Genomic DNA, 57671 nt, shown 5'->3' with positions numbered 1-57671 from the left:
TCTGTGCAGCCAGGGCTGCTGCCTTTTCCCTGTATTTACTCATTTTTTCCGCTCATTTCTGCGCACGCTTTTTGCGCATGTCGAGTTTGTGTCAAGTGCGCGCAGACACAAATCTCGCGATTGAAAAATTTTATTTTTCAATCTTCCTTGCCCTTTCCCATATGCTTTATGCGAACGGATTCTCTGTCGGATACATCATGCCCTTGGGCTGATTGAAGTTTAAGTCCTCTACCGGAACGCCGATGTATTTGAATACCTCGTACAGTGCTTTGCCGTAATGGCCGAAGGCAACTGCGCCGTGGTGCGGGAAGTTCTTCTCGATCAGCACATGGCGGTAGAAGCGTCCCATTTCCGGAATTGCGAATACGCCGATGGAACCAAAGGAATGAGAAGCAACCGGCAGAACCTCGCCCTGTGCGATGTAAGCCCGCAGCTTGTTGTCCGCGGTGGACTGCAGGCGGTAGAAGGTGATATCACCGGGGATAATATCTCCTTCCAGAGTGCCGTTTGTCACTTCAACCGGAAGGGATCTCGCCATGATCATCTGATTCTTCATGCTGCAGAACGCCAGCTTTCTGGAGCAGGTATTGCCGCAGTGGAAGCCCATGAAGGTATCCTTATGGGTGTAATCAAATTTCCCCCGGATCGACTCTTCATACATATCGTCGGGCACGCTGTTGTTGATATCCAGTAAGGTTACAACATCGTCGCTGACTGCGGTTCCGATAAACTCACTTAAGCAGCCGTAAATATCCACTTCGCAGGATACCGGAATGCCCATACCGGCCAGGCGGCTGTTGACATAGCAGGGAACGAAGCCGAACTGTGTCTGGAATGCAGGCCAGCACTTACCGGCAATTGCAACGTATTCGCGGTAGCCCTTATGTGCCTCTACCCAGTCGAGCAGGGTCAGCTCATACTGTGCAAGCTTTTCCAGAATTTCAGGCTTTTTGTTGCCCTCACCCAGCTCTTCCTCCATCTCTTTTACCTTTGCAGGGATTCTTTCATCCCCGGCGTGCTTGTTGAACGCCTCGAACAGATCCAGTTCGGAGTTTTCTTCGATTTCAACGCCCAGGTTGTAGAGCTGCTGAATCGGTGCATTGCAAGCCAGGAAATTTAACGGTCTGGGACCAAAGCTGATGATCTTCAGGCTCTTTAAACCGATGATCGCTCTTGCGATCGGAACAAAATCATGGATCATATCCGCACATTCTGCTGCGGTTCCAACGGGATATTCCGGAATATATGCCTTTACATTGCGAAGCTTTAAGTTGTAGCTTGCATTTAACATACCGCAGTATGCGTCACCTCTGCCGCCGACCAGATCATTCTGAGATTCTTCTGCTGCAGCCACGAACATGACAGGACCGTCAAAATGCTTTGCCAGCAGGGTTTCTGCAATTTCCGGACCGAAGTTGCCCAGATATACGCACAGCGCGTTGCAGCCTGCCTGCTTGATATCCTCCAGAGCCTGTACCATATGGATCTCGCTCTCTACAATACAGACCGGACATTCATAAATATCCGCAACGTCATAATTTGCCTTGTAAGCCTCTACCAGAGCCTTTCTTCTGTTGACAGACAGAGATTCTGGGAAACAGTCCCGGCTGACTGCTACAATACCGATTTTCACTTTAGGTAAATTTTTCATGATAAAATCCTCCATTTTTATGTCAGGCGCAACGTCTGAAACTATATATACAGGAACTGTTTTGCCTGCAATTTTTAATCTAAGGAAAGGTTTTCACCGATCAGTCCCATCGGGCTTCCTTCCGGCAGACCGCCTTCGGGATGTCCCAGCAGCCATTTGTTTTTGGCAGTCAGATGACCGTCTTCACCGCCCTGATGGTCTTTTTCCAGATCGAGGTTCGTTCCTTTCGGAAGTACAATTGTACACTGGAATCCGCCTTTTTCTGTATGGCAGGGTGCATAATGTAAAGTTGTCGCATACAGCTCTACCGCTGTCCCGGCAGGAACCCGGAACGCTTTGACTTTCGAGGTGTCATAGGTAAACTCCTCTGTGATGTCCTGCTGTTTTCCCAGCATCAGCACCAGCTCTGTTGCCGCTACGTCCACCTCAGAGCTTCTGTGGTATTCCAGCGCGTTTAATTTCCGGTTATGACCGTTGCAATAGCCGATCTGGATCGGAAGCTCGCCATAGGTTTTGTCCGTCAGCTCTTTCATGACCGCAAGCGCTTCCAGCTTCGGCTCGGAAGCCACATATACCACGTCCTCCGGCACCGGCGTGTGCTTCATCTCTGCCAGCAGCTCCGTCAGCTCCACACTGTCGATAATTTTGCCATACTCCTTAAAAAGAGGGTCTGTCACTTCATAAATCTGCATGATCGTATCTCCTTTCTGTGTCTCACTTCAATTTTCCGAACAGCTCCTTCACCGTCGGATAAATCTGTTTAAACTGCGCGTAACGTTCTTCGTATTTCGCTGCAAGCTCTGCATCCGGTTCTACCGTGTCCACGACTTTTAAAAGCTTCTGCGCTGCTTCTTCCACAGATGCGTACTCGCCACAGGCAACCGCCGCTAAAATCGCCGCTCCGTAGCCGGGTCCCTCTTCGGTTTCCGGCACGTCCACTTTCACATTCAACACATTGGCAATAATCTTTTTCCAGAGAAGGCTCTTTGCACCGCCACCGCAAATCTTCGTCCGGTCGATTTGGATGCCGAGGGATTTTGCAATTTCAAAGGAATCCCTCAGGGCAAAGGCAACGCCTTCGAGCACCGCCTGCGTCATGTCCGCGCGGCTCGTATCCATCGTCATTCCAATAAAGGTGCCTCTCGCATCCGGATCATTATGCGGAGAACGCTCACCCATTAAATACGGCAGGAAGTAAACGTGATTTTCGCCAAGCTTCGTGATCGCCGCCTGCTCTGTCCCATAATCCTTCGTGCCGATGATCTCGTCCATCCACCACTTATTGCAGGACGCCGCGCTCAGCATGCAGCCCATCAGATGGTAATGTCCATCCGCATGGGCAAAAGCATGCAACGCATTATTTTTATCCACTGCAAACTGATCGGAGGAAATAAAGATCGTTCCGCTCGTTCCGAGAGAAATATTGCACTGACCGTTTCCAACTGTTCCGGTTCCCACTGCTGCCGCCGCGTTATCCCCTGCACCTGCTGCTACCTTTACGGTTTCCGGCAAACCGAGTTTCTGTGCGATTTCGGGGAGCAGCGTGCCGACTGTCTCATAGCTTTCATAGACCTTTGCAAGCTGTTCCTTATGAACGCCGCAGATCTCACACATTTCTTCCGACCAGCAGCGGTTCTTCACATCGAATAACAGCATGCCGGAAGCGTCCGATACATCCGTGCAATGTACGCCGGTCAGACGATATGCCAGGTAATCCTTCGGCAGCATGATCTTTTTGATCCGTGCAAAGTTCTCCGGCTCGTTGTTTTTCATCCACAAAATCTTCGGCGCGGTAAATCCGGTGAAGGAGATGTTTGCCGTATATTCGGAAAGCTTCTCCTTGCCGATCACCTGATTCAGATAGTCGTTTTCCCGGAAGGTTCTGCCATCGTTCCAGAGAATCGCGGGACGGATGACCTGATCGTTTTCATCCAGCACAACTAATCCGTGCATCTGACCGCCGAAGCTGATGCCCGCCACCTGGCTCTTGTCGATTCCATCCAGCAGCTCACAAAGCCCATCCATGGACTGCTTGTACCAGTTTTCCGGGTTTTGCTGCGACCAGCCCGGATGCGGGAAGTACAGCGGATACTCCCTTGAGGTAACTCTTACGATTTTCCCGTTTCCTTCCATCAAAAGCAGCTTCACTGCGGAAGTCCCTAGGTCGATTCCAATGTAATACATACTCTACTGCTACTAAAAACATATACAAATGTATATGCTAGATGATTCGCTACAATCTCACAATTTGTAGTTACTGCTTCATCGTGTATGCTTTGGTGGTCGCAAGTGACACACTACTCACAAGTTCTTGTACACTCCACAGTCGTAAATTCCCGACTAAGCCATCGGTACATACCTATAAATTCTTTTTTATTGATTAGATATAGGTTCATCTAAATAGCTTTTCCTTTCTAAAATTTTGATTTTTTTGCCATTTGGTTTTCATGGACTTCTACCATTACTCAATCATTACCATCAAGGTTCTACCCTATAGTTAGCAAGACTGTTTCAACTTGCACTGGCTTATCTTTCCTATGATTTCAGTGGTTTTAAGTTACCAACTAATACTATGGATTTTAAGTATCTTTGAGTATGTTTACTCACGTTTGATAATATATTTAATTACTTAAATTTCCTCCTTTATTCTGTTTTGCGTGCCCGTGCACGCAAGCACACACAAGGGATTATGATATAAAATCATGACACACTTTCCCTGTCGTTCTTTCACCATGCCTTTATCATAGATTTTAGACCATAAAAAATCAAGACCCCAATTTATTTTCAGAATTTTCACCAAAACCATGCCGTTTCCTCCGCACGCCTGCGTTTCCAATTTGTGCATTTTCCTATTTTTGTGCGCGGGCACGCAAACCATGCTGCGATTCGTTGACTTTCCATTTTCATCATGCTACGCTAAATGTGCAGACGCTTCAAAGGAACTGTTATGAAAAAACAATGAGGTAATTGGTAACTATGGCAACCATTCGGGAAATCGCAGAACTGGCGGGGGTGTCCCGCGGCACGGTCGACCGCGTGCTCAATCATCGCGGCTCCGTCAACGCAGCCACCGCCGCTCTGGTCAATGATATTGCAAAAAAACTGGACTACAAGCCAAACCGCGCCGGGATCGCCCTCGCCGCACAGCGAAAGATGGTCCGGATCGGCGTCGTTTTATTCGACACCGGAAATCCGTTTTTTGATGAAGTATGGAACAGCGTTCTTTCCAAAGAAGAAGAATTAAACAGCTACAACTGCTCCGTTCTCAAAAAAAAGACCGGGTTTTCTGCGCAGGAGCAGCTGCAGGCTATCGCCGAGCTGGAGACAGAAGGCATTGATGGACTCGTGATCAGCCCTTTTAACGACACTGCCGTCGCGAACAAAATCGATCAGCTGCAGAGCCGCCAGATTCCCGTCATCACCACCAACACGGATATCCGCAATTCCAGCCGTCTCGCCTTTGTCGGCAGCGACTTTTACCGCTGCGGGCAGACTGCTGCCGGTCTGATGAATCTCATGACCTCCGGGGAAGTTCGCGCCGGTATCGTCACCGGTTCCTCCCAGGTACTCTGCCATACCGACCGAATTGCCGGTTTCTGCGACCGGATCTCTGCCTGCTATCCGCGCATCCGGGTCATCGCCGAGATTGAAAACAGCGATGATGATTTTGAAAGCTACGATAAAACAAGAGCGCTGCTGTCTGCACATCCAGACATCAACGCCCTCTACTTTACCGCTGCCGGTGTTTATGGAGGCTGCCGCGCGGTTCTTTCCCTAAACCGCACCGACATCCATATTCTTGCTTATGACAAAATTCCTGCTACAAAAGAGCTGATGGAGCAGCACATTATTTCTGCTGTGATCTGCCAGCAGCCTGCCATTCAGGGCTCAAAACCCATCCAGCTGCTGTTCGATTATCTGACTGCAGGTGAGGCACCTGACCGTGAATTTTATTATACCGCTGTGGACATTCGGATTTTGGAAAACCTGTAAACGCGCCGCCCTTTTAGTTCGCCGGCTGGATCACTTCACTCCAGTTCGTGATCCCGATGACAGATTTTGCAAACTCCGTATAGCTGTTGGAATTTACCTGATCGATATTTTTGTAAACCTCGTAAATATATTTATGCTGTCCGCCCTGAGTGGACAGTCCCAGTGCAAGTCCCTGTGCAATCTCTTCTCCCGCGTCCGTCTGTCTGGACAAAAGGATCGCATTGATATAAGGATTGTTCTCTGCTGCATAGTAGGCATAGGCAAATGCCGCCGCCTGATTGATTTCTCCCTGGGAAGAGGAATATCCCAGCTCGCTCAGAATCACCGGGCGCACTTCGCCGTCCGCCGTCAGCATTTCTTCCTTCTGCAAAAAGTTCGTAATGACATTGATATTCTGCATTGTCACGATCGACGTATTTTCCGAATTGGTAATCAGCTTCTGAATCTTGCCGGACGAATTCCAGAACGTCGTATTCGTCAGCGGATACGCATAGGGGTGATCTGCAAGTCCCCAGTCGATATTTCCCTCGGAGGAAATCACCTGGTTCATCGAAACCAGCAGGTCACGCACGTCATAGCTGTTCTTCGACGACAGATCCCGATTCCACTGCTGATCCATCGAAACATAGACTCTCGCATTCGCGTTCATACTCTTGATGCTGTTGTAAAAAACGCGCACCGCGTTCGCGTATTCTCTTGCATAGGTATCCAGATCGACGTATTGCATATAATTCCAATCAGAACGGACGTTGACCTCGTTGCCGACAATCCAGTTCATGACAATCCCGTGATCATTGTCCCGGTATCTCTGCGCCAGAAACGCGCCGACCGCTGCAAGCGTCTCCACACCATCTGCTTCCGCCGCATTGAACGCATAATAATTAGCAGAGCCGCCCCGGGAAAGCGGATGGGTGAGCTCCGGATACGCGCTGCTCTTATTATTTAACAGAATCGCAGAAATCGTAATTCCCTTTGCCGTCAGCCTGGAAAAAATAGAATCATATTCCGCAATCCGCTGACCGTTAAACGCATAGGTTCTGCCGTCGTATGTATAATAAACCGTAGGGAACAAGCCGTTTGTCGTCTCCCCGAGAATATTTCCGACCGGAATATTGTACGCCGCATGATTGACATGCAGCTCATCCAGCTCATCTACCCGAAGCGGATCTACTAAAATCCCTTTAATCGAAGAACGCTGCGGATATGCCGCCTGATAGGACGCAAGTACCTCCGGGTTTGTCATATAGCAGGGATCACAGAGCGGAACATACGCATCCTTTAATTTTACCGCTACGACGAATTTCGACATCAGCCTGGAATCCACCTGATTTTCGTTGACATTTGCCGTCAGGGTAAATTCCTTGTCCTTCGGCACGGACGCAATCGGCTCTGCCGCGGCATCCAGCTCGGTATCGTACATGTTCATTTTGAGCAGGTAAAAATTATCGTCGTCGCTCGCCGGCTTTTCCTCCACCGACGCCTTTACCGAAAAGGTTCCCGTCCCCTGCGCAATTTTGCAGGATTCCACTTTTACATAGCCGTCGATATTGTCCTCTGTCAGCTCGACAAGCATTTCGGTTTCCGTCTCTGTCTCCGTTTCTGTTTCGGGTTCCGTCTCCTGCGTCTCTTCTGTTTCTTCTATAGCAGCAGGAACTGTGCTTTCCTCTTCCGTCGTCGATTCCTGCGTGTTTTCCGCAATCAGCTCTTCTGTTACCCTCGTCGAATGCACCGCCCAGAATACCCCTCCACCGATCGCACCCGCCGCTACAAGCACCAGCACAACATAAATCGCTGTCAGTTGTCTGACTGCCTTCGGATTTTTTCTTTTCCGGCTCCTCTTTTCTGCGTTCTGACTGTTCTGCCTCCCGTTTTTGTTTTCCTTCACAATACTCCTCTTTGCACCCATCCGGCTGCGGCCTGCTGCAACGGACTGAAACATGCGGCACCGAAAAAGTCGCGTCCTGCCATCGAAGATGAGCCTTTCGCACAGCGCGCATGCCATCCTTTTTTCCAAAAAACATCCGATTTATATCATAGCATCATCGAAATTACGATTGCAACAGATTTTTGGGACAAATAGCATACTTTACGCCATTTTTCCGGTATATAACTGCGAAGAACTGAATCTTTCGAAAGAATGTTTGAAAATAAATTGACCGAAAATATAGAAGATATTATAATATAGTCAGACATTACAATGCCAGGGTCAAAAGGTCTAAGCCCACATAAGCTTGCTCCTGTGTGGGCGAAAAATCTTATGCCTCGGAAATATCAGCGAGGTACAAAAGAAAAGAGGGTGAGCGTATGATGGAATCGATGATGATGATGGCAGCTGCAATTTTCCTTTTACTGGTGTTAGCAGACTTTTCACTGGCTGACACTCCGCAGGACCGAATCAGCGGAAGGATGTATGTACGGTTCTTATCCGGCTGGCAAACCGTATGCGCCGCATTTTCCAAAAAGGGGACGCTCGAAAAGTTCGATAATCCGGCAATCTGTCTCTCCGATCCACAGATTGCATCCGGCGCTTCCGAGCCCCTCGCCGCTGTCGCAAAAGCAACCGCAAAGTATTCCTCTTACCAGTCGCGTCAGAAACACAGAAATACAGAATCGCTTCAGCGCAGACAATATAACCGGAAAATGATGGAAAATTAAATTGGATAAAAAAGAATCCTGCTCTACAGGATTCTCCGCCTGCGGCGGGTCGCGTAAGCGACATTCTACCATTCCGCCGCAGTGCGATCCTCGCGGAGCGTTTTTATCGTATAGAAACGAAGTTTCCTATACGATAGGAATTGCCGCTCAGTCCTCGAATTTACGGACTGAGCGGCATTTTTTTGACGTTAAGACAAACATTTTCTAAAAACATCCTGAAAATCAAATACACAGCTTCCAAATTTTCAGGAATCCGTTTGAAACAGTTCCCCATACCCAACCTGATACAGCTCTTTCAACGCATTCAGCTCGCTGATGCGGATGTTGTATTTGTTCTGCTCGATCTTTTTATAAATGTCAGTTGTCATGTACACACCCCGCTCACAGAGAAGCGCCGCCACCTGTGACTGGCTGTAACCGGCGTCCTGCCGGAGTTTTCTGAGATTCTGACCGATTCCAATTGGCTCCTGCTTTAATTTCATCGGTCACCGCCTTTTTCCTGTTGCACAAAAAAGTCATCAAACGAGTCCACCTCATAGACCTGTTTGAAGGCAAGTAATACACTGATGCGAATATTATGATGTCCGGATTCCATCTGCGAAATAATTTCACGGCTCATGGAGATTCCCATCAGCTCCAGCTGTGCTGCAGCCCGTTCCTGTGAATATCCGGCACGTTTTCGCAAAATGCGCAGATTCTCCCCGATCGAGACATCCTGAGATAGTTTGGTAGACATAGATTGCGGCTCCCGTCTGAAATACTGGAATAAAACCGTTCCAATTTTTAGTTTACAAATTTTCCGACAGGATATTGGAACGAAAACATTCCAATTTTGCCATTCTATTTTTCTAAAAATAAATTTGAAATTTTTTTACGAAAAAGCTTGCCAAACGTAAGAAGCTGTGTTATTATAAATTTCGTCGCTGAGATACATCAGCGAGAGATAAAATGCGACAGTAGTACAGTTGGTAGTACGCCACCTTGCCAAGGTGGAGGTCGCGGGTTCGAGCCCCGTCTGTCGCTCTTCTAAAAAGCCAGTAAACAAGCGGTTTCCGAGGATTCGGAAGCCGCTTGTTTTGTTTCAAAAATCTTTTTGCAAAAGTTTCTATTTTTCATGTGCCGTACTCAGGAACCCATTCTCTTCTGCTATCAGTATCCCGTGGTACCGTACTAGCGCTTTGCATCGCTAAAATTTTATACAAATTTTAAAACTAAAACATTTTCTTCCTATACAAACTTCCAAAATTCCAGATTACGCATTGACATTTTTTTTCCCCGGAACTAGAATGGCAACAATTCAACATGCAAATGCAGTGAGCAGGACATGACATTTAGAGTTAATCTGTTTCCAGAGAGCCGCCATTGATGGAAGGTGGCAACAGGTTCCAAATGCCCTCGCCTGTCAGCAGTTCTGGTGAACGTTTTTCCAGTAGTCAGAACCGGAGTCCCTCCGTTACAGGGGAGCACATTGACCGGATCAAATGCCGGGAGCTGTGACCGAGAGGCTGCTTTTTGCAGCAAAAGAAGTGGTAACGCGGAGTTTATATGCCTTCGTCTTCTATTCCCCGAAAGGGATAAAGACGAAGGCTTTTTTTGTTGCAGCGACAGGAAAAGAATTCGGGCTGTCCGATATTCACCGCGCCCGAACAAATTCTATCTTCCTGCAGAAAAACTCCGGGCAGGTCGCCCACGCACTGCCATGTTGAGCATTCTAACGAAAGAGAGGAACCTATCTCATGAACACACTTGCAATCGTTTTAATCGCAGCCGTATGCCTTGCAGCCGCTTATCTGCTGTATGGCCGCTGGCTCGTAAACAAATGGGGCATCGACCCTGCTGCCAAAACACCCGCCCAGGCCCACGAGGACGGGCAGGACTACGTTCCGACAAAAGGCTTTACCGTCTTCTGTCACCAGTTTTCATCCATCGCAGGCGCAGGCCCTGTCACCGGTGCAATTCAGGCCGCTGCATTCGGCTGGCTCCCGGTTCTTCTGTGGGTACTTCTTGGCGGCATCTTCTTCGGTGCTGTTACTGACTTCGGTGCTTTGTATGCCAGCGTCAAAAACGACGGCAAATCCATCGGTCTGCTGATCGAAAAGTACATCGGTAAACTCGGCAGAAAGCTTTTCCTGCTGTTCTGCTGGCTATTCACCCTGCTGGTTATCGCAGCATTCGCCGATATGGTAGCCGGAACCTTCAACGCATTTACAACCGTTGACGGACAGGTACAGCTTTCCGAGGCTGCCAGACCGAACGGTGCTGCCGGTACCATTTCCCTGCTTTTTATCTTATTCGCTATGGTATTTGGCGTACTGCAGAAGAAATTCAACCTTTCCGGCTGGAAAGCAACCGTTGTAGGTCTTGTCTGCACCGTAGCAGCTCTGGCAATCGGTATGGCTCTTCCGATCACCGCCGGAAAAGATACCTGGACTTACATTACCTTTGTTTATATCTTCTTCGCAGCAGTTCTTCCGATCTGGCTGCTCAAACAGCCCCGTGATATGATGACCACTTACATGTTCATTGGCATGATCGTCGGCGCTGTTCTCGGACTGCTCGTTGCACATCCGACCATGAACCTGCCTGTTTATACAGGATTTACAAATGAAAAGCTCGGAAACATGTTCCCGATCCTGTTCGTAACCGTTGCCTGCGGTGCGATCTCCGGCTTCCACAGCCTGGTATCCTCCGACACTTCTTCCAAGACAATCGCAAATGAAAAGGATATGCTCAAGGTTGGTTACGGCGCAATGGTTCTTGAAAGCCTTCTGGCCGTTGTCGCTCTCTGCGTTGCAGGTGCTGCTGCATCTGCTGACGGCACACCGGCTGCAGGCACCCCGTTCCAGGTATTCTCCAACGGCGTTGCAGGCTTCCTGGAAATGTTCGGTATCCCGCTTTATGTTGCCCAGTGCTTCATGACCATGTGTGTATCCGCACTTGCACTGACCAGCCTGGATGCAGTTGCAAGAATCGGTCGTATGAGCTTCCAGGAGCTGTTCTCTGTTGATGATATGGCTTCTGCTCCGGTATGGAGAAAGGTTCTGTGCAACAAATATTTCTCCACCGTTTTAACCCTGCTGTGCGGCTTCGTTCTGACCCGTATCGGCTATGCAAACATCTGGCCGCTGTTCGGTTCTGCGAACCAGCTGCTCTCCGCCCTGGTACTTGTAACGCTGTGCGTATTCCTGAAGGTTACAGGCCGCAGCAACAAGATGCTGTTCCCTCCGCTGGTAATCATGCTTTGCGTAACCGGCACCGCACTGGTACAGCGCACAATCGCTTTGGCAAAGGCGTATGCGGCAGGCTCTGCTACCTTCCTGGTAGAAGGACTGCAGCTGATCATTGCAATCCTGCTGATCGTCCTTGGACTGACCATCGTAATCAACTCCCTGCGTTCCTACTTCGCAGCGTCCAGGAATTCTGAAAAGGCTGCATAAAACAGCTGCTGAAAAAGAATCCTGCGAAGCAGGATTCTCCGCCTGCGGCGGGTCGCGTAAGCGACATTCTACCATTCCGCCGCAGTGCGATCCGCGCGGAGCGTTTTTATTTCATAGGACGCATTTTCCTATGAAATGAAAAAAATACCCGTCGGAATCGAGGTTCCCCTGTGAGCCGATTCCGACGGGTATCTTTTTTGTAACTGTGAGGGTACTGAACAGTTACCATTTTTCTTTATTCTGCCATCTTTTCCTGAAGCACTTCCATCGCTTTATTCAGCTGATTGTCCGTACCGTCTTCCACATATGCCTGAGCATCAAATTCAACCTCCACATCCGGTTCAATACCAATCTTATGGATGTTGTTGCCCTTCGGCGTGTAATACTTGCTGACTGTAAGCTTCACTGCGGAATTATCGGTAAGCTGCATAATCCTCTGTACAATGCCTTTTCCGTAAGTCGTCGTTCCAACCAGAGTTCCAATTCCGTAATCCTTTACTGCGCCGGACATAATCTCCGAAGCGGAAGCGCTGTTTCCGTCTACGAGGACAACGAGCGGAACCTCTAACGGATTCGTACCATCGCAGGAGTATTCTTCCCGGTTTCCGTATTTATCCTCCGTGTATACAATCAGTCCTTTCGGGAGCAGCTCCCGGCAGATATCACATACCGTCGAAAGGTTTCCACCCGGATTTCCTCTCAGATCGATAATCAGACCTTCCATGCCCTCCGAACGGGCATTGTCCAGGGCTTCCGTAAACTGATCCAGCGTCACATCGTCGAACTCCTGAATCTGGATGTAAGCCATGTTGTCGTCCAGCATCTTTGACGTAACCGTTTCGTTTGCGAGCTTACGGCGAACCACATCAAATTCCAGATAATTGCTCTCGCCGCTGCGGATCACCGTCAGGTGCACGGTTGTGCCTTCCTCACCCCGGATCAGCGCGACTGCGGAAGAAAGATCCATTCCCTGCAGCTCCGTGTCATCCGCCTTATACAAAAGGTCGTTTGCCATCAGTCCGGCTTCCTCCGCCGGCGTTCCTGAAATTACGCTTGCAATCTTCGGAAGCTGCGTTTCGGTATCCAACGAAACCCTTGCGCCGATCCCGTAGTAGATGCCCTGCGTCTTTTCCTGCAGCGTTTCCAGCTCATCCGCTGTATAATAGACGGAATACGGATCGCCCAACGCATCCAGAAGTCCTTTGTATACCCCCTGCTCCAAATCCTCTGCGCTGACGTCCTCGAGATAATAATCGTCGATCATTCCTTCCAGCACATTGACCTTTTCCATCGTCGTCTTGTTGCCGACCTCTTCCAGGGAGCTACCGTTCTTTGTTCCCTGATACAGGGTCACGCCGACAAATGCGCATCCACCAACTGCAAGGGTCAGGACTGCTCCGGCAATCAGGCCGCCTGCAAAAACTCTCTTATTCTCCATTGATGTCTTCTCCATATTGATGCTATTTCATTCATTTTATGTTCGCCGTTCCCTCGGCTTATTTCAAATAGTTCCACGGGCTGACGTAGCTGCCGTTGCTTCTCACAGAAAAGTGCAGATGCGGTCCCGTCGAGCGTCCGGTCGAGCCGACCGCAGCGATTGTCGCACCCTTGCTCACGGACTGTCCCGTTGAAACATATAGCTTCGACGCGTGCATATAAATTGTATACAATCCATCGCCGTGGTCGATCATGACATAATTGCCCATCGAACTGTTGTAAGACGCCGCTACTACGTTTCCACTGTATGCCGCCAGAATCGCCGTTCCGCTCGGTGCCGCAAAATCCACGCCGTTATGGAATTTCTGAACCTTCAACGTCGGATGCATCCGGTTGCCGTAATCATCCGAAATCCTGGTATAGCCCGGACACGGCATCTGGAACATACCGCCGTCATATTTTAAGCGGTTTTCCTCTTCGAGCTTTGCTTTATCCGCCGCAACTGCCTTTTCCAGAGCAGCGATCGTCGCATTCTGTGCCGAAATATCCGCCTCGTATTCCTTGATTGCAGCCTCCTTATTGCTGATATCACCCTGATATGCCACAATCTGCTGCTCTTTCTCGGAAATCAGCGTATTGACCGCCTGCTGCTCCTTTTCCAGGCTCGCCTGTGCGGTGTTTAAAACGTCTTCTTCCTCTTCCAGTGTCTGCTTACACAGCTCCAGATATTCCACGCTCTGACGGTACTCTTCCAGCTTGCGGCTGTCGTAGCTGCTTAGCTGTTCCACATAACCTGCCTGGTTTAACATATCTGCAAATGAGCCTGCATTCACCAAAAGCTCGAGGTATCCGTTGCCCTTGCTGTTTCGATACAGATAGCGCAGCCGGGTTTTCATATCCTCATACTGCTGATCTGCAACCGCCTGCGCCTGTTCAATATCCGCTTTCGTTTCTTCAATTTCCGTTTTTTTGGCTGTGATCTCTTCTTTCAGATCTTCGATCTTATTTTCCAGATCATCCAGCTGACCGTCCAGCTGCGCCACATATGTTTCCAGATCCTTCTTCGACTTCTGCAGCTGGCTTACCATCGACTTAATATCGGAAATGTTGGACTGGATCTTCTTTTTTTCCGACTGCGCGTCGCTGATCGCCTGCTGCTTCTGCTTGATGCTCTCCTCAAGCGCAGTGGATGCCTGAACAGGAATCATCGATGTAAAAAGAAGCAGCGCTGCCGATAAAAGGCAGGCTGTGATTCTTTTTTTCCCAATTCTCATGCTGTCTTCCTCATCATACGCGAAGATGCTTGCGCACTGTTATAAAGCTTCCCAGGAAACCGATTCCTGCGCCAAGTCCCAGACAAACCGGAAGAAGCGTCCGATAAATCTCCGAAACCGGCAAAAACTGCATCAGCCCGGAAAGCGACGGGAACTCTATCATGACATAATCAATGACCTTTTTATAAAGGACATAGATCAGACCGAGCGGGAGCAACGAACCGATCAATCCGATCAGAATACCTTCTATTACAAACGGGGAACGTACGAAAAAGTCCGTCGCACCGATGTATTTCATAATTTCAATCTCTGACTTGCGAACAGAAATACCGATCATAACCGTGTTGTTGATCAGGAATACGGAAACTGCCAGCAAAATTGCAATAATGCCGACCGAAGTGTATGCCACGAGCGCATTCACGCCGGTCAACGTCGTCGCCGCTACCTCGGAATGCCGTACTTCATCCACCTGCGGGATGGATTCCAGCCAGCCTACCAGGCTTTCCTGCTTCGAAACATCGTTCATATAAATTTCGTAGTTATCCATGCCCTCCAGCGGGTTCTCGGTATAGATCTCGTTGTAATCTTCTCCGATATTTTCGGGAGCCCACTCTGCCCACGCTTCATCTGCAGAAATAAACTTCGCCTCGGACACCTCGTCGCGCGCCCGGATCTGCGCGCCGATCTGTTCCATTTCTTCCTGGGTCGTCCCGTCCTTAAAAAATACGGTAACAGAAACGCCCTCTTCTGCCGTGCGCACGACGTTCTGGAAGTTTAAAATGACCGCATAAAAAAGTCCGAACAAAAACAGACAGGCAGAAATCGTCGCAATGGAAGCAAGGGAAAACAGCTTGTTCCGGAAAATGTTGATTACGCCCTGTTTCAACGTATAAAAAAATGTACTAATCCTCATCGATATAACCGCCTTTTTCTTCGTCGCTGATAACGACACCCTTCTTCATCGTAATTACGCGTTTCTTCATTTCATTTACAATTTCACGGTTGTGCGTAACGACCAGAATCGTCGTGCCTCTTTCTTCGTTGATGCGTTCCAGCAGCTTCATGATTTCCCAGGAATTCTTCGGATCGAGGTTTCCTGTCGGTTCATCTGCCAGAAGAATCGGCGGTTCATTTACCAGCGCCCTCGCCAGTGCAACTCTCTGCTGTTCACCGCCGGAGAGCTGTTTGGTCTTCGCTTTGTATTTGCCTGCCAGACCTACCTCTGCCAGCGCGTTCGGAACATTTTTACGCATCAGCTTCGTCGGCATCTGGATAACACGCTGTGCAAACGCTACGTTTTCATAAACGTTTCTGTCATTCAGCAGACGGAAATCCTGGAACACGATTCCAAGATTTCTGCGGAATTTCGGCACCTGTCTGCGCTTTAAGCGCGCCACATCGGCACCATTTACGATAACACGGCCGCTCGTGGGCGTCAGCTCCCGCAAAAGCAGCTTGATCAGGGTCGATTTTCCTGAGCCGCTGTCGCCTACGATAAAAACAAATTCCCCCTTTTTGATCGTCAGGCTCACATTATCCAAAGCCGGAGAGCCGCTCGAATACGATTTGCTCACGCGATCCAGCGTGATGACCGCATCTGAGCCTTCCCGCTTCTTCTTTTTTTTCTTATCGTTTTGTACCAAACCTTGTCACCATCCTAATATTCAAAAAATTCCATGTACTTCATGTACTTTACAACCATGAGTGCGATCTTGAATGTAATCGCATCCTCAAATACGCGCAGATCCAGCCCGGTAGACTTCTGAAGCTTATCCAGACGATATACCAGCGTATTTCTGTGGATAAACAGCTGACGGCTCGTTTCCGATACGTTTAAGCTGTTCTCGAAGAATTTGCTGATGGTCGTCAGCGTCTCCTCGTCAAAATCGTCCGGACTCTTTCCACCGAAAATCTCCCGGATAAACATCTTACAAAGCGGAATCGGAAGCTGATAGATCAGACGGCCAATGCCCAGCTCGCTGTATGCGATTACTCTTCTCTCGTCAAAGAAAATCTTGCCGACGTCCATCGCCATCTTGGCTTCTTTGTAGGAACGGCTCACTTCTTTGATTTCCTGTACGATTGTACCGTAGGAAATGCGGCTTTCGGAATAGCCCTCTGTTTCCAGCCATTCTATCAGGTTTGCAGTGTAATGCTCAATCTCCTTCATTTCATCGTTTTCGGTCAGCGTTTTCACGATGATCACGTTATTCTCATCCACTGCCGTGATAAAATCCCGGTTATTATTACCAAATACCGGACGCATCTGCTCCAGGATGTTATCCTCCCGTCCCGCGCTGCATTCGATAATCAGGACAACTCGCTGCGCATCCACCGGAATATAGAGCTTCTTCGCCCTGCTGTAAATGTCCACCAAAAGCAGGTTATCCAGCAACAGGTTTTTGATAAAGTTATCCTTATCGAAGCGCTCTTTATACGCCACAAGCAGGTTCTGAATCTGGAATGCAGCCATCTTGCCGATCATATAAATATTTTCACCGGCGCCGCCTACAATCAGAATATATTCCAGCTGCTGCTCGTCATAGATCTTAAAAAACTGATTTCCCTGAACCTCCTGGCTGTCTGCAGGGGAATCCACAAAGGCTCTCGCCTGCGGCAGATATTCTTCCAGTCCGTCCGCTGTCGTCGCAGCGGTCTTTCCATCCACATCAATCACACATAATTCGACTCTGGCAATCGCCTTCAGGCCATCCAGTGTACTCTGTAAAATCTGATTCGATATCATAAACCCCGTCTCCTTCACTTCGCGCATTCTTCGACAAAAAAACCAGTCTGTCTCCTGCGATTTTTACTATGCCCAACCTATATTCTAAAAGAAAACCACAAAAAAAGCTATAGGAAATCGCAAAAAATTTATGCAAAACCTATAACAGCAGAATTCCAGACGTTCTTTTGTTTGGAACTATAAAAGGCGAAGTACTTATTGCTCCGCCTTTTCCAGATTATATTCATTAACTTTTTTCTGAAAAATCTTTTTCCGCACCTTTCTCCAGAACGTTGTCCTCACCTTTTCTTTTAATTTCGTCTCCGGCAACGCCACCCAAAGCTCCGCGTTTAAAAATTTGCGGCCGCTGTGCATCAGCTCCAGATCCAGCGGATATGTCATCCGGGAAAAAATCACCTTCGGCGCAGCTTCGTTCATCGCGTTCATCAGTCGCTGAGGCTGATACTCAAATTCCTCGTAGCCGCGCACATCCACGATATTTAAATTTTCCTGCGCGTTTAGAAGCATCTCCTGCAGCTCCTGCGCCTGTTTATCTGTGTCGCCCAGCAGATAAACCTTGTCATGCTGTCTTGCCAGTCTTTTCAAAAACTCCCGCAAAAACATCCGGTCCTCGATTTCCCGAACCCTGCCGGGAGATGCGATTCCTGCTGCCTCCAAAATATCTGGCTCCAGACAGAACATCAGATCCGTCTCTTCCAGATACTCCTTGACCTGTTCGTCCCTGGACGCCATCGACAGAGACTGCGCGTTAATATAGCTTGTTGTATTGAGTGCCCCGGTCTGCAAAAAATGCTCCGCTCTGCGCAGGCCCTCTCTTGCGGAAACATCCATTAAGGAAATTCCCAGAACTGAATACCTTCTCATAACCCTCTACTCACTTCTTTTCTCACAACGAAACGCCTTTGAAACGCATCCCCGTTGTATCAGCTTCGTCACTCTCCGCCCCCACGGAGCGTACCCGCCGCCTTATATCCTGCGGATCGCTTTTTCTGTGATCTCAATCCTGCCGTTTTTCAGCAGGTTGCCGACCGCACGCTTGAACTCGTTTTTGCTCATCGCAAGCTCCCTGCGAATGACCTCCGGAGAAGCCTTGTCGGTAAACGGAAGCACGCCGTCGAAGCTGTCGATCAGCTTCATGACCTTCTCTGCATCCGTCTCGATCTGCAGGTACGCCTTTTCCCGCACGCTCAAATCCAGCTTGCCGTCCTCATGTACCCGGACAACCCTGGCTTCCACATGGTCACCGACCTTTAATTCCCCGTACATTTCCTTCGGAGGAATCAGCGCGGAATATTGATTGTCCACTGCCACGAACGCGCCGAACTGGCGGCTGATTTCATACAGACAGCCGCTCACTCTGTCATCCTTATGATAAGGGCTGTCGGTGCGCAGATAATGATATACCTTCATCGTCGCACAGAGCCGCCCGCTCTTGTCCACATACAAAGCAACCGGGAAACGGTCGCCCTCTTTTACCTTTCTGGTCTGCTCCTTGAATGGAAGGAAGAGGTCTTTTTCCAGTCCCCATTCCAGAAATGCTCCCATTTTCGCAGTCTGCGCAACCGTAAGCTCTACAACCTCACCCAGCAAAAGCTTCGGGCGCGCCGTTGTTGAAATCAGCCGGTCGCTCGAATCTTTATATAAGAAAACCTCAATCTGATCCCCGACCGAGGTCTGCGGCGGAACCTGTCTTGCCGGAAGAAGCACTCTTTTATCCTCTGCTCCGGGCTCTGCCAGATAAACACCGAAATCCACTTTTTTTACTACTGTCAAATTCTGAATTGTTCCAATTTCCAGCATATTATTTTCCTTTATCTTCCTGTCAGCTCGACGACCACAAACGGAGCTTCGTCCTCGCTGCACAGGGAAACGGTTACGCGGTCTGCCTCCGTCACAATGATCGGAACCACTATATCGTGAAGCAGTGCGGATTTTTTATACTCCGCCCGCATCTGTCTAATTGCAAAATTTTCCGGCAAATACGCCATCGCCATAGAAATGTACTGTCCATTATTGACGTGGTGGTTGCCATCTAAGTGCTGTCTTTCTACTCGGAAAGGCTCCTGTCTGATGCCGCCCTGGGGCACTGCAATTTTACGCGGCGCATAATCCATCTGCAAACGTTCTTTCACGTCGTATTTTTCGACCATCTCCGGCAGCACCCGCACCGGAACGCCCTTTTTGTGATTGATCAGAGACCAGACCGAATTCGCTTCCGCCAGCCGCTCTCCGTCTTCCGTGTCCATAAAAAAATTACGCAGTCCCATAAAGCCGCGCAGCTCGTATGGAATCGTCCCGATCCTGATTTTTTCTCCGAGCGCCGGATAGCGGTGTACAACCACCTGCCACGCGCTCATCACCCAGAGCAGATCCTTTTCTTTCAGAAAATCAATGCCAATTCCGAGATCCTCCGACTGAAACGTCGAAACATCCTGAAAATAATCCACGATCGCCGGCAGGCTCAGCAATCCTTCTTCCCCGGTTTCGCTGTAGCGCACTCTGCTGTCAAATGTATACATATCCGTCTTTCCTCCGGTACTGGCTGTGCTCTCTTTTGCAATTATTATAGCAGGAATCACTTGGTTCGGCAACCCGACATCCTTTTTGTGCCGTTATAACAAAAACCCCGGAGGAATTTTCCTTCGGGGTTTGTAGCAGGGCTACCAGGATTCGAACCTGGAAAATGACGGAGTCAGAGTCCGTTGCCTTACCGTTTGGCGATAGCCCTAAGTCTTGTTCTCTGTGATTTTGTTTCCCTGTCTCACAGCGCTTATTTAATATACAACACATTCACAGAAAATGCAAGCCTTTTTTTAAATTTTTTATTTTTTATTTTTTCCAGATCCACCTGCCGCTTCGTCAGCGGATTCACGAGGATTTCCTGCGTCGAATCCGCTGACGCGTTTTTACACTTCAAACAGCAAATCCGCATATCCGGGCATCGGCCAGAACGAACGGTCTACCTTCATCTCGAGCGCATCTACCGGTGCGCGCAGGGCTTCCATTGCAGGAACGATCTCGTCCCGATAAAAAAATGCCTGCTTTCTCGCATCTTTCTTCTGCACGTTTCCGTCTGCTTCCTTTTGTTTCAGGTCTTCCAGCGCGGCGGAAGCCTGAGACAGCAGAGCAGAGGTATCCTTCAACAGCGTTTTTGAAACGCTGCTGTCTGCACCGACTGATTCCAGGGAAGCGATGGTATCCGCCAACGTCTTTGTGTACCGAATGACGGCAGGGAGAATATCTTTCGACGCCATATCGATCATCGTCTTTGCCTCAATATGAATCGTCTTGACATAGGTTTCGTAAACAATCTCTTTTCTGGATTCCAGCTCTGCACGGTTGTAGATGCCGAAACGCTCATACAACCGGATCGCCTTATCGGTCGTCAGTGCCTCCACCGAATCGATCATACCCGGGAATACCGGAAGTCCGCGTCGCTGCGCCTCTTTCTCCCATTCCTTCGAATAACCGTCTCCGTTGAAAAGAATGCGCTGATGTGCCGTCATATATTCCTTAATCAGATCGTGCACCGCCATGTCGAAATTTTCTTCCCCGGCAGCTTCCAGTCGGTCAGCAGCTTCGCAGAACGCCTCTGCGACAATTGCGTTGATCGTCGTCGTCGGGCTTCCGATCGAATCCGAAGAGCCGACCATACGGAACTCGAACTTGTTTCCGGTAAAGGCAAACGGAGAAGTACGGTTTCTGTCCGTCGCATCCATCGGCAGATCAGGCACAGTGGAAACGCCGGTATGTAACGTAGACCCCTCCAGGCAGGAACGGGCTTCGCCGGTTTCCACAAGCTGTCTTACCACATCCTCCAGCTGTGTGCCCAGAAATACGGAAACGATTGCCGGAGGCGCTTCGCTTGCGCCGAGACGAAGATCGTTACCGACGTTGGAGGCGCTTCTGCGCAGCAGGTCGGCATGTGTATCCACAGCCTTGATAACGCAGGCAAGCACCAATAAAAACTGAATATTTTCATTGGGCGTCTCACCGGGATCGAGCAGATTCATGCCGGTATCCGTCGTAATCGACCAGTTGTCGTGCTTGCCGGAGCCGTTAACGCCTGCAAACGGCTTTTCGTGCAGCAGGCAGCGCAGGTTATGACGCTCTGCCACCTTTTTCATCGTCTCCATGACAAGCTGGTTGTGATCCATTGCAATGTTCGCAGTTTCATAGACCGGGGCAAGCTCGTGCTGCGCGGGTGCAACCTCATTGTGCTGCGTCTTTGCCGTCACGCCGAGCTTCCACAGCTCCACGTTTAAATCCTTCATAAACGCACCGATCCGCTCGCGGATCACGCCGAAATAATGATCCTCCAGCTCCTGCCCTTTCGGTGCGGGCGCGCCGAACAGCGTTCTGCCGGAAAAAATCAGGTCTTTTCTCTGTAAATATTTTGCCCGGTCAATCAGGAAATACTCCTGCTCCGCGCCGACAGACGGAGTAACTTTTGTCGCCGTCGTGTTTTTGTTGAACAGACGAACGATTCGCATCGCCTGCTCGGAAATTGCTTCCATCGAACGAAGCAGCGGAGTCTTTTTATCGAGTGCCTCACCTGTAAAGGAGCAGAACGCCGTCGGGATACACAGAATCACACCCGTCGCATCTTCTTTTAAAAACGCAGGGGAAGTGATATCCCATACCGTATAACCTCTCGCTTCAAATGTGGAACGCAGACCGCCGGAGGGAAATGACGAAGCGTCCGCCTCGCCCTTAATCAGCTCCTTGCCGGAAAACTCCATCAGCATCTTTCCGTTCTCATCCGGATGTGTCACGAAGGAATCATGCTTCTCCGCCGTGATGCCGGTCAGCGGCTGGAACCAGTGCGTGTAATGGGTCGCGCCATGCTCCACTGCCCAGTCCTTCATCGTCTTTGCCACAACGTCCGCTGTCGCGTTGTCTAACTCACCGCCATGCTCCATGACGCGTTTGACTTCTGCGAACGCTTTTTTAGGAAGACGCTCCTGCATCTTTCCAAGGGTGAATACATTTTCTCCAAACAGCTTTTCCACATTCAGCACTTCACTCATTCGTCCGTCTCCTTTTCGACAATTGTACGAAGTAAATCTCCCGTTTCTGCGGCCTCCGAAAGCGTCAGCCACAGCTCCTGCTTCGGATGGGGCGCACTCTCCATTTTTTCCTCCTGATCATCCTGGATCTGCAGCACCTGACATGCCACATTTCTTCCGTCCGGTTTCATGATCTCGATCATATCGCCCACGCAGAATTTATTGCGCTGTTCGATTCTTGCACGGCCCTTATGATCCGTCTCGTAAACAGTGCCCAGATAAACTGCATCGCTTTGATAGGTATTAGAATCATAAATCTGAGATTCTTCATTCGGCTTTCCGTAATAAAAGCCCGTCGTAAACTGTCGATAGGTACAGCGTGAAATTTCGCGGTGGTACCAGTCCATATTGGCGCGGTATTTTTCTTCGGATTCCAGACAGTCATCAATCGCTTTCCGATATGTCCGCGCCACCGTCGCCACATACAGCGCTGTCTTCATCCGTCCTTCTATTTTAAAGCTGTCAATTCCCGCATCCAGCAGATCCGGAATATGCTCGAGCATACACAGATCCTTGGAATTGAAAATAAACGTTCCTCTTTCGTTTTCATAAACCGGCAGATATTCGCCCGGTCTGGATTCCTCCATCACCGCATATTTCCAGCGGCACGGATGGGTACATGCACCGCGGTTGGCATCCCGTCCGGTAAAATAATTGCTCAGAAGGCAGCGGCCGGAATAGGAAATACACATCGCGCCGTGTACAAAGCTCTCAATTTCCATATCAGACGGAATATGGCTGCGGATTTTCTTCAGCTCTGCCAGGGAAAGCTCCCGGGCGGAAACCACACGCTTTGCGCCCAGATTCCACCAGAACAGCCACGTCTCGTAGTTCGTGCTGTTTGCCTGCGTGGAAATGTGCAGCTCGATCTCCGGGCACACTCGCTTCGCAATCATGAACAGTCCGGGATCGGAAATAATCAGCGCATCCGGCGGAACCGGTCTGCCGTCTTTTGTTTTTAAGTGCTTCAGCTCCATAAAATAATCCGAAGCCGCTTCCAGATCTCCGTTATGCGCTAAAATATTCGCTGTCACATAGACCTTAACGCCCCGATCATGCGCATAGGCGATCCCCTCCGCCATATCCTCCGGGGAAAAATTCTTCGCCTTTGCCCGCAGTCCAAACGCCTCTCCGCCGATATAAACTGCATCCGCTCCAAAATTGACCGCAGTCTTTAACACCTCAAGACTGCCGGCCGGAATCAGCAATTCCGGTTTTTTCATCTGATTTGCTCTCCTCATTCTCCATTTCACGGCTGCGCGTTCTGCTCTTTTTCGGGCAGCTTCACGCTCAGCGTCGCTCCGTCTCCCACCGGAAGCACGACCGTTTCCAGCTCGTCATGGTGGGTCAGTGTGTATAAATATTCCCGCATCCTCGCATGAATCGTCCGATCGCGTCTGCACACCGCATAGCGGGATTCGATGATATTGCCTTCCTGCAGCACATTATCCGAAACCAGCAGACCGCCCGGCGCAAGCAGGCGCAGGACGTCCGGCAAAAAGTGCATATACTGTCCTTTCGCCGCATCCATAAAAATAAAATCAAACGGCTGCGACAGCTCTGCCAGAATTTCTGCTGCATCGCCCTCCAGCAGCGTGATCTTGTCCTCCCGACCGGCTGTTTTGAAGTTCTGTTTTGCGATCGGAATCCGTTTTTCATATTTTTCAATCGTCGTAATATGGCAATTCTCCGGCATGTATTCGCTCATAAAAAGAGCGGAATAACCAACGGCCGTCCCTACCTCAAGGATAGAAGACGGCCGTCTGAGAGTCAATAGAAAACGCAGCAGACTTCCCATCTCCATCCGGATAATCGGCACGTTATCCTGCAGCGCACTGCTGCGAATCTCGTCCAGCCATGCAGGCTCTCCGGGGTCCAGAGAATTGATAAACGTTCGCATTCTCTCTTCTACAATCATTTATCGTCTCCGCCTGCGCCCATCACATCCATCATTTCATCCGGCGTCATCGCAGTGGAAAGCACATAGTCGCCCGCCACAAAGCCGTCCTCTGAATAGTTGGATAAGCGCTCCTGAATATAAAACAGTCTCTCTTCCCGGACCAGGCCCTTTTCGCAGAGCTGCTTCGCAATCCCTTTAAAATCCATTCCGTCCGTAATTGTTACGTTTATTTCGGTTCCGGGTTCCTCCGAAATTGCAGGCTCCCCGTAAATCCGCACACCGTACTTATACGCGGAAACTGCGAAATAGTAGATCAGCATCACAGCGACAATGATCAGAACCACATTAAAAATCGTTCCGACCACACCGCCTGCAATATTTTTTGCCACAGAGTTTTTTTTCGACTGATGCTTTGCTTTTTTCTTGTTACTCAAAGTTCACTGCCTCCACGATTTTTCCGTTGATCTCCTGAATCATCCTGCAAAAATCCAGCTCTGCGTTCAGGAATGCGTCCACCAGCGGGTTTTTGCGGAACTCCTCCAGACGCCTCGAAAATTCATCCGTCCTGTCAAAAAGCTCATCCGACTGAACCGAATTCTGCAGCTCAAAATTTTCCTGCCGGAACCGGTCGATCTGGGCTTTTAATTCCGGTTGCTCCTTCATAATCTGTTTCTGTCTGTCATATTCTCTGTATTCTTCAGAAGCGATTACCGCGGCAATCAGTTCCTCCAAAGCTGTCTCAACTCTGCTCATGTTTCCCCTTACTTTACACTTCCATAATGATCGGTAAAATCATCGGGCGTCTCTTCGTCTTTTTCCAGATAAAGTCGCCTAAATTGTCCTTGATCGCGGTCTTGATTCTGCCCCAGTCGGTACAGCCTCTGCTCACGCAGCCCTCCATAACGTTTTCCATCAGGTCGCGTGCCTCGTCCATCAGTGCATCAGATTCTTTGACGTAAACGAAGCCTCTGGATACGAGATCCGGACCGCTTGCGATCTGTCCGCTGATGCTGTCCAATGCAACAACAACGATCATGATGCCGTCCTCTGCCAGATGCTGTCTGTCACGCAGCACAACGTTTCCGACATCACCGATACCAAGACCATCTACCAGAATTGCGCCAGCCGCAACCTGTCCGGTCACGCCAGCCTTTTCCTCATTTAATTCCAGAACATTGCCGGAGCGCAGGATGAAAATATTTTCCTTCTGGATTCCGAGCTCCTGCGCAATGCCCGCCTGCGCCTTCAGGTGCTTGTATTCGCCGTGCACCGGAATCGCGTATTTGGGATGAACCAGCGTATAAATCAGCTTGATCTCTTCCTGACATGCATGTCCGGAAACATGGACATCCTGGAAAATAACCTCTGCACCCTTCATCTCCAGCTCGTTGATGACTCTCGTTACAGCTTTTTCGTTCCCGGGAATCGGATTCGAGGAGAAAATAATCGTATCGTTGGGTCCGATGGAAACCTTTCTGTGAACGCTCGATGCCATACGGCTCAACGCCGCCATGTTTTCGCCCTGGCTGCCTGTTGTAATAATAACGGTTCTGTCGTCCGGATAATCCTTCAGGCGGTCAATATCCACCAGCGTATTCTCCGGAATGTTGATGCAGCCAAGGTTCATGGCTGTATCAATGATATTTACCATGCTGCGGCCTTCAACCACAACTTTTCGTCCATATTTATGTGCAGTATTGATAATCTGCTGTACCCGGTCCACATTGGATGCAAACGTCGCAATGATCAGCCGAGAGCCCTGATGCTCATGGAAAATCGTATCAAAAGTATGTCCTACCGTCCGCTCAGACTGTGTAAAGCCTTTCCGTTCCGCGTTGGTGGAATCACACATCAGCGCCAGCACGCCTTTTTTGCCAAGCTCCGCGAACCGCTGCAAATCGATTGCTTCACCAAATACCGGAGTATAGTCCACCTTAAAGTCACCGGTATGGACAACTGTTCCCGCAGGAGAATGGATCGCCAGTGCAGCCGCGTCTACGATGCTATGGTTCGTCTTGATAAATTCGATCCTAAACTGTCCCAGATTTACGGACTGTCCGAATTTGATCACCTTACGCTTCGTGTGACCGAGCAGATTGTGCTCGCGCAGCTTGTTTTCGATCAGTCCCATCGTCAGTCTGGTCGCATAGATCGGAATATTCAACTCCCGCAGCACATACGGAAGTGCTCCGATATGATCCTCATGACCGTGCGTAATCACAAAGCCCTTTACCCGATCCGCATTTTCCTTTAAATAAGTCACGTCCGGAATCACCAGATCGATTCCCAGCATATCGTCATCAGGAAAAGAAAGGCCGCAGTCAACTACAACAATACTGTCTTCGTATTCAAAGGCAGTAATGTTCATTCCGATCTGCTCCAGTCCGCCCAATGGTATAATCTTCAGGCTGGGGCCGTCAATATTCACTTTTTTTGTTCTTTTCAAGCAAAATTACCTCCATTTTTATTTTTATAGCAGGGATAAATCACGTTGTGCTGCACGAAAAAGGTGCTTGCATTTATTCCTTTTCAAGCTCAATATCCTCGAGCATATCTGTAAAAATCGCAGCCACTGCATCCATTTCTTTATCGTCATCTACGATGCTGTAAATGGCTTCTTCGTCCTCCGGCGCAGAAACATCCTTTAAAATCAGCGCTTCCGCATCGTCGTCTTCACTGTCTGTTACCAAAATATAATCAACTCCGCCGAGTCTGGTCTGTTCCAGCACAAAAAATTCAACGGCTTCCCCGTCCTCCGGGCAAAATGTAATCTTTTCCAAAGCTTAATTCTCCTGTCCGTTCTCTGTCTGCATCCGCTGTCTGTCCAGATATTCCTGTAAAATCAGCACAGCTGCAATCATATCCACATATTCCTTCCGGTTTTCCCGGCGCACGCCGACTTCCATCATCGTGCGGTCCGCTGCAACCGTCGTCAGTCTCTCATCCATAAATGCCACCGGAAGTCCGGTTCTGCGTGCCAGCTTATCCGCAAATTCCTTCGTCTTCTCCACGCGCTCTCCCTCTGTGGCGTTCATATTTTTCGGAAGACCGAGCACAATCTGCCCGACCTCGTATTCTCCGATCAGTTCTTCAATTCGCTGCAGCGTATGGCGCAGCTTATTCTCTTCTTTTCTTCTGATGATTTCGATTCCCTGGGCAGTCACAAAAAGCGGGTCGCTGATGGCAACTCCCACTGTCTTGGAACCGAAATCAAGCCCCATCACTCGCATCCCGCTTCTCCTTGTTGTTCCTCTGGTCGCTCAGCGCTTCCAGTGATTCTTCTCGATGTACTCCTTGAGCATTTCCTCAACCAGCTCGTCGCGCTCCACCCGTCCGATCAGACCGCGTGCGTTGCGATAGCTGGTAATATAGGTCGGATCTCCGGACATAATATAGCCGACAATCTGACTCACCGGATCATAGCCTTTTTCAGAAAGTGCTTCATACACTTCAGAAAGGATCATTTTTACGCCATTTTCCGGCTCTACTTCTACTTTAAAATACTGTGTATTTTCCAAATCCTGCATATTGTCACGTCCTTTGTTCAAAGCTCTATATCTTATCTTACCCTACTTCTCTTAAAAATTCAATGCAATTTCCAAAACCTCGTCCGACAGGAAAGAAACCGCTCGTCCGTGCACCAGCCGGTTCGAATAATCCATGCATTCTGCACTGTCCGCCGCAAACGCAGCCTTTACATAGGTATCCGTATGACCGAGCCAGTATACCTTTCCGCCGATCTCCTTCTGCTCTTCGATCAGGACTTCCACTTCCTGTCCCAGATAATGCGCACGGAATTCTCTGGACTGTTCCTTTTCCAGCGCCAGCAGCTGTCCGCTGCGTTCCGTCTTCTGAGCGTCCGTCAGCTGTCCGGGCAGTTTGTCTGCAACCGTACCTTTTCTGCGGGAATATTTGAAAATATGCATTTCAAAGAAATGAACCTTTTCCAGAAATGTCTTCGTCACCGCAAATTCCTCCGCAGTTTCTCCAGGGAAACCGACGATTACATCCGTCGTAATCGCAGGATGTTCAAAACACTTGCGGAGAATCTGCACTTTTTCATAGTATTCCTCCGCCGTATAATGTCTATTCATCCGCTTGAGTGTTTCATTGCAGCCACTCTGCAGGGACAGGTGAAAATGCGGACAAAGCTGCGGAATCGCCGCCAGCCGTCCGGCAAACTCTTCTGTGATGATACGGGGCTCCAGCGAACCCAGACGGATTCTGCGGATGCCGTCCACCTTTGCGATTTCCTCCAGCAAAGAAACCAGATAGGCACGTTCAAACGCCGTTCCCCGCAGATCTTTTCCGTTTTTCAGGTAATCTCCGTCCGTCTCTCCGATAAAATCCATGCCGTAGGAGCTCAAATGAATACCGGTGATGACTACCTCCTGAAAGCCTTTTTCCGCCAGCCCTCTCACCTCAGCCAATACATCCTCCTGCTTTCTGCTCCGGACGCGTCCACGCACAAATGGAATAATACAATACGAGCAGAACTGGTTGCAGCCGTCCTGAATCTTGATATACGCGCGCGTGTGCTCCGTGCTCTGCTCCATGCGCATTTCCTCATACTCCCGCACAGCGCCGATGTCTGTCACGGCACTGGCGTCTGCAGTATGCTCCTCCAGATACGCCTCCAAAATCTCCACGATATCCTTTTTATGCTGGTTTCCCACCGCCAGATCAATGCAGTCGTCCATTCTGTTTTCCTCGCCCGCCTGTACAAAGCACCCGACCGCAACGACAACCGCGTCCGGATTTCTGTGCTTTGCCCGGTGCAGCATCTGACGGCTCTTCCGGTCTGCAATGTTGGTTACGGTACAGGTATTTACAATATAAATGTCCGCATCGGAATCAAAAGGCACAATTTTATATCCCCGATCTTGTAACTTTTGTTGCATAACCTCCAGCTCATACGCATTCACTTTGCAACCTAAATTATGTAATGCAACACTTTTCATATTATTCTCCACCATTTTTGTTACGTTTGATAATTGACTTTTGTGACGATAGTTTGCTAATATAAGATCAGAAAGTGTGAACCCAAAGGAGGTAGTTATCATGAAAACAGTTCAGATTTCCTTAAACTCTATCGATAAGGTAAAATCTTTTGTAAACGACATTACCAAATTCGATTACGATTTCGACTTGGTATCCGGCAGATACGTTATCGATGCTAAATCTATCATGGGTATCTTCAGCCTGGATCTTTCCAAGCCGATCGACTTAAACATCCATGCAGAAGACACCAATGTTGATGCTGTACTGGAAGTTCTTAAGCCCTACATGATCTAATTCAAAATGGATCAGAAAGCTCTCCGAGAGATCGGGGGGCTTTTTTAGTTGTTTTCATACTGAAAACAACTAAAAAAGCCTGAATGCGCAGTGCGGCAATTCGGAATTTGTCACTTACGCGACTTGCCGCACGCGCCCCAAAGGTGCCTTACTGCGCCTCGACCACAATCAGTTCTTCCGTATCCAATGCACGCTGCATCATTTCATCGATGCAGTCCTTTAAGTTCTCTTCATGGCGCTTGATCACTGCGAGATTCGGTTTGGTAACAGGATGCTTTGCGACGAAAATCGTACAGCAATCCTCGAACGGCAGGATTGACGTCTCATAGGTACCGATCTTTTCGGAAATCTCCACGATCTCCTGCTTGTCCAGCCCGATACAAGGACGGAATACCGGCAGGGTGCAGACTTCATTCGTTACCGCGAGGGACTGGATCGTCTGGCTCGCAACCTGTCCGATGCTCTCACCGGTAATCAGTCCGAGGCATTCCGTCTTTTTTGCAATATCCTCCGCGATTTTCATCATATAACGGCGCATAATGATCGTCAGCTCATCGTGCGGGCACTTTTCATAAATCGCCAGCTGAATCTCCGTAAAATTGATGACATGCAGATAGATCGGTCCGCTGTAACGTGCTACCAACTTTGCAAGATCTACAACCTTCTGCTTTGCGCGCTCGCTGGTATACGGAGGTGCATGGAAATAAACCGCGTCAATCTTGACGCCTCTCTTTGCAACCATAAATCCGGCAACCGGAGAATCGATACCGCCGGATAACAGCAGCATTGCCTTACCGTTGGTGCCGACCGGCATACCGCCGGGACCGGGAATTTCGATCGAATAAATATAAATATGCTCGCGTACCTCGATATAAAGCATCACGTCAGGATTGTGGACGTCCACGCGGATCTCAGGGAACGCCTGCAGGATCTTTTCACCGACAGATGCATTGATCTCCATCGACTCCACAGGATAGTTTTTGCGGGCACGGCGCGCATTGACCTTGAAGGTGATGTTTTTGTCCGGATAGTGCTCGTCCATATAGGAAACCGCACTCTCGCACAGCTTGTCGAAGCCTTCGTCTTCGAGCTGAACCATCGGACAGATCGCGCTGACGCCGCAGACAGTCTTCAAGTTGTCGATGGTTTCTTCATAGTCATAATCATCCGATAATACATCAATATAGATACGTCCTCTCGTTCGGCGTACCCGGAATTCTCCTTCGCAGCGCTTTAACGCATACTTGATCTGGCGAACCAGCGCTTCCTCAAACAGATCCCTGTTTTTGCCCTTTACGCCGATTTCTGCATATTTAATCAGAAAAGCTTTATACATGCTCATTTCCTTTCTTTATCCGCAGCATTTGCCTACCGTCTGTCCTCCGACCGCAGGCAGGCTGCAGCGTATTGCTCTCCCGCTTTCCCGGTCGTCTGCACCTCAAAAGCGGAGGTATCCTCTTATCTTCTGGTAAACCGGCGCAGCATCGGAACCAGCTCGTGCAGCACCTGTACTGTATAATCAATTTCTTCCTCTGTCGTAAAGACAGAAAGGCTGAAACGGATCGTCGAATTTAACAGTTCCTTCGGCAGACCGATCGCCCGAAGCGTCGCGCTTCCTGACGTATCCGGGTGGTTCGATGCGCACGCGCTTCCTGCGGACACATAGATTTCCCGTTCCTCCAGCGCATGCAGAAGCACCTCGCTGCGCACACCTGCAAACGACACGCTCAACACATGCGGTGCGCTGTCCCGTCCGCAAAGTCCATTGATCCGCACGTTTTCCATCGTGGAAATGCCGTCGGCAAGTCGTTGTTTCAGCGCATACATCCGATCCAGATCGGTATCCAGGTTCTGATACATCTCCTCTGCAGCTTTTCCCATGCCTGCGATTGCCGGAACATTTTCTGTACCGGAGCGCAGTCCCCGCTCCTGTCCGCCGCCGAACACGATGGGACGGATTTTCACGCGATCCCCGACATACAAAAATCCGATTCCCTTCGGTCCGTGGATTTTGTGTCCCGAAACAGACAGCATGTCGATTTTCATCCGTTTCGGCAGAATTTTTGCCTTGCCATAGCCCTGCACCGCGTCCACGTGGAACAGCGTGTTCGGATTGACGCGTTTGATCAGCTCGCCCGCCTCTGCGATCGGCTCAAGGGCTCCGATCTCATTATTCGTGTGCATGATCGAAACCAGAATCGTATCCGGACGGATCGCCGCTTCCAGATCGGACAAACGGATTTTTCCGTTTTCATCGACCGGCAGATACGTCACCTCAAAGCCCTGCTGCTCCAGATACTGCATCGTATTGAGGATCGCCGGATGCTCAATCGATGTCGTAATCAGATGCTTGCCCTGCCGTGCATTTGCATACGCTGCACCGCGCAGCGCCAGATTATCCGACTCCGTCCCGCCGGAGGTAAAGAAGATCTCCTTGGGCGTAACCTTTAACGTCTTTGCAATCACTTCCCGCGCATGGCGGACATATTCCTCCGCCTGCACCCCTTTATGATGCAAACTGGACGGATTTCCGTAGTCCGTACATAAAATCCCGGCCATCAGCGCTGCCGCGCTGTCCAGACACCGCGTTGTAGCCGAGTTGTCCAGATAACATTCCATAACCTTTCACCTGCTTTTTCCAAAATCTCGAAAAAATCCGTTTGAACCCGGTCGCCACAGGGCAAACCGTTTCCTGCTTTATGATATGCCGGAGTCTTCCAACTGGTACATCAGCCACGCCATCACGGTCAGCCCCGCTGTCTCCGTCCGCAAAATCCGTTTGCCCAGTGTTACCGGCATAAATCCGGACTGCATCGCAAGCTCTACCTCTGCCTCTTCAAAGCCGCCCTCCGGACCGATAAACACACCGATTTCCTGACCGGGCGCTGCGCTTTCGATCAGCTTCCTCGTCCGCATCATTCCTTCGGAAAGCTCGTAGGGAATCAGTTTTAAATCCATCTGCTTCGTCTGTTCCAGCGCTTCCTTTAAAGTGCAGACTGCCCCAACCTCCGGCACAATCCGGCGCTTGCTCTGCTTCGCTGCTGCTTCTGCGATCGACTGCCAGCGCGCCTGCCGCGCTTTCGCCTTTTTTTCATCCAGATGAACGACACTGCGTTTCAACGCCACCGGCACAATCCGGTATGCGCCGAGTTCCACCAGCTTCTGCACGATAAATTCCATCTTGTCCGCCTTGGGCAGCCCCTGGAAAAAAGTCACCCGCGCAGGCAGCTCCAGCCCGTCTTCTTTGATAAACCGCAGCGTACAGATAATTTCCTCCTCCAGAAGCTCTTCGATCCCGCAGCGGTATTCCTTGCCGTCTGTACCGTTGGATACTGCAATTTCTTCGCCCGGCTTCATCCGAAGCACATTTTTAATATGGTTGACATCGCTTCCCGTTATCACAATCCGATTGCCCTGGATCTGGGAAGGCTCCACAAAAAACTGATACATTTGATTTCCGACGCCCCTTTTGGTTTCTTTTCGTCTGTACGACGCGCTTCAACCTGTGTTGTGTTGCATTTCATTTCATCCTGCGCACTGCGTTTCCTTCTTCCGTGCGGTCACGCTGACCCATTCGCCCTGATATGTTACCTCGAGCAGTTCCAGGCCTGCTGCCTTTACCGCCTCCGTTACGACCGTTTCCTTATCATCGATGATACCGGATGTGATGTAAATGCCGCCTTCTTTCAGCTGATTTACGATCACGGGTGTCAAAGGAACCAGAACGTCCGCTAAAATATTCGCAACGACGATATCGTATTTTTCATAGCCCACCTGATCCTGGACTGCCTTGTCATTGATGATATTTCCGATCATCATTTCAAACTGCTCCGGTGCAATGCCGTTGTTTGCCATATTGTCCGCAACCGCATCCACCGCGCAGGGATCGAGGTCTGTTCCGACCGCATGCTTTGCGCCGTACATCAGAGATAGAATTGCCAGAATACCGCTGCCGGTTCCCACATCCAAAAGCTCTGTCTCCGGTGTGATAAATTTTTTCAGCTGACGAATGCACAGCTGCGTTGTCTCATGCATACCGGTTCCGAACGCCGTGCCCGGATCAATGTGCAGGATCATCTTGCCCTGATCCTCCGGTTTGACTTCCTCCCAGGACGGAATTACCAGAAGATCGTCGATGTAAAACTGATGGAAATACTGCTTCCAATTGTTGATCCAGTCGATATCCTCGGTTTCATCTACCGCAATGCTGCCTTCCCCGATCTCACAGAACATGCGCAGACCGTCCAGCTCTTCCTTCACCTTTTCGCAGATCTGCGCTTCGGTCACAGGCTCGCCGTTTAATTCCAGACTGCCGTCCTCTTTTTCTTCCACAAAAAAGCTCAGATATGCGATGCCGTCGTCCGCAGGGCCGTCCGGCAGAATGTCTACAAACATCTGCTCCTTTTCCAGCGCTGTCAACGGAACCTTGTCCTCGATCTGCGCACCCTCCAGCCCGATATCGTACAGGGTGCTGATAATAATATCTTCTGCATCTGTCACGGTTTTTATTTTAAATTTTTTCCACTTCATCTGAAACACCTCCCGAAAACACACTAACTCAGTTTTTTACTATAACACAAAAACAGGCGCTTGTGCATCCGCAAAATGCACAAAACGCCTGCCACTTCCTGAATTACATGTTACAGTCCACTCGCGTTATTTGTCTTTATTGAAAAATCCGCGCTTTTTCTTTTCTTTATGCGGAGCTTCGCCGCTGTTGATGCGTTCTGCCGCATGTAAGCTGTCTTCTGTCGCTTCGTCGAACTTGCGCAGCAGCTCTTTTGCTTCTGCAGAAAGATGTTCGGGAGTCTGTACAACCAGAGTTACATAATGATCGCCGCGCAGATCCTTGTTGCGCAGAGACGGTACGCCCTTGCCTTTTAAACGAACTCTCGTATCAGTCTGGGTGCCTGCCTTGACGTCATAAATCACCTTACCATCCACGGTATCGATGACAACTTCGCCGCCCAGTGCCGCCACTGCAAAGGAAACCGGAACAGTGGAGTAGATGTTGGTATCCTGACGCTGGAAAATCGGATGCTGTCCAACGATAACTTCTACCAGGACATCACCTCTCGGACCGCCATTGATACCGGGCTCGCCCTGTCCTGCCAGTCTCTTGCACTGACCGTTGTCGATACCTGCCGGAATCGTGACTGCAAACCGTTTCTTCATCGGAACAAAACCGCTTCCGTGACAATCGGTACACTTTTCTTTGATAATCTTACCGGTACCGCCGCAGTCCGGGCACGCCTGAACGTTGCGGACTGTTCCAAAGAAGGACTGCTGCGTAAATACAACCTGACCCTTGCCGCCGCACTTCGGACAGGTTTCCGGGCTGGTTCCCGGCTTCGCGCCTGTGCCGTGACAGGTCTTACACTCTTCCTTCACCGTCAGCTCGATTTCTTTTTCTGTACCGAATACAGCCTCTTCAAAGGTGATTCTGACGCTGGTGCGCAGGTTTGCTCCCTTCATGGGACCGCTTCTTGCGCCGGCAGAGCCTCTGCGTCCGCCAAAGAGATCTCCGAAAATATCCCCAAAAATGTCTCCAAAATCTGCGCCGTTAAAATCAAAACCGCCGAAGCCGCCAGCTCCGCCGGCGCCACCGTCAAATGCCGCATGTCCGAACTGATCGTACTGACGTCTCTTTTCGGGATCACTCAAAACAGCATATGCTTCGGATGCTTCCTTAAACTTCTTTTCTGCTTCTTTATCTCCAGGGTTCATATCCGGATGATATTTCTTGGCAAGAGCACGATATGCCTTTTTGAGAGCGGCGTCATCGGCATTTTTGTCAACACCGAGGACTTCGTAATAATCTCTTTTCTGTTCCGCCATAATTCAAACTCCTCTATTAAAGCTTATCTTCATATAACGCATATCTGCAGCATATGCAAAAATACCGCAAAGCATCCGTCCTGCATAGGTTGCAGATATGCGTTTACACACGGATAGGGGCCTGAAAGAATCCGGCCCCCATTGTACATTCTTCCGGTCCGACACAGCGTCATCTGGCACTGTGCCGATTTACCGGGTATTATTTTATACTTCTCTGAAGTCTCCGTCAATAACATCATCATCCGGATTGCTGCCTGCACCTGCATTGCTGCCTGCACCTGCTGCATTACCCATATCAGGACCTGCCTGACCAGCTGCGCCCTGCGCCTGCTCATAAACCTTTGCAAATACTGCCTGAGCGGACTGCATCAGTTTCTCCTGAGCTGCCTTGATGTCAGCTACCTGACTGTCTGTCAGCTCCTGATCCTTGGTGGACTCCAGCAGGGATTTCAGTGCATTCAGATCTGCTTCAACGCCTGCCTTTGCGCTTGCGTCTACTTTATCGCCAACCTCATTCAGAGCCTTCTCGGTCTGGAATACGAAGGAGTCTGCGCTGTTTCTGGTGTCGATTGCGTCTTTCTTCTTCTTATCCTGTGCTTCGAACTCAGCAGCTTCCTTCACTGCCTTGTTGATATCATCTTCGGACATGTTGGAACCAGCAGTGATGGTGATGTGCTGTTCCTTGCCTGTGCCCAGATCCTTAGCGGATACATTTACGATACCGTTTGCATCGATATCGAAGGTAACCTCGATCTGCGGTACACCACGCATTGCAGGCGGAATACCATCCAGACGGAACTGTCCAAGGGACTTGTTGTCCTTTGCGAACTGTCTCTCGCCCTGCAGAACGTTGATATCAACGGCTGTCTGGTTATCAGCTGCAGTAGAGAAGATCTGGCTCTTCTTAGTAGGAATGGTTGTATTTCTCTCAATCAGTCTGGTTGCGATACCACCCATTGTCTCAATGGACAGAGACAGAGGAGTTACATCCAGCAGCAGGATATCACCTGCGCCTGCATCGCCTGCCAGCTTACCACCCTGGATGGAAGCACCCAGTGCAACGCACTCGTCAGGGTTTAAGGACTTGCTGGGTTCATGACCGGTCAGCTGTTTTACCTTATCCTGTACAGCCGGGATACGGGTAGAACCACCGACCAACAGTACCTTGCCAAGCTCGGAAGCGGTAATGCCTGCATCCTTTAATGCGTTCTGAACCGGAATTGCAGTACGCTCTACCAGATCGCTTGTCAGTTCATCAAATTTTGCTCTGGACAGATCCATATCAAAGTGCAGAGGTCCGTTTGCATTCATGCTGATGAAAGGCAGGTTGATGTTGGTTGTTGTCGCACTGGACAGCTCCTTCTTCGCCTTTTCAGCTGCTTCTTTCAGTCTCTGCATTGCCATCTTGTCTTTAGACAGGTCTACGCCCTGCTGAGCCTTAAATTCGGAAACCATCCAATCAATGATCTTGTTATCGAAATCATCGCCGCCCAGATGAGTATCACCATTGGTTGCCAGAACTTCGATAACGCCGTCGCCGATTTCGATGATGGAAACATCGAATGTACCGCCGCCTAAGTCGTATACCATGATCTTCTGTTCTTTTTCGTTGTCAAGTCCGTATGCCAGAGCTGCTGCGGTAGGCTCGTTGATGATACGCTTTACATCGAGGCCTGCGATCTTGCCGGCATCCTTGGTTGCCTGACGCTGAGCATCGTTGAAGTATGCAGGAACAGTGATAACTGCTTCGGATACCTTCTCGCCCAGATAGTTCTCTGCGTCAGCTTTCAGCTTCTGCAGGATCATAGCGGAAATTTCCTGAGGGGAATATTTCTTTCCGTCGATGTCTACCTTGTAGTCCGTACCCATATGTCTCTTAATAGAAGCGATGGTGCGGTCTGCATTGGTAACTGCCTGACGTTTTGCAGGCTCGCCGACCAGTCTCTCACCGGTCTTTGTGAATGCAACTACGGAAGGTGTTGTTCTTGCTCCTTCTGCATTTGCGATAACGGTAGGCTTGCCGCCTTCCATAACTGCTACGCAGCTGTTTGTTGTACCAAGGTCGATACCAATAATCTTACTCATAACTTTTCTCCTTCTGCCTTATCGGCTATCTCAAGCAATGTCTTATGTTCTGTTCAAATCTATGAAAAGCTGCCTGCAGGCTTTTATTCCTGCACAACAGCGACCATGCTGTGACGTACCACGGTGTCCCTGTACATGTAGCCCTTTAAAAGCTCCTGTGCTACAGTTCCGGGTTCCAGCTCATCGTTTTCCACCTGCATCACTGCGTTGTGGAAGTTGGGATCGAACTCTTTGCCGACCGCTTCGATCGGTTTTACACCGAGGTTTTCAAGCTCTGTTAGCAGCTGCCTGTAAACCTTGTTCATACCGTCTACAAAAGGAGCATCCTTTTCGTCTTCCGGTACGGTTGCAAGTCCTCTTTCAAAATTATCTACAACAGGAAGGATCTTTTCGATCACGCTCTTTGCGCCTGTCTCGAACATCGCAGACTTTTCCTTTTCGGAGCGCTTGCGGAAGTTCTCGAACTCAGCCATCTGCCGCATTACCTTATCCTGCAGCTCGTTGATCTGTGCCTTTACGGCATCTTCCTTTTTCTCTTTTTTTCTTCCGGAAAAGAAGCCTTTTTTATCTTTTTCCTCAGAAGCTTCCCCATCTTCCGGAGTTTCTGTATTTTCTGCGGAAGCCTCCGCAGTTTCTTCACATTCTTCCGTATTCCGTTTTTCCTGCGTTTCGGTTTCCGATGTGTCCTGCTTTACTTCCTCTTCCATTCTCTCTTCTGCCACGCCTGTCACCCTTTCTACTTCTTATATAAAGTATCCAACTCGTTCATCAGTGTCTTTAAGGTACCGATGACCTTGTCATAATCCATTCGTTTGGGACCGATGATTCCGATCGTACCTCTCATGCCCTCTCCAAGCTCATAGGTTGCAGTTACGACGCTGCAGTCCTTCATGGACGAAACCGGCGTCTCATTGCCGATATAAACCTGAATGCCGGTGTTATTCTCTTCGGAAAGGGAATCCTGAACCAGCTCTCCCAGCGCTTTCTTTTCTTCAAATACATTGATCAGCTCGCTGGTCTTTTCCCGATTGTCCGTCAGCTCCGGATATTTCAGGATGTTATTGGTTCCGCTGGTATAGATCTTTAAATCCTCATCCGACCGGATCGCTTCGGCAACTGCATCAATCACTCCGCTTACAATGCCGCTGTGAACGCCTGCCTGCTGCTTCATCTCCGAAATCATCGCAAGATTGATTTCATCAATCGACAGCCCGTTTAAATGGGTGTTTAACAGGATGTTCAGTTTCAGGAGTGTCGCATCATCCAGATCCTCTTCGACCTGAAGCATCGTGTTCTTGATCACATTGCCTTCTACTACAACAACTGCCAGAAGCTGATGCTCATCTACTTTTGAAAGCTGGATGAATTTCAGCTTATTGCGCTGATACTGGGGTGTGGTGATCATCGCCGCATAGTTGGTGTTGGTCGCCAGCACTCTCGCCACTCTCTTTAAGAGAGTGTCCATCTTTTCATCCTTTTCCAGAAGCAGACCTTTTAACTCTTCCACTTCACGTTCCCGCTCACCCAGCATGGTGTCTACATAAAAGCGGTAACCCTTATCAGAAGGAATCCGTCCTGCAGAGGTATGGGGCTGTAAAATGTAGCCCATTTCTTCCAGATCGGACATCTCATTGCGGATGGTCGCGGAACTTAAATTCAAATCGGTATACTTGGAAATTGTCCTGCTGCCCACCGGCTCTCCTGTCTCCAGATAGTTCCGAATAACTGCCTGCAGAATTTTCTTTTTCCTTTCATCGAGTTCCACGTTCTCACCTGCTTTCTGATTTGTTAGCACTCAATCACTTGGAGTGCTAACACCTTCTGATGATTACATTACCACTCCCCTACTCTATTGTCAACAGATTTTCCCAAAATACTTGTGAAGATAGTGTGAAAAATAAGCGTGATCGCTTATTTTTCGCACAGCTATTTGTGCCACAGGCGTCACAAAGTAGTTAGGATCGCAGAGCCGAACTGGACGTTCGCCTCGCGATTCCTTCGGCGCAAAGCGCCTGCGGAATGGAGAATTTATGAAAAAAGCAGCCGCACCGGGAAGGATTCGTCCCCGATACGGCTGTTCTTATTTCTGTGTATTATGTACGTTCTGACTCTGCAGCGCCCGCTCAGATTATGGCGACGCCTGCTTTCGATTGCGGTGTCTGCTCAGACACTTAGATTCCGAAGCTTCCGCTCGTTGTACCGTTGATCACATAGTATACTGCGCTCTCTTCCGGCTTTACATACAGCTCAACGCTCTTGAACTCTTCCGGTGCGTTGCCCAGGTCATACTGCCATACATCTTTGGCAATCTCAACCAGTCTCTCAGTTGTGTATTCCTTGCCTGCAAACTGAACGCTTACCTCAGTCTTTACAGCTGCTGCTTTTGTTGCGCGCTTTGCCGGCGCTTTCTTTTCAGCGGTTGCCTTTGCTGTTGTGGTTTTCTTTGCAGCTGTTTTCTTTGCTGCGGGCTTTTCCTCTGCTTTAGCTGCAGCTGTTGCTTCTGCTTCAACTGCTTTTTCTTCTGCCTTTGCTTCAACAGCCTCTGTCTTGGGTTCCTCGGTCTTTACTGCCGCAACAGTCTCAGCTTTTACGGTTTCTTTTTTATTAACGGGTGCCTTTGTTACAGTTTTCTTCACTGTGCTTTTTCTCATAATGATCTCCTCCTTAACACCCAGGTATCCATTCTCCTTGTCATATCATTATCTAGCAATTACCTGAATTTAGTGATTAGTTTACTTCTAAAACCAGATATTGTCAACCTTTCCTCTGTTTTCGCCGAAAAAATTAACGCTTTTTAGAAAATATTTTTACATTTTATTTATTCCGGACATCGGAATTTCGACAAAAAATGTACTTCCGGCTCCAGGCTCACTGGTAAGCCTTACACTGCCCCCATAATACGCCGTGATATGCTTCACAATCGACAGTCCCAGGCCGGTTCCGCCCATTTTTCGGCTTCTTCCCTTGTCCACCCTGAAAAAGCGTTCAAAGACACGTTTCTGATCCTCCGGATCGATTCCTACGCCATCATCCTTTACTTCTATATATACTGCCTCTGGCTCCTGCCAGATTTTTGTCCAGACATGTCCGCCCGGATGGTTGTATTTGATGCCATTGCTGATCAGATTTGATAAAAGCTCCCGCATCTGCTGCAGACTTGCCTGGAGGATCACATTTCCACATGAGCCCGAAATTTCCACCTTACAGGATGCCGCCTGTGGTGTCAGGGATTCCAGGACCTCATCCATCACACTTTTTAAATTTACCTTACTCAGCGTTACCTCCGCATCCTTGCTTTCCAGCCGCGAGATCATCAGGATATCATCGATCAGACTTGTCATATGCTCTGTTTCCTTTAAAATCCTCGCAAGGAAATCCTTCCTGGTCGCCTCATCCTTGACAAAATCCTGACTCAACAGCTCCGCATAGCCCCGCACGGACGTAATCGGCGTTTTAAGCTCATGGGAGGCATTACTGAAAAATTCCTGGCGAATTTTACGGTCCCGCTCCATCTGCACCATCTGCCGTTTGATTTCATCAGAGCGGATATATCCGGAATATCTCGCTGCAACTGCAACGCTTACAACAAACGCAACCATCATTCCGACAAGCAGAAGCGGAAGCACTACGATCATATACCGGAAAAGGCCGGTGTAGGGAATCGACATACGAATAATAGCCTTTCCATCCTCTGAAAGCTTTGCTACATACAGCATCTCCTGACCAAGACTTTCAGAATAACGGGTCGAACTGCCCTCACCCTTTTCAAGTGCCTCCTTTACCTCCTGCCTGTCAAGATGATTTTCCATACCGTCCACATTTTTCAGATCAGAATCAGCAAGCACTGTCCCGTCTTTTGCGATTATCGTAACCCGGACATTCGCATCCAGTGCAGAGGCATGAACCTTCTGCAGCTGCTCCTGCAACGGTTTATCCGTATCGAGTGTGTATTCGACTACGGAAATCGTCTTTTCCATCATCTCCACATTTTCCTGCCGCATCCGGCTTCCAAGAAAAAAAGACGAAACAATACTGCTGATCGCCAGCGCCAATACTAAGATCATGCCAAAGCGGACCAGTACCGGATTTTTTATCATAATTTTTTTCATTTCCCCATTTTTCCTTTTGCTTTCCTATTCCTGAGGCTTCATAAAACGGTAGCCGACACTGCGCACCGTTTTAATGTAGTGTCCCGCCTCTTCCCCCAGCTTCTGGCGAAGGGTCTTGATATGGATATCGAGCGTTCTCGTCTCCACGTCCGCCCGCCAGTCCCAGAGCTTATCCAAAAGCTCATCCCGCGATACCACACGGTTCTGATTTTCTGCCAGATAAACAAGCAGCTCATATTCTTTGTAGGTTAAAAGAACCTCACTTCCATTTACCTTTACCTCCCGCGTTTCCAGATCCAGATGCAGGGCACCGCAGTCGAAAAGCTTCGGCTGTTCCGGTTCCTCCTCTTTAGTACGGCGCAGCAGGGAACGCACCCGTGCCAGCAGCTCCAGCACGCTGAAGGGCTTGGTCATATAGTCGTCTGCGCCCCCATCCAGTCCTGCTACCTTGTCGTATTCCTTATCCTTCGCCGTCAGCACCAGCACCGGAAGCTTTTTCCATGCATCGTTTGCGCGAATTTTACGGATTGCTTCCAGTCCGTCCATTCCCGGCAGCATCAGATCAAAAATCGCCAGCTGGGGAGCCTTTACTTTAAATGCGCCAAGTGCTTCCTCCGCAGTTTCAAATGCCGCAGTCTCATAGCCGGAACCGTTCAGTGCCACCTGAACCAGATTTCTGATATTTTCATCGTCCTCTATAATATAGATCATTCCGGATTCTCCTTTTCTTATAAACGCGTTGCTACGCGTTTTGCGCTGCCGTGCGTTTTATACCCTGCCGCGCCGCACGATTACATCTTCATCCGACACGCCATGCAACAATAGAATGCACGCTCTGCGAGCATTCTATTGTCATGAATTACACTGCCGCGCGCTACGTCAGCTTTAGATCCTGATCGCCGGGATTCCAGCCTCCGACTCCGCTTTTACATAATCTGCGATATTCACCGCATGGTCGGAGATCCGCTCCAGATTGCTGATGATATCCAAAAAGATTACGCCGCTCTCCGGGTCACATTTTCCTTTGGAAAGTCTGCGGATATGTTTTTCCCGCATCTCCCCTTCCAGCTGATCCACGCTCTGTTCCAGCACACGGACTGCATTTGCAGACTTAACAGAACCTGTTTCCCTCGATTCTACCGCAATCTGCAAGGACTGCATTGTCTGGGCGGAAATCAGTTCCAGATCCGCTTTTCCCTTTTTGGAAAAACTGCCGGAATTTTTCGATAGCGTCTCCGCCAGCTCTGCGATGTTTTCCGCATGATCGCCCGCCCGTTCGATGTCGCTGACCGTATAAAACAGGTTTTTCACCTGCTCCTGCTGCCCCTCTGTCAAGGAAAGATTATCTACCTCTACCAAAAACTCCGTCAGGATTTTTTCCATACTGTTGATATCTTTTTCCCGCTCGTATACCTTCTGCGCCTTCTGCGGATTTTCTTCTGACACGGCTGCAAGCGCAAGCTCCAGGTTCTGGCAGGTCGCATGCCCCATCACAGAAACTTCACGCACTACGGTTGCCAGCGCAAAGAGCGGATTCCCAAGCACTCTGCTGTCTAAGCGCTTCGCCATCTTTCTTGCTTCGCTGCCCTCCAGCTCGTCCTCTGTTTCCTCTGTCCCGGGCACAAGCTTGCCAGAAACCCAGACGAGCTTTTCTGCAAACGGAAGCAGCACCACGGTACAGGTGATATTGAATACCGTATGGAAAATGGAAATGTCCACGCTGCTCATCGTAGACGCGCCCCATGCCGGGAAAATCAAAAACAGCACATACATGATTATGCCGAACAGTACCGCGCCAATGACATTAAAGGAAAGATGGATGACAGACGCGCGTTTTCCGTTTCTGCCGGAACCAACGCCGGATAAAAGCGCGGTCACACAGGTACCGATATTCTGTCCGAGCGTGATAAACACTGCGGATTTCCAGTTGACGATGCCGTTCATTGCCAGCGTCTGCAAAATGCCGACCGAGGCAGAAGAGCTCTGGATAATCGCCGTTACAACTGTACCTGTCAGGATCGCGAGCAGCGGATTTTTGCCGAGCATGGTAAACGCATTGGAAAAGATCGGCGAATCCCGATAGGGCTTAATCGCGTCGGACATAAAGGAAAGGCCGATAAACAGCACGGCAAATCCGATCAGGATTTCACCGATCTGTTTCTTTTTGTCTGATTTTGCAAATAAAATGACAAACGCACCGATTCCCAGCAGCAGGGGTGCATAAAATTCCGGGTTCAAAAAACTGCCGAACTCGCTCAGGGATACCAGCCACGCGGTGATCGTCGTACCGATGTTTGCACCCATAATGACGCCGACCGCCTGCGACAGATTCAGCATCCCGGCATTGACAAAGCCGACCACCATAACTGTCGTCGCAGAAGAGCTCTGAATCACTGCCGTGACGAGGGTTCCTACCAGGATTGCCATCAGCCTGTTCTGTGTCAGAAAGCTCATCAGCCGCTGCATCTTTCCGCCCGCAAAATGCTGCAGGCCGTTCGCCATTACATGCATGCCGTACAGAAACATCCCCAGGCCGCCGATAAATGAAAACAATACCGAAATTCCTTCCAGTTGCATAACTCTCTCCTTTTTGATCTGATCTTCATTTCCAGCCCATTGTAACAGGCGTCCGTAAAATCTGCCCACCGTTTTTGTAAAATTCATGTAAAATTTTTTACATTTCCCGGCAAGATGTGACTCTTACGAGCATGTATTCTATTATCAGGAACAAAAAAAGGGACTGTCGCACCGGACAGTCCACAATTCAGATCAGTTTCTACCAATTGCCCGCCGCAAAGCAGCTTTTGCAATCTTTTATTCATGACAATAGAATGTTCGCAGAGCGTGCGTTCTATTATTCATGATAATAGAATGTTCGCAGAGCGTGCATTCTATTATTCATGACAATAGAATGTTCGCAGAGCGTGCATTCTATTGTCTAATTACAAAGAAATACAGCAGCACCAGGATACCGAGCACGATTCGATACCAGCCAAACACCTTGAAGTCATGTTTTTTGATGTAGCCCATCAGGAAGCGAATCACAAGCACGGATACAATAAAAGCAATTGCCATGCCAACCAGCAGAATCACTGCCTCCGCCATTGAAAAAGCAAAGCCGAAGCGGATCACCTTTAACAGGCTCGCCCCCAGCATAACCGGGATCGCCAGAAAGAACGTGAACTCCGCTGCAACGGTTCTGGAAACGCCGATCATCAGGCCGCCCAGAATGGTTGCTCCGGAACGGGAGGTTCCGGGAAAGATTGCCGCAATCAGCTGGAACAGACCGATGATAATCGCATCCTTATAGGTAAGCTGTGCCAGACTGCGAACTCTTGCACGTTTTCCTTTATGACCATTTTCTACAAGGATAAATCCGATACCGAACAGGATCAGCATCACTGCAACCGTAATCGGGTTGTAAAGATATTTTTCAAGGATATCGTCGAACAGCAGACCGACTACTGCCGCCGGAATGCAGGCAACAATGATCTTGAACCACATTTTCATGATGTCCTTTTTCACAATGCCGTTTGTTTTGGACCTTCCGGTAAAATTAAACGGCCAGATCTGTTTCCAGAACAGCAGCACAACCGCTAAAATCGCGCCCAACTGGATGACAACCAGGAACATATCCCAGAATTCCTCTGAAACGTTCATATGAACGAACTCATTTAACAGAATCATATGACCTGTGCTGCTGACGGGCAGCCACTCGGTGATGCCCTCTACGATTCCGAACAGAATCGCCTTTAAAATTTCAATAAATGATAACATTTTCTGCCTCCTTTATTTTTCCAGAAAAGCGATCAGCTCTTCCTTGCGGCGCGCTGCTTCCTGATATCCTTCTTCATAAAGCGCGCGCAGCTTTTTCCTGTTTTTTTCGATGCGTCCCACTTCATTTGGGTGGGATGGCTGAATCAAAAACGCAGTGCCATTTTTTACCTCCGCTTCCAGATAATCCAGCTGCTGGTTATAGGCTGCTGCGCGGTTTGCCATCAGCTCGTATACCTTCGGATATTTCGCATATCTGGCTTTGATCAGTTCCAGATGCTTTGGCTGGACACGACGATAGCCCGTCTCTTTTGTCATCACAACGACATTTTTGCGGCATCCGTCCGTCACGGCATGCAGCAGTGGGATAGAATCCGCAAGTCCGCCATCTAAGTACAGCTTTCCGTTAATCTCTACCGGCCTTGACACAAGCGGCATCGATGCCGATGCGCGCACTGCATCGATATTCCTGTGCATATTCTTCATCGGAAGATACTCGGCCAGTCCGGTTTCAATGTTGGTTACGACCGCGTATCCTTTACTCGGATTTTTATCAAACGTCTCGTAGTCGAACGGATTTAAGCGCTCCGGGATATCGTGATAACACATCTGGACATTGAAATAATCGCCGGTCCTTAACAGGCTCGAAAGTCCCCAATAGTTTTTATCCTCAAGATAGTCAGTAAAAACGCTGTACTGTCTGCCTTTTTGTCTGGAAAGATAACTGCACAGGCAGCACGCTCCCGCCGAAACGCCGTAGCATTTGGCAAAGTCGATTCCTGCATCCAGAAAAAAATCCAGCACGCCGGCGGTGTAAACGCCCTTCATCGCGCCGCCCTCCAGCACCAGTCCCGCCTGATACATCATAGATATGCGCCTCCTTGCTGCAAAACTCCTGCTGTCTCATTTGTCGTTTCACTCATTTTATGATATCAGGGCTTTCCATTCAACCATAGATTTCTTTCATCATTTTGCGCAGCACCGGCAGGGAACGCTCCACCTTCTCCGTATCGATGCAATATGCCATGCGGAAATATCCGGGACAGCCGAAGGAATCCGCCGGAACGAGCACCAGATCGTACTGCAGCGCTTTCTGACAAAATGCCGCCGCGTCTGCTTCCGGGGCTTTCGGGAAAATGTAAAAGGTTCCTTCCGGCTTCACAACCTCGAAGCCACAGTCCGTCAGGCATTCGTAGAGCAGGTTGCGGTTCTTTTCATAGACGGAGAAATCGGAGGTCAGGTCGAGCACCTTCGATACCGCCAGCTGCATCAGGGACGTCGGGCAGTTATGGCCGATTCCCCTCGAAATCTGTCCGCACATATTTACGATCTCCGCCGCATACGGACACGCCGGATTGACCGCCAGATAGCCGATTCTCTCGCCCGGCAGCGACAGCGCCTTGGAAAAAGAGTAGCAGCTGATCGTATTGGCATAAAATTTCGATACATACGGCTGCTGTTTGCCGTCAAATACGATTTCCCGATACGGTTCATCCGAAATCAGGAAAATATCATGCCCGTATTGTTCTGCTTTTCTCGTCAGAACCTGCGCCAGCTTCGTCAACGTCTCCGCCGAATAAACTGCGCCGGACGGATTGTTCGGTGTATTCACCAACACTGCCGCAACCCTCGGTCCCAACATTTCTTCAAACGCTTCGAAATTGATCTGGAAGCTCTTCGTGTCCGCCGGAACAACCTTTAAAACGGCTCCGGTCAGATCTACATATGGATGATATTCCGGAAAAAACGGAGCAAAGGTCAGCACTTCATCCCCCGGCACAGTCACTGCACGCAGCGCATGCGCGATTGCCGCCGCTGCTGCGGAAACCGGGAAAATATGCTCCGGTCCGTAGTTCATGTCAAATCTGCAGTTTAAGGACTCCGCAATCGCCGTCTTTACAGACGGGATACCGAGCGTCGGGCTGTAGCCGTGCAGGGTCATCGGATCTTCCTTCTCAATCAGGTCCAGCAGTGCCTGCTTAAACTCTGCCGGTGCCGGTACGGACGGATTTCCCAGGCTGTAATCGAATACATTCTCTGCACCAATTATCTGCGCCCGCTTCGTCGCCTTCTCGGACAACTGCCGGATCACTGACTTTGCATCCAGCATTTTTCGATATTGTTCTGCAATCATAGTATTATCCTTCTTTTCTGCATCTTTGTGAGTTTGAAATCTGTCCATATTCTATCACACTATTTTTGACAGTTCCACTTTTTCTTCCACAGGGCATATGTTATACTGAAAAAAGAATGGATATAAACGTTTTTCAGCTGTCAAAACCACGGTGCAGTTCCTGCTTTCCGGCAAACGCACCTGTAAATAGGAGGATTTTATGGCAACCTATATCGGGCTTGATCTCGGTGGAACCAATATCAAAATTTCTGTTTTCGATGATTTTTTTCATAAGCTCGGGGAAAAACGCACCCCCACCGAGGTTCGTTTCGGCTCGGAGCACGTCCTCAATCGCATTTATGATGCTGTTCTGGCACTTCTCGATGAGCTGCACCTGACCTGTCAGGATATCACCTGCATGGGCATCGGCGTCCCCGGCATCCTCGATATCAAAAACGGTATTTCCCGTTTTTCCCCGAATTTTCCGAAATGGGAGGAGGTTCCAATCGTCGCCTGGATGGAGAGCCATCTTCATATCCCGACCTATATCGATAATGATGCGCGTGTCAATCTCTATGGGGAATGGAAATTCGGCGCCGGCAAAAACCGCAATAACGTCCTGATGATCACCCTCGGAACCGGGCTTGGCGGCGCTGCGGTCATCGACGGACGCGTGATCTACGGCGCTACAGGTTCCGCAGGCGAAATCGGGCATATCAATATGTTCCGTGAAGGACGGGAATGCCGCTGCGGAAGCTCCGGCTGCCTTGGGCGCTATGTTTCTGCCCTCGGTATTTTGCGCACCTTCCGGGAGAAAGTCCAACTGGGACAGCACAGCATCATCTGTGACTGGGTAAATAATGACCTTGATAAGGCCACTGCAGACATGCTTTCCCGTGCCTACGATGACGGGGATGCTGTTGCTATTGAGACCATGAGAGAAACCGGAGAGCTGCTCGGCTACGGTCTGTGCGCCGTTTTCAGCCTGTACAATCCGGAAATCATCATCGTCGGCGGCGGCATGTCCCGTATGGGCGATCGCCTGCTTCAGTACACCCGTGAAATTCTGGATACCCATGCATTGCGGATTCCCTATGGCTGCTGTACGATCGTCACTGCAGTTCTCGGAGACGCTGCCGGAATGCTGGGCGCAGCGGTCTATGCGAAGGAGCAGTTTAGGCTGAGCGCGGCGAACAACGGACAAAACTAAAAAAATGAAAGGCAGGTGCGATACACTGCGGCAATCTGCGGTGCAGGCACGCTCTACAACATAAACGAGCCGGTACAGATTAAAACATCTGCACCGGCTCGTAACGGTTTTTAATTCATGACAATAGAATGCTCTCAGAGCGTGCATTCTATTGTTTACAGTTCCCCTGCAATATCCAGTCTCGTCGCAATGCTGGTCAGCAGTACAACGAGCGGCATCATAATTTCACACACCTGAACAAAGAAGCATGCGATATCCTCTGTAATTCCTCCGAAATGATGGAACGCCACATAGCAATAGTACAAAAATGCGAGCAGTGCACCGACCAGACACGGAATCGCTACCTGAATGTCGCACATCAGCATGCCCACTACAGAGATCACGATATAAGCGATCATAAATGCGATCACAATTCCTCTGCTTTTGCCTTTTCCGACATACAGGGAGCATTTGCTTTCCTGCGAATGCGGGAAGCATTCGATCGAAAGACCATAGAGCGCTCTGGAAAGTATGAAGCCATATGCAAGAACCGGCCAGCTGTCCAGCGGCATTTCGCTCCAAAGACCGACGATCAGGAAGAAATAGCAGACACAGATAATAATTGCGAAGTATCCGCTGTGGGAATCCCGCAGAATTTCCAGCTTGACTTCCCTCGGCTGATGGGAACTGAGCGCATCTACTGTCCGGAAGAAACCATCCAGAAACGCGCCGCCCGATAAAAAGATCGGAAGCATCGCACAGATAACCGCGCCCAGCAGATCTTTATCGATCAGATACGGGCTGATCACCTGCCACTGTTTTAGAATGAACCCGATAATCGCGCCGACTAGCGGTACGAAAATCAAAATATACTTCATATTTCTACGGGTTTTTTTGATCTGCCTGGCAGGAAAAATCGAATACATCGAAAAAGCCAGACGAAAACTTGCCCAAACTTCTTTCATACTATCGTGTACCTCTCAGATTTTCGGATTACTTCAGTACAACGTCATCCGCATGTTCGTTCCAGATCAGGCAAACCCATGTTTTTCCGCGATTTAGCCGGATCGGGTTACCGTCTGCATCCACATACAGCGCCGGATCGGTATCCGAATATCTTGACCAGGTTCCTTCTACCATCTTACCTCCGGTAAATACCTGAACCTTGTAATTGTTCAGATCTGCACCAGGCTCCCAGCCGCCGTGCACATCAAATGCCATATAGCCTTTGGAATCCCGGAACTCGCCGTGACAATACTGGAAAATAACGTTATCGACTGTCAGCTGTTCGCCGGTTGTCTCGTCAATATGCTTGTCACCGTACTGATAACGGTAATATTTTCCGTCTTCATCGTTATATTCAAAATAAGCCTGCACATTGGAATAGCCGTTTCCAACACCGGTCTTTTCACCGCCGGGATACATCAGGACAACGGTATCGTTATCCGGATAGTCTGCCTTTTCGCCCAGAGGTGCAAAGGCAAATTTCTGCTTATGCGTATCGTGATAAGTCAGGCTGTATTCAAATTTCTCTGCCGCTTCTGCCAGCGCTTCACCGGTTGTATACACATTGTGGGGTGCTTTCCGCTTATCCGTCCGCATGAACGCTTTGGAAGCCGGACGGTCAATTCCTGCAACCGCGCCGCTGATGTTGTCCACCAGATCGCTGTTTAACAGATCGCCGACATAAGGGGTAGCCTGTCCGAAATGCGCATAAATCGCATCGAATTCCAGTGCGCTGTATACAAAATAATCGCGGCTGCTTCTGATATAGCCGATCGTATCCAGATTCTGCCAGTTTTCAAACAACGGCATCAGACGGGTCACATCCGCGCCTTCCATCGGCGCTTCATAAATCACGGATGCCTGTCCGATTCCTGCCTGCGGGGTTCCTGCCTTAATATTGTTCAGCATAACTGCCATCGGGCGCTGTTCGCGTTCCTCTTCGGTGCATTCCAGACCGGTCAGGTAGCTGGTCGGAACTGCGTCTTCTGTAACAACGCTTTCCGTCTCCGCTGCTGCATTTTCTGTTCCGGTTGTATCGTTGCTTTCCGTTGCTGCAACAGCTGAATCCGTTTCAGGTACAGGGGTTGTTTCTGTCGCTGCAGAGCCACATGCACATAATGCTGCAGATAATCCCAGCGCCAGACAGAACAAACTGGTTTTTTTCATATATCATTCTCCTGAATATTTTTCTTTTTTGAAAAGGTTAAACCAACCTAGTTTAAATATTGTACTCCCGCAGGCGGTAAAAATCCAGCCTTTTTCTGCATTTATTACAATTCTATTACAAATTTACGGCCTAATTCTTCAGCAAATGCAATTTTACCGCAAATTTCACAATCATACTGCCTCCGGGAATTCCGAGCAGTTCTTTTTTCGACATGACGCCAAGCTTTAACGCCGCCGCAAAATACGTCAGTCCGCCGATTGCCACCGAAAGCAGCAGTGCAACCGCATTGCCGAGATATCCTTTCAGCACTGTCAGCGTCAGCCCATAATAAATACCTGCAACCACAAGCCCCATGATCGCAGAGGATACCAGCGGCAGGACAAACGTCTTCTCGATTTCCTGATGATAGCCGGTCGCTTTTTTCACCGCGATGCCATTTAACAGGCACATCATAAAAGAATATACCGTAACGGCGATCGGCAAACTGTAAATACCAATATCTGTAAAGATCAGGAGGGCTGCCGCCACCACAGTCTGCACCGCCAGCGCAATCACCGCGTTTGTAACCGGCTTCGACGCCTTGCCGACTGCCTGCAGAATCGAATTGCTCAGTGTGGAAAGGGAATAGAACACGATGCTCGCACCAAGCGCCGCCAGAAGGCATCCGCCCAGACGGATGCTGTCCGTATTCGTATTATACAACAGCCATACGATCGGTCTGGATAATACCGTCATGCCGACTGCAGACGGAATCGCGATAAACATGATCGTCTTGATTGCCACGCTGATTTTGTGCCGGACGTCTTTTTTCTTCTTTGTCTCAAAGCTTCCTGCAATGCTCGGCAGGATCGCGGAAGCCATCGCAGACGCGATTGCAATCGGAATATTGGAAAGTCCGACCGCTTCCGTATCGTAAATACCGTTAATAATCGTAATATCATCATAAGAAGCGTTGTGTACCGATTGCATCAGATTCAGATACAGGGTCTGATTGATCAGTGCGCTCGCATTATATGCAAACGTACTCAGCAGAACCGGCGTTACCATAAACAGAATGATCTTGAAAATCTCGCCGGTTTCCAGCAAATCTCTGGAACGATCCCGCTCTATCCTGCGGCGGATTATTTTCCGGTTCATATGGTAAATCATCAGCATAAACGCCAATGCTATCAGCACGCCGACACCGGTTCCGACTGCACTTCCGACTGCCCCCCACGCAGCACGGGTCAGCTCGTCTTCCCCAGCAAATATCTGCATCAGCCCCCATGCCGCCAGCATGCTGACCGCCGCATTTAAAATCTGCTCCAGAATCTGTGAAACGGACGTCTGCACCATGCTTCGGTTTGCCTGAAAATATCCTCTCAAAACGCCGAGAAGACCGGAAAAGAAAATTGTCGGTGCAAGCGTCCGAAGCACCATCGCCGCCCGTCCCGGAATCAGAAAATCTGCTCCAAAAAACGCAAACAGACTGGCGATTCCGCCCACGACAACAACATAAATAATCGAGCAGTGAAAAATCCGCTGCGCATTTTTGTACTGGTGGGTTGCCAGTCTCTGTGAAATTACTTTGGATACCGCCGACGGAATGCTATAGGAAGAGATCAGCAAAATCATCTGATAATAGCGATACGCCGGCGCATAATAGCCGTTTCCTGTCTCTCCGATAATTCCCGTCAGGGGGCTTCTGTACAATAGGCCGATAATTCGACAGATAATGCCGGCAGCAGCCAGAATGCCGGCCTGTTTTACAAAGGAACTGCCTTCTCCCTTATTTTTTGTTCCCATCCGTTACCTTTCTGCTCAGTCTGTCAGGCAGAAAGAAAGCAGATAATCCAGCCGTCTCTCTACCAGCTCCAGAACAAAAACATCCGGCTTTTGTTCTTCTACCATAGATTGCGTAAAAAATCCGTTCCAATGAGCCATATAGCAGTCTGAAAGGCTGCTCGCCACCGGTCCCGCCATTCCTCCGGCGAAGGAATCCCTCACCATGAACAGCTTTCTCGTATCCGGCGCATCTGAATGATACACCAGAGCCGTCGCATCGTCAATAGAGACTGCCTGCAAATTGTTGCCGTTGTAACCAGTCACGATATAATTTTCTTCCGCAGGCATATTTTTTTCGTAGTAGCTCTGCAGATTCATCATTCTTGCAAGATCATATCCGGAAAAGGTATCCGGAGTAAAGGTAATGTCCTCCACCTCTGGGAGCTCGTCTCCCAACTCCTTTAACAGCGCTTTCGCCCCAATATAGCCGCCTGCAGCGTTCCAATGCGTGTCATAGTGCCAGTACAGGGAATATTCCTTCTTATATTTCAGCATTTCCTCTTTCGGATATACAATACGGATATCTGTATTCTTCTTCAGATAAGCGATCAGCTGATCTGTCCGCGTTTCTTCCGCCTTTTTATAATAGGAAGGAAGATGCTCTTCTCCGTAAATCGTCTCCTTATTCGGTGCAATCATCAGGACAAATTCACTGCCCCGGTTGGAAAGCCACTGCTCCGATGTCGTGAGCTGCGATGCGATCTGTGCAAGCTGTCCTTCTGTAAACAGGTTCGTTCCCTTATAATCATCAATGTCCGATTCCATGCTGTAAAACAGCCAGTTGTCCGAACCGATCACAACCTTGTCGTTGATGGATTTTTCACAAAACAGCTTTAAATCTGTCAGGCTGGAAAAGGAAATCAGCTGACTCCGAAACGGAACCGCCGCGTTAAACGCGCTCTCCACCAATCCCGGATAATCTCTGTAATTGTCCTTCGTCAGCTTCGGAATCTCTGTTGAAACCGTATTTTCCGTCGCATCCGTCTGGAAACGATCCTTTGTTACCGCCCACACAGCTCCCGGCATCAAAAGCAAAAGCGCAAAGCAAATCAGCCATGCCGCCGCCATTTTTTTATTCATATGCATTCTCCACTCAGAAATTCAGATAAATTGCAGGGCTGTAGGTTCCGTTGACCAAAAGCAGCATCGACGCTGCGATCAGGAACATGCAGTAAACCAGTTCCAATACGCCGCCCTTTAATTTCTCCGCTGTCGGGCAGAACCTTTTGATTCCGACCTGCAACAGCCCCATACCAAGGACACCGACAACCGCCATTACGATACAACGGTTTCCGATCAGCTCCCGCAGTGCATAGGTGCTCTGCGTATACTGCCACGGCGTCAGCATCCTGCGGATGTACTGCAGCGCCGGCTGCAGATTTGCCACCCGGAAAATCACCCAGCCGAACAACACCACAAGCCCCGTGTATACATAACGCAAAAAGCCGATTTTGTCCAGAATTTTCTTAAAGCCGATCCGCTCCACAATGATGAAAAATCCGTGCAGCGCGCCCCATGCGATAAACGCTGTCGTCGCGCCATGCCATAACCCGGTCGCAAAAAAGACGATCGCCAGATTCAAATATGTCCGAGCCTTTCCTTTCCGGTTTCCGCCAAGCGGTATGTAGAGGTAATCCCTAAACCAGCTGCTCAGGGAAATATGCCATCTGCGCCAGAACTCCTGAATCGAACCGGACAGGTATGGATAATTAAAGTTTTCACAAATATCGAATCCGAACATTTTGCCCAGACCGATGGCCATATCCGTGAAACCGGAAAAATCATAGTAAATCTGAATCGCATACAGAATCGCCGCGCACCACACCATAACGCCCGTAACATTTGTAATGTCCTGCGCATAGATCTTATCTACACTTGCGCCGACAATGTTTGCGACCAGCACCTTTTTACCAAGTCCATAGGCAAAGCGCCGGATTCCCTCCGCTGTCTTTTCCACGGTTTCCTGTCTGTTTGTCAGCTGCGGGGCAAAATCGCGATACCGCGCAATCGGTCCGACTGAAATTTTTGGAAAAAAGGACAGATACAGTGCCATATTGAGCGGATTTTTCTCCGCCTCATAATGACCGCGGTATAAATCCATCAGATACGAAATCGCTCCGAACGTAAAAAACGAAATACCAATCGGAAGCGGGATATTGCGCATCTCATGCTCGCTTCCCGTCAGCCGGTTCACAATCCGCAAAAAGAAGTCAAAATATTTATAATACCCAAGAATCCCCAGGTTTACCAAAATGCCCGCCGCCAGAACGGCTTTCGCCGCCACGCTTTCATCCCGCTGACATCCAAGCAGCAGTCCGATACCGTAATTTGCCGCAATCGAAACAAGTAAAAGGACAATATAAACCGGATCGCCCCACGCATAAAACACAAGACTTGCCAAAAGCAGCAGGATATTTTTCAGCGCTGTTTTGCGCACGCACAGCCTGTCCAACACAAATACAACCGGCAAAAAAGCCGTCAGAAAAATCATGGAATTGATACTCATTCAAAAACTCCGATCTTATTCGCTGCCCGCAGCACCCTTGGAACAGCAATCTGATAATCAGTCATCCCGCGACGGATACTGTTGTCCTGATATCAGAGGCAAAAGAGTTTTTGATCCTGATATCTTTTTTATTGTAGCATACATTTCCTTAAATAGGTAGGGGAATCTGAGGTTCTCTTTCCTGAAGCATCTGCAAAGTTACAGTTCACACACGCCATTCGCAGAAACGAATCTGCGATACTTTCCGCTGCTTCGCAGTCATTTTTGTTCATTTGAAACTCTCCAGGAATGCTTCGCAGCCCTCCACGATGTCCCGGTACGCGGTTTCGAAATCCCCGGAGTACCACGGATCGTCAATATCGCGCGGATGCTTTGAGTAATCCAGCAGCCGATGGATTTTATGCTCCGGGTCTCCGCCAACGATTCGAAGCATATTTTGAATATTATACTGCTCCGCTGCCAGCAGATAATCATAATATTCGTAATCCTGCTTCGTCATCTGGCGTGCCCGCTTCCCGGACGGGTCAATGCCATGCTCCCGCAGCTTCCGCACCGCCGGCGGATAGACCGGATTGCCGATTTCCTCCCGACTTGTCGCAGCCGATGCGATTTCAAACTGATCCGCTATGCCGCGTTTTGCAACCATGTCCCGGAGGATGAACTCGGACATAGGGGAACGGCAGATATTGCCGTGGCAGATGAAAAGTATTTTTATCATCTTTTTATATCTCCATTTAAGTCTTGTATTTCTTCTCAAATGCCCAATATTGCAGGTTTTTTCGGCATTTTCCTGTTTCTGTGTTTCCGGGGTATCTTCTCAAATCTTCCCGTATTTTCTCGTGCTTTTCCCTGCAATATTGGTAAATCTGTTGGTAAATAAATGCTCTGTACCAACGGGGTATTTTAGGCTTTTGCTACTCGAAGCAGCTCTGCCTGTGCGTCATCGAACTGCACATGGGTGTAAACATTCAGCGTTACGCTGATGTCCGAATGACCCATGATATACTGCAACGTCTTTGGATTCATTCCGGATTTCGCCATATTGGAACAAAAAGTGTGTCTGCATACATGAGGAGTTACTTTGGGCATCTGAATACGGTAAATCTTGTTATATTTCTCAATAATATGTTCCAGGTACTTCTCCCAATGAAGGGCGACCATTGGCTTATCGTTCTTGTCGAGAAACAAAAATCCAGCATATCCGTCTACCATCGGTTCTATTTTCGGTGCTACTCGATTGGCAAGAATACGACGGAAACACGCCACAACTTCCTCGCTCATCGGCACATAGCGGATACCGCTTTCCGTTTTAGGAGCCTGAATTACATACTGCATCTGCGATGTTCTCTGCAACTGGTGGTCTACCTTGATACGCTTCTGGTCGAACTCAAGATCGGAGATCGTCAGCCCGCAGAACTCCGAGATTCGCAGCCCCGTGTTAAGGAGAATATAGATCGCATCGTAGTATCGGCAGAAATGCTTATCTTCCTTGATGAATTTCAGAAGATCACGCTCCTGCTTACGGGTAATTGCTTCTCTGGTGACGGAATCGTTTACGATCACCGATGCCAGTTCAAATCCAAAAGGATTTTTACGGATCAGATCATCATCTACCGCCAACTGAAAAGCCGGTCTCAGAACACCTCTGATGGAGTGAATAGAGCTGTACCCTCTGCCATCCACCTGCTGAAGCTTGATCAGCCACGCCTTTGCATCAGACAGGCGAACCTTGTCAATGCGCTGCTTTCCAAACGCTTCTCTGTTCAGGATATTGATTACGGTCTTATATCCCGCCTTGGTGTTATGACCGACACCGGTTTTCAGAGAAGTATATTTCTCTACCAATTCAACTACCGTGTAATTGCCGCCACGGGTAACGATATGGTCAAACAGATCCGCCTGAATCTGCTTTTCCTTCTCTCTCAGCGAAAGCTCTCGCTTTTTACCCCTGGGAGTCGGGTCATTCTTGTCCAAACGCCAACTGTACACATTCTTCTCCTTACCATCCTCGTCAATATATCGGTAACGATACCTCCCATCTGTACGCTGGTATTCACCTTCACGCAAAATCCGATTTCTATTGTCTCGTCTTTTTTCACTCATCGAAATCTCTCCTTTCAGAATAAGGAGAGCCAGACTTGCAGTTTTATACTATCACAAATCCGGCTCTCCGTATAGTTATGCCATGTGATTTCGGAATTTCTGTTAAGCATTTCTAATGCCAGTTATACAGCCGTTGCCTGATCCAGATAGCGTTCAAATTTTTCACGCTTAATCAAGGCTCGATTGCCATTCATAACATAAAAATCTTCATTCGGATGCTCTTCAATCAGCATTCTCAGTTTCCCTTCGCCGATATGATAATATCGGGCTGCTTCTTCGATGGTAAGCGTATATCTACGCCATACCGGAATATCCGAGTAATTTTTTCCTTCAACATTCATCTTATTATTCGCCATAGGCAGTTATCCTCCATAATTATCGTTGTCGCAGCATTCGCCACATAGATATGCAAGAATATCCACTTGGCTCATTGCCTGCGCACATAAAAATAGCCAGACAGAGGGTGTCGGCAACGAAGTCCGGCAACGGGCTTCAAAAGA

General features: G+C 49.2%; 53 protein-coding genes and 2 tRNA genes (1 of these 55 running past the window's edge). 6 read left to right on the top strand and 49 right to left on the bottom strand.

Annotation, left to right across the window (positions count from 1 at the left end; translation table 11 throughout):
• The 4 genes from ACLTOQ_RS03730 to xylB form a co-directional block, all read right to left on the bottom strand.
• A protein-coding gene (locus tag ACLTOQ_RS03730; RefSeq protein WP_412318776.1) for a glycoside hydrolase family 3 C-terminal domain-containing protein crosses the window boundary here: on the bottom strand, positions 1–43 show its start. It extends 2087 nt beyond the left edge of the window; only the first 43 of its 2130 coding nucleotides appear in the window; its start codon is at positions 41–43; its stop codon lies beyond the left edge, outside the window.
• Between the two features lie 123 nt (positions 44–166).
• Complete coding sequence (locus tag ACLTOQ_RS03725) at positions 167–1651, bottom strand: L-fucose/L-arabinose isomerase family protein (RefSeq protein WP_337598892.1); 1485 nt, start codon at positions 1649–1651, stop codon at positions 167–169.
• A 74-nt stretch (positions 1652–1725) separates the two neighbouring features.
• The gene (locus ACLTOQ_RS03720) at positions 1726–2343 is read right to left on the bottom strand and encodes a DUF4867 family protein (RefSeq protein ID WP_262584889.1); all 618 of its coding nucleotides are present in this window, start codon (positions 2341–2343) and stop codon (positions 1726–1728) included.
• A 22-nt stretch (positions 2344–2365) separates the two neighbouring features.
• Positions 2366–3835, bottom strand: a complete 1470-nt coding sequence (gene xylB, locus ACLTOQ_RS03715) for a xylulokinase (RefSeq protein ID WP_412318775.1) — start codon at positions 3833–3835, stop codon at positions 2366–2368.
• Positions 3836–4627: 792 nt separating this feature from the next.
• Between xylB and ACLTOQ_RS03710 the strand changes: the two genes are divergently transcribed.
• Positions 4628–5644 carry a LacI family DNA-binding transcriptional regulator gene (locus ACLTOQ_RS03710; RefSeq protein ID WP_412318774.1) on the top strand — a complete coding sequence of 339 codons (1017 nt, stop codon included), beginning with the start codon at positions 4628–4630 and terminating at the stop codon, positions 5642–5644.
• A gap of 13 nt (positions 5645–5657) precedes the next feature.
• On the opposite strand, the gene ACLTOQ_RS03705 is transcribed toward ACLTOQ_RS03710, so the two are convergent.
• Positions 5658–7529, bottom strand: coding sequence for a DUF5722 domain-containing protein (locus ACLTOQ_RS03705; RefSeq protein WP_412318773.1), 1872 nt, complete (start codon positions 7527–7529; stop codon positions 5658–5660).
• A 419-nt stretch (positions 7530–7948) separates the two neighbouring features.
• On the opposite strand from ACLTOQ_RS03705, the gene ACLTOQ_RS03700 reads away from it, so the two are divergent.
• Positions 7949–8299, top strand: coding sequence for a hypothetical protein (locus tag ACLTOQ_RS03700; protein WP_147365116.1), 351 nt, complete (start codon positions 7949–7951; stop codon positions 8297–8299).
• 245 nt (positions 8300–8544) lie between these two features.
• Here the strand turns inward: ACLTOQ_RS03700 and ACLTOQ_RS03695 are convergent, their stop codons facing one another.
• Together ACLTOQ_RS03695 and ACLTOQ_RS03690 are read right to left on the bottom strand one after the other, a co-directional pair.
• The gene (locus tag ACLTOQ_RS03695) at positions 8545–8781 is read right to left on the bottom strand and encodes a helix-turn-helix domain-containing protein (protein WP_021915850.1); all 237 of its coding nucleotides are present in this window, start codon (positions 8779–8781) and stop codon (positions 8545–8547) included.
• Positions 8778–9035 carry a helix-turn-helix domain-containing protein gene (locus tag ACLTOQ_RS03690; RefSeq protein ID WP_021915849.1) on the bottom strand — a complete coding sequence of 86 codons (258 nt, stop codon included), beginning with the start codon at positions 9033–9035 and terminating at the stop codon, positions 8778–8780. The genes ACLTOQ_RS03695 and ACLTOQ_RS03690 overlap by 4 nt, the downstream gene beginning before the upstream one ends.
• A 214-nt stretch (positions 9036–9249) precedes the next feature.
• Between ACLTOQ_RS03690 and ACLTOQ_RS03685 the strand changes: the two genes are divergently transcribed.
• A tRNA-Gly gene (locus tag ACLTOQ_RS03685) sits at positions 9250–9322 on the top strand.
• A 713-nt stretch (positions 9323–10035) separates the two neighbouring features.
• A complete protein-coding gene (locus ACLTOQ_RS03680) occupies positions 10036–11736 on the top strand; it encodes a carbon starvation protein A (RefSeq protein ID WP_412318771.1) in 1701 nt (566 codons plus the stop codon).
• A 235-nt stretch (positions 11737–11971) separates the two neighbouring features.
• On the opposite strand, the gene ACLTOQ_RS03675 is transcribed toward ACLTOQ_RS03680, so the two are convergent.
• The 19 genes from ACLTOQ_RS03675 to mtaB form a co-directional block, all read right to left on the bottom strand.
• Positions 11972–13174, bottom strand: a complete 1203-nt coding sequence (locus ACLTOQ_RS03675) for a S41 family peptidase (RefSeq protein WP_412278990.1) — start codon at positions 13172–13174, stop codon at positions 11972–11974.
• A gap of 58 nt (positions 13175–13232) precedes the next feature.
• Positions 13233–14447: a murein hydrolase activator EnvC family protein gene (locus tag ACLTOQ_RS03670; RefSeq protein ID WP_117961455.1), complete on the bottom strand. Its 1215-nt coding sequence runs from the start codon at positions 14445–14447 to the stop codon at positions 13233–13235.
• Between the two features lie 13 nt (positions 14448–14460).
• On the bottom strand, positions 14461–15360 hold the full coding sequence (ftsX, locus tag ACLTOQ_RS03665; protein WP_337426978.1) for a permease-like cell division protein FtsX: 900 nt from the start codon (positions 15358–15360) through the stop codon (positions 14461–14463).
• Positions 15350–16090, bottom strand: coding sequence for a cell division ATP-binding protein FtsE (gene ftsE, locus ACLTOQ_RS03660; protein ID WP_021914761.1), 741 nt, complete (start codon positions 16088–16090; stop codon positions 15350–15352). The genes ftsX and ftsE overlap by 11 nt, the downstream gene beginning before the upstream one ends.
• A gap of 14 nt (positions 16091–16104) precedes the next feature.
• Positions 16105–17193 (bottom strand): PucR family transcriptional regulator, encoded by a 1089-nt coding sequence (locus ACLTOQ_RS03655; protein WP_412318770.1) that lies wholly within the window; start codon positions 17191–17193, stop codon positions 16105–16107.
• 195 nt (positions 17194–17388) lie between these two features.
• Positions 17389–18057: a WecB/TagA/CpsF family glycosyltransferase gene (locus tag ACLTOQ_RS03650; protein ID WP_021914763.1), complete on the bottom strand. Its 669-nt coding sequence runs from the start codon at positions 18055–18057 to the stop codon at positions 17389–17391.
• A 102-nt stretch (positions 18058–18159) separates the two neighbouring features.
• Positions 18160–18993 carry a S1 RNA-binding domain-containing protein gene (locus ACLTOQ_RS03645; RefSeq protein WP_412271902.1) on the bottom strand — a complete coding sequence of 278 codons (834 nt, stop codon included), beginning with the start codon at positions 18991–18993 and terminating at the stop codon, positions 18160–18162.
• An 11-nt stretch (positions 18994–19004) separates the two neighbouring features.
• On the bottom strand, positions 19005–19712 hold the full coding sequence (locus ACLTOQ_RS03640; RefSeq protein ID WP_412318769.1) for an acyl-[acyl-carrier-protein] thioesterase: 708 nt from the start codon (positions 19710–19712) through the stop codon (positions 19005–19007).
• Positions 19713–19848: 136 nt separating this feature from the next.
• Positions 19849–19921, bottom strand: a tRNA-Gln gene (locus ACLTOQ_RS03635).
• A gap of 178 nt (positions 19922–20099) precedes the next feature.
• On the bottom strand, positions 20100–22223 hold the full coding sequence (locus ACLTOQ_RS03630; RefSeq protein ID WP_021914766.1) for a glutamine synthetase III: 2124 nt from the start codon (positions 22221–22223) through the stop codon (positions 20100–20102).
• Positions 22220–23485 (bottom strand): U32 family peptidase, encoded by a 1266-nt coding sequence (locus ACLTOQ_RS03625; RefSeq protein ID WP_349173686.1) that lies wholly within the window; start codon positions 23483–23485, stop codon positions 22220–22222. The genes ACLTOQ_RS03630 and ACLTOQ_RS03625 overlap by 4 nt, the downstream gene beginning before the upstream one ends.
• 26 nt (positions 23486–23511) lie before the next feature.
• Entirely contained in the window at positions 23512–24180 is a 669-nt protein-coding gene (locus ACLTOQ_RS03620; protein ID WP_262587914.1) for an O-methyltransferase, read from the bottom strand.
• A complete protein-coding gene (locus ACLTOQ_RS03615; RefSeq protein ID WP_412318768.1) occupies positions 24177–24596 on the bottom strand; it encodes a hypothetical protein in 420 nt (139 codons plus the stop codon). Before ACLTOQ_RS03615 ends, ACLTOQ_RS03620 begins: the two co-directional genes overlap by 4 nt.
• The gene (locus ACLTOQ_RS03610) at positions 24589–24915 is read right to left on the bottom strand and encodes a YlbF family regulator (protein WP_021914770.1); all 327 of its coding nucleotides are present in this window, start codon (positions 24913–24915) and stop codon (positions 24589–24591) included. The genes ACLTOQ_RS03615 and ACLTOQ_RS03610 overlap by 8 nt, the downstream gene beginning before the upstream one ends.
• Positions 24916–24928: 13 nt before the next feature.
• Positions 24929–26608 (bottom strand): ribonuclease J, encoded by a 1680-nt coding sequence (locus ACLTOQ_RS03605; protein WP_021914771.1) that lies wholly within the window; start codon positions 26606–26608, stop codon positions 24929–24931.
• 73 nt (positions 26609–26681) lie between these two features.
• Positions 26682–26942 carry a DUF1292 domain-containing protein gene (locus ACLTOQ_RS03600; RefSeq protein WP_021914772.1) on the bottom strand — a complete coding sequence of 87 codons (261 nt, stop codon included), beginning with the start codon at positions 26940–26942 and terminating at the stop codon, positions 26682–26684.
• Positions 26943–26945: 3 nt separating this feature from the next.
• Positions 26946–27392 (bottom strand): Holliday junction resolvase RuvX, encoded by a 447-nt coding sequence (gene ruvX / locus ACLTOQ_RS03595; RefSeq protein WP_021914773.1) that lies wholly within the window; start codon positions 27390–27392, stop codon positions 26946–26948.
• Between the two features lie 30 nt (positions 27393–27422).
• Entirely contained in the window at positions 27423–27689 is a 267-nt protein-coding gene (locus ACLTOQ_RS03590; RefSeq protein ID WP_021914774.1) for an IreB family regulatory phosphoprotein, read from the bottom strand.
• Positions 27690–27740: 51 nt separating this feature from the next.
• Positions 27741–29123 carry a tRNA (N(6)-L-threonylcarbamoyladenosine(37)-C(2))-methylthiotransferase MtaB gene (gene mtaB, locus ACLTOQ_RS03585; protein WP_412318767.1) on the bottom strand — a complete coding sequence of 461 codons (1383 nt, stop codon included), beginning with the start codon at positions 29121–29123 and terminating at the stop codon, positions 27741–27743.
• Between the two features lie 100 nt (positions 29124–29223).
• Between mtaB and ACLTOQ_RS03580 the strand changes: the two genes are divergently transcribed.
• Positions 29224–29457: an HPr family phosphocarrier protein gene (locus ACLTOQ_RS03580; protein WP_021914776.1), complete on the top strand. Its 234-nt coding sequence runs from the start codon at positions 29224–29226 to the stop codon at positions 29455–29457.
• Between the two features lie 148 nt (positions 29458–29605).
• Here the strand turns inward: ACLTOQ_RS03580 and thiI are convergent, their stop codons facing one another.
• The 15 genes from thiI to ACLTOQ_RS03505 form a co-directional block, all read right to left on the bottom strand.
• Positions 29606–30793, bottom strand: a complete 1188-nt coding sequence (thiI, locus tag ACLTOQ_RS03575; protein WP_117961430.1) for a tRNA uracil 4-sulfurtransferase ThiI — start codon at positions 30791–30793, stop codon at positions 29606–29608.
• 122 nt (positions 30794–30915) lie between these two features.
• Positions 30916–32076 carry a cysteine desulfurase family protein gene (locus tag ACLTOQ_RS03570; RefSeq protein WP_021914778.1) on the bottom strand — a complete coding sequence of 387 codons (1161 nt, stop codon included), beginning with the start codon at positions 32074–32076 and terminating at the stop codon, positions 30916–30918.
• Positions 32077–32154: 78 nt separating this feature from the next.
• A complete protein-coding gene (locus tag ACLTOQ_RS03565; RefSeq protein WP_021914779.1) occupies positions 32155–32907 on the bottom strand; it encodes a 16S rRNA (uracil(1498)-N(3))-methyltransferase in 753 nt (250 codons plus the stop codon).
• A gap of 75 nt (positions 32908–32982) precedes the next feature.
• Complete coding sequence (gene prmA, locus ACLTOQ_RS03560; protein WP_021914780.1) at positions 32983–33987, bottom strand: 50S ribosomal protein L11 methyltransferase; 1005 nt, start codon at positions 33985–33987, stop codon at positions 32983–32985.
• Between the two features lie 126 nt (positions 33988–34113).
• Positions 34114–35295, bottom strand: coding sequence for a molecular chaperone DnaJ (gene dnaJ / locus ACLTOQ_RS03555; RefSeq protein WP_337560797.1), 1182 nt, complete (start codon positions 35293–35295; stop codon positions 34114–34116).
• 204 nt (positions 35296–35499) lie between these two features.
• A complete protein-coding gene (dnaK, locus tag ACLTOQ_RS03550) occupies positions 35500–37380 on the bottom strand; it encodes a molecular chaperone DnaK (protein ID WP_337426962.1) in 1881 nt (626 codons plus the stop codon).
• 83 nt (positions 37381–37463) lie between these two features.
• Complete coding sequence (gene grpE, locus ACLTOQ_RS03545) at positions 37464–38087, bottom strand: nucleotide exchange factor GrpE (RefSeq protein WP_021914783.1); 624 nt, start codon at positions 38085–38087, stop codon at positions 37464–37466.
• A 29-nt stretch (positions 38088–38116) separates the two neighbouring features.
• The gene (gene hrcA / locus ACLTOQ_RS03540; RefSeq protein WP_118497158.1) at positions 38117–39145 is read right to left on the bottom strand and encodes a heat-inducible transcriptional repressor HrcA; all 1029 of its coding nucleotides are present in this window, start codon (positions 39143–39145) and stop codon (positions 38117–38119) included.
• 406 nt (positions 39146–39551) lie between these two features.
• A complete protein-coding gene (locus tag ACLTOQ_RS03535; protein WP_262587902.1) occupies positions 39552–40031 on the bottom strand; it encodes a DUF6465 family protein in 480 nt (159 codons plus the stop codon).
• 156 nt (positions 40032–40187) lie between these two features.
• On the bottom strand, positions 40188–41489 hold the full coding sequence (locus ACLTOQ_RS03530; protein WP_262587900.1) for an ATP-binding protein: 1302 nt from the start codon (positions 41487–41489) through the stop codon (positions 40188–40190).
• A 24-nt stretch (positions 41490–41513) separates the two neighbouring features.
• Positions 41514–42200, bottom strand: coding sequence for a response regulator transcription factor (locus ACLTOQ_RS03525; RefSeq protein WP_021914787.1), 687 nt, complete (start codon positions 42198–42200; stop codon positions 41514–41516).
• A 174-nt stretch (positions 42201–42374) separates the two neighbouring features.
• A complete protein-coding gene (locus ACLTOQ_RS03520; RefSeq protein WP_337754840.1) occupies positions 42375–44066 on the bottom strand; it encodes a Na/Pi cotransporter family protein in 1692 nt (563 codons plus the stop codon).
• Between the two features lie 354 nt (positions 44067–44420).
• Positions 44421–45266, bottom strand: coding sequence for an undecaprenyl-diphosphate phosphatase (locus ACLTOQ_RS03515; RefSeq protein WP_412318765.1), 846 nt, complete (start codon positions 45264–45266; stop codon positions 44421–44423).
• 12 nt (positions 45267–45278) lie between these two features.
• The gene (locus tag ACLTOQ_RS03510; RefSeq protein ID WP_021914790.1) at positions 45279–46130 is read right to left on the bottom strand and encodes a patatin family protein; all 852 of its coding nucleotides are present in this window, start codon (positions 46128–46130) and stop codon (positions 45279–45281) included.
• Between the two features lie 79 nt (positions 46131–46209).
• Complete coding sequence (locus ACLTOQ_RS03505) at positions 46210–47397, bottom strand: pyridoxal phosphate-dependent aminotransferase (RefSeq protein WP_021914791.1); 1188 nt, start codon at positions 47395–47397, stop codon at positions 46210–46212.
• A gap of 199 nt (positions 47398–47596) precedes the next feature.
• Between ACLTOQ_RS03505 and ACLTOQ_RS03500 the strand changes: the two genes are divergently transcribed.
• On the top strand, positions 47597–48586 hold the full coding sequence (locus ACLTOQ_RS03500) for an ROK family protein (protein ID WP_262587895.1): 990 nt from the start codon (positions 47597–47599) through the stop codon (positions 48584–48586).
• 155 nt (positions 48587–48741) lie between these two features.
• On the opposite strand, the gene ACLTOQ_RS03495 is transcribed toward ACLTOQ_RS03500, so the two are convergent.
• From ACLTOQ_RS03495 to ACLTOQ_RS03460, 8 genes are all read right to left on the bottom strand, one after another.
• A complete protein-coding gene (locus tag ACLTOQ_RS03495) occupies positions 48742–49530 on the bottom strand; it encodes an adenosylcobinamide-GDP ribazoletransferase (protein WP_021914793.1) in 789 nt (262 codons plus the stop codon).
• Between the two features lie 28 nt (positions 49531–49558).
• On the bottom strand, positions 49559–50737 hold the full coding sequence (locus ACLTOQ_RS03490) for a DUF3048 domain-containing protein (RefSeq protein WP_262587894.1): 1179 nt from the start codon (positions 50735–50737) through the stop codon (positions 49559–49561).
• A 130-nt stretch (positions 50738–50867) separates the two neighbouring features.
• Positions 50868–52523, bottom strand: coding sequence for a polysaccharide biosynthesis protein (locus tag ACLTOQ_RS03485; protein ID WP_262587892.1), 1656 nt, complete (start codon positions 52521–52523; stop codon positions 50868–50870).
• A gap of 15 nt (positions 52524–52538) precedes the next feature.
• Positions 52539–53642, bottom strand: a complete 1104-nt coding sequence (locus tag ACLTOQ_RS03480) for an alginate O-acetyltransferase AlgX-related protein (protein ID WP_117961399.1) — start codon at positions 53640–53642, stop codon at positions 52539–52541.
• A gap of 13 nt (positions 53643–53655) precedes the next feature.
• Complete coding sequence (locus tag ACLTOQ_RS03475; protein ID WP_412318763.1) at positions 53656–55068, bottom strand: MBOAT family O-acyltransferase; 1413 nt, start codon at positions 55066–55068, stop codon at positions 53656–53658.
• 268 nt (positions 55069–55336) lie between these two features.
• A complete protein-coding gene (locus ACLTOQ_RS03470; RefSeq protein WP_118497169.1) occupies positions 55337–55786 on the bottom strand; it encodes a low molecular weight protein-tyrosine-phosphatase in 450 nt (149 codons plus the stop codon).
• 185 nt (positions 55787–55971) lie between these two features.
• On the bottom strand, positions 55972–57171 hold the full coding sequence (locus ACLTOQ_RS03465; RefSeq protein WP_118547871.1) for a site-specific integrase: 1200 nt from the start codon (positions 57169–57171) through the stop codon (positions 55972–55974).
• 122 nt (positions 57172–57293) lie between these two features.
• Positions 57294–57527 carry an excisionase gene (locus tag ACLTOQ_RS03460; protein ID WP_118547872.1) on the bottom strand — a complete coding sequence of 78 codons (234 nt, stop codon included), beginning with the start codon at positions 57525–57527 and terminating at the stop codon, positions 57294–57296.
• Positions 57528–57671 lie beyond the last annotated feature (144 nt).

The organism is Gallintestinimicrobium sp. (assembly GCF_046968865.1).
Taxonomy (GTDB): domain Bacteria; phylum Bacillota; class Clostridia; order Lachnospirales; family Lachnospiraceae; genus Gallintestinimicrobium; species Gallintestinimicrobium propionicum.
The sequence above is the reverse complement of the archived record's forward strand: the minus strand, read 5'-3'. Positions and strand labels throughout refer to the sequence as shown.

What these genes read in the sequence shown, in the direction of transcription:
- ACLTOQ_RS03725 (WP_337598892.1), bottom strand. Translation starts at nt 1,651, where the DNA reads ATGAAAAATTTACCTAAAGTGAAAATCGGTATTGTAGCAGTCAGCCGG.
- ACLTOQ_RS03720 (WP_262584889.1), bottom strand. Translation starts at nt 2,343, where the DNA reads ATGCAGATTTATGAAGTGACAGACCCTCTTTTTAAGGAGTATGGCAAA.
- xylB (WP_412318775.1), bottom strand. Translation starts at nt 3,835, where the DNA reads ATGTATTACATTGGAATCGACCTAGGGACTTCCGCAGTGAAGCTGCTT.
- ACLTOQ_RS03710 (WP_412318774.1), top strand. Translation starts at nt 4,628, where the DNA reads ATGGCAACCATTCGGGAAATCGCAGAACTGGCGGGGGTGTCCCGCGGC.
- ACLTOQ_RS03700 (WP_147365116.1), top strand. Translation starts at nt 7,949, where the DNA reads ATGATGGAATCGATGATGATGATGGCAGCTGCAATTTTCCTTTTACTG.
- ACLTOQ_RS03695 (WP_021915850.1), bottom strand. Translation starts at nt 8,781, where the DNA reads ATGAAATTAAAGCAGGAGCCAATTGGAATCGGTCAGAATCTCAGAAAA.
- ACLTOQ_RS03690 (WP_021915849.1), bottom strand. Translation starts at nt 9,035, where the DNA reads ATGTCTACCAAACTATCTCAGGATGTCTCGATCGGGGAGAATCTGCGC.
- ACLTOQ_RS03680 (WP_412318771.1), top strand. Translation starts at nt 10,036, where the DNA reads ATGAACACACTTGCAATCGTTTTAATCGCAGCCGTATGCCTTGCAGCC.
- ACLTOQ_RS03675 (WP_412278990.1), bottom strand. Translation starts at nt 13,174, where the DNA reads ATGGAGAATAAGAGAGTTTTTGCAGGCGGCCTGATTGCCGGAGCAGTC.
- ACLTOQ_RS03670 (WP_117961455.1), bottom strand. Translation starts at nt 14,447, where the DNA reads ATGAGAATTGGGAAAAAAAGAATCACAGCCTGCCTTTTATCGGCAGCG.
- ftsX (WP_337426978.1), bottom strand. Translation starts at nt 15,360, where the DNA reads ATGAGGATTAGTACATTTTTTTATACGTTGAAACAGGGCGTAATCAAC.
- ACLTOQ_RS03655 (WP_412318770.1), bottom strand. Translation starts at nt 17,193, where the DNA reads ATGATATCGAATCAGATTTTACAGAGTACACTGGATGGCCTGAAGGCG.
- ACLTOQ_RS03650 (WP_021914763.1), bottom strand. Translation starts at nt 18,057, where the DNA reads ATGAGAAGGTATTCAGTTCTGGGAATTTCCTTAATGGATGTTTCCGCA.
- ACLTOQ_RS03645 (WP_412271902.1), bottom strand. Translation starts at nt 18,993, where the DNA reads ATGCTGGAAATTGGAACAATTCAGAATTTGACAGTAGTAAAAAAAGTG.
- ACLTOQ_RS03640 (WP_412318769.1), bottom strand. Translation starts at nt 19,712, where the DNA reads ATGTATACATTTGACAGCAGAGTGCGCTACAGCGAAACCGGGGAAGAA.
- ACLTOQ_RS03630 (WP_021914766.1), bottom strand. Translation starts at nt 22,223, where the DNA reads ATGAGTGAAGTGCTGAATGTGGAAAAGCTGTTTGGAGAAAATGTATTC.
- ACLTOQ_RS03625 (WP_349173686.1), bottom strand. Translation starts at nt 23,485, where the DNA reads ATGAAAAAACCGGAATTGCTGATTCCGGCCGGCAGTCTTGAGGTGTTA.
- ACLTOQ_RS03620 (WP_262587914.1), bottom strand. Translation starts at nt 24,180, where the DNA reads ATGATTGTAGAAGAGAGAATGCGAACGTTTATCAATTCTCTGGACCCC.
- ACLTOQ_RS03610 (WP_021914770.1), bottom strand. Translation starts at nt 24,915, where the DNA reads ATGAGCAGAGTTGAGACAGCTTTGGAGGAACTGATTGCCGCGGTAATC.
- ruvX (WP_021914773.1), bottom strand. Translation starts at nt 27,392, where the DNA reads ATGCGAGTGATGGGGCTTGATTTCGGTTCCAAGACAGTGGGAGTTGCC.
- ACLTOQ_RS03590 (WP_021914774.1), bottom strand. Translation starts at nt 27,689, where the DNA reads ATGCAGGATTTGGAAAATACACAGTATTTTAAAGTAGAAGTAGAGCCG.
- mtaB (WP_412318767.1), bottom strand. Translation starts at nt 29,123, where the DNA reads ATGAAAAGTGTTGCATTACATAATTTAGGTTGCAAAGTGAATGCGTAT.
- ACLTOQ_RS03580 (WP_021914776.1), top strand. Translation starts at nt 29,224, where the DNA reads ATGAAAACAGTTCAGATTTCCTTAAACTCTATCGATAAGGTAAAATCT.
- thiI (WP_117961430.1), bottom strand. Translation starts at nt 30,793, where the DNA reads ATGTATAAAGCTTTTCTGATTAAATATGCAGAAATCGGCGTAAAGGGC.
- ACLTOQ_RS03570 (WP_021914778.1), bottom strand. Translation starts at nt 32,076, where the DNA reads ATGGAATGTTATCTGGACAACTCGGCTACAACGCGGTGTCTGGACAGC.
- ACLTOQ_RS03565 (WP_021914779.1), bottom strand. Translation starts at nt 32,907, where the DNA reads ATGTATCAGTTTTTTGTGGAGCCTTCCCAGATCCAGGGCAATCGGATT.
- prmA (WP_021914780.1), bottom strand. Translation starts at nt 33,987, where the DNA reads ATGAAGTGGAAAAAATTTAAAATAAAAACCGTGACAGATGCAGAAGAT.
- dnaJ (WP_337560797.1), bottom strand. Translation starts at nt 35,295, where the DNA reads ATGGCGGAACAGAAAAGAGATTATTACGAAGTCCTCGGTGTTGACAAA.
- dnaK (WP_337426962.1), bottom strand. Translation starts at nt 37,380, where the DNA reads ATGAGTAAGATTATTGGTATCGACCTTGGTACAACAAACAGCTGCGTA.
- grpE (WP_021914783.1), bottom strand. Translation starts at nt 38,087, where the DNA reads ATGGAAGAGGAAGTAAAGCAGGACACATCGGAAACCGAAACGCAGGAA.
- ACLTOQ_RS03535 (WP_262587902.1), bottom strand. Translation starts at nt 40,031, where the DNA reads ATGAGAAAAAGCACAGTGAAGAAAACTGTAACAAAGGCACCCGTTAAT.
- ACLTOQ_RS03530 (WP_262587900.1), bottom strand. Translation starts at nt 41,489, where the DNA reads ATGAAAAAAATTATGATAAAAAATCCGGTACTGGTCCGCTTTGGCATG.
- ACLTOQ_RS03525 (WP_021914787.1), bottom strand. Translation starts at nt 42,200, where the DNA reads ATGATCTATATTATAGAGGACGATGAAAATATCAGAAATCTGGTTCAG.
- ACLTOQ_RS03520 (WP_337754840.1), bottom strand. Translation starts at nt 44,066, where the DNA reads ATGCAACTGGAAGGAATTTCGGTATTGTTTTCATTTATCGGCGGCCTG.
- ACLTOQ_RS03515 (WP_412318765.1), bottom strand. Translation starts at nt 45,266, where the DNA reads ATGTTATCATTTATTGAAATTTTAAAGGCGATTCTGTTCGGAATCGTA.
- ACLTOQ_RS03510 (WP_021914790.1), bottom strand. Translation starts at nt 46,130, where the DNA reads ATGATGTATCAGGCGGGACTGGTGCTGGAGGGCGGCGCGATGAAGGGC.
- ACLTOQ_RS03505 (WP_021914791.1), bottom strand. Translation starts at nt 47,397, where the DNA reads ATGATTGCAGAACAATATCGAAAAATGCTGGATGCAAAGTCAGTGATC.
- ACLTOQ_RS03500 (WP_262587895.1), top strand. Translation starts at nt 47,597, where the DNA reads ATGGCAACCTATATCGGGCTTGATCTCGGTGGAACCAATATCAAAATT.
- ACLTOQ_RS03495 (WP_021914793.1), bottom strand. Translation starts at nt 49,530, where the DNA reads ATGAAAGAAGTTTGGGCAAGTTTTCGTCTGGCTTTTTCGATGTATTCG.
- ACLTOQ_RS03490 (WP_262587894.1), bottom strand. Translation starts at nt 50,737, where the DNA reads ATGAAAAAAACCAGTTTGTTCTGTCTGGCGCTGGGATTATCTGCAGCA.
- ACLTOQ_RS03485 (WP_262587892.1), bottom strand. Translation starts at nt 52,523, where the DNA reads ATGGGAACAAAAAATAAGGGAGAAGGCAGTTCCTTTGTAAAACAGGCC.
- ACLTOQ_RS03480 (WP_117961399.1), bottom strand. Translation starts at nt 53,642, where the DNA reads ATGAATAAAAAAATGGCGGCGGCATGGCTGATTTGCTTTGCGCTTTTG.
- ACLTOQ_RS03475 (WP_412318763.1), bottom strand. Translation starts at nt 55,068, where the DNA reads ATGAGTATCAATTCCATGATTTTTCTGACGGCTTTTTTGCCGGTTGTA.
- ACLTOQ_RS03470 (WP_118497169.1), bottom strand. Translation starts at nt 55,786, where the DNA reads ATGATAAAAATACTTTTCATCTGCCACGGCAATATCTGCCGTTCCCCT.
- ACLTOQ_RS03465 (WP_118547871.1), bottom strand. Translation starts at nt 57,171, where the DNA reads ATGAGTGAAAAAAGACGAGACAATAGAAATCGGATTTTGCGTGAAGGT.
- ACLTOQ_RS03460 (WP_118547872.1), bottom strand. Translation starts at nt 57,527, where the DNA reads ATGGCGAATAATAAGATGAATGTTGAAGGAAAAAATTACTCGGATATT.